General features: G+C 70.2%; 52 protein-coding genes and 1 pseudogene (2 of these 53 only partly in view). 36 read left to right on the top strand and 17 right to left on the bottom strand.

Annotated features, from left to right (window positions below; all coding sequences use genetic code 11):
* Positions 1–129, bottom strand: the start of a protein-coding gene (locus AB0J87_RS29050) for a hypothetical protein (protein WP_363970108.1). 1524 nt of this gene lie to the left of the window's left edge; only the first 129 of its 1653 coding nucleotides appear in the window; it begins with the start codon at positions 127–129; its stop codon lies off the left edge, out of view.
* On the opposite strand from AB0J87_RS29050, the gene AB0J87_RS29045 reads away from it, so the two are divergent.
* Positions 67–1200 (top strand): hypothetical protein, encoded by a 1134-nt coding sequence (locus AB0J87_RS29045; RefSeq protein ID WP_363970106.1) that lies wholly within the window; start codon positions 67–69, stop codon positions 1198–1200. The two genes, AB0J87_RS29050 and AB0J87_RS29045, sit on opposite strands and share 63 nt — an antisense overlap.
* 596 nt (positions 1201–1796) lie before the next feature.
* Here AB0J87_RS29045 and AB0J87_RS29040 read toward each other — a convergent pair.
* Positions 1797–2732, bottom strand: coding sequence for an MBL fold metallo-hydrolase (locus AB0J87_RS29040; RefSeq protein ID WP_363970104.1), 936 nt, complete (start codon positions 2730–2732; stop codon positions 1797–1799).
* 110 nt (positions 2733–2842) lie between these two features.
* Here AB0J87_RS29040 and AB0J87_RS29035 point away from each other — a divergent pair, with 110 nt between their 5' ends.
* Positions 2843–3262 carry a single-stranded DNA-binding protein gene (locus AB0J87_RS29035; protein ID WP_363970102.1) on the top strand — a complete coding sequence of 140 codons (420 nt, stop codon included), beginning with the start codon at positions 2843–2845 and terminating at the stop codon, positions 3260–3262.
* 430 nt (positions 3263–3692) lie between these two features.
* Here AB0J87_RS29035 and AB0J87_RS29030 read toward each other — a convergent pair whose 3' ends face one another.
* Entirely contained in the window at positions 3693–5825 is a 2133-nt protein-coding gene (locus AB0J87_RS29030) for a DUF1015 family protein (RefSeq protein WP_363970100.1), read from the bottom strand.
* A 120-nt stretch (positions 5826–5945) separates the two neighbouring features.
* On the opposite strand from AB0J87_RS29030, the gene AB0J87_RS29025 reads away from it, so the two are divergent.
* The 3 genes from AB0J87_RS29025 to AB0J87_RS29015 all read left to right on the top strand — a co-directional run bounded on the left by AB0J87_RS29025 (position 5946) and on the right by AB0J87_RS29015 (position 8146).
* Complete coding sequence (locus tag AB0J87_RS29025) at positions 5946–6368, top strand: tetratricopeptide repeat protein (protein WP_350739880.1); 423 nt, start codon at positions 5946–5948, stop codon at positions 6366–6368.
* 63 nt (positions 6369–6431) lie between these two features.
* Positions 6432–6713 carry a hypothetical protein gene (locus AB0J87_RS29020; RefSeq protein ID WP_363970098.1) on the top strand — a complete coding sequence of 94 codons (282 nt, stop codon included), beginning with the start codon at positions 6432–6434 and terminating at the stop codon, positions 6711–6713.
* 461 nt (positions 6714–7174) lie between these two features.
* Positions 7175–8146, top strand: coding sequence for an HAD-IIA family hydrolase (locus AB0J87_RS29015; protein ID WP_363970096.1), 972 nt, complete (start codon positions 7175–7177; stop codon positions 8144–8146).
* An 897-nt stretch (positions 8147–9043) separates the two neighbouring features.
* Here the strand turns inward: AB0J87_RS29015 and AB0J87_RS29010 are convergent.
* Positions 9044–9391, bottom strand: a complete 348-nt coding sequence (locus tag AB0J87_RS29010) for an SCP2 sterol-binding domain-containing protein (protein ID WP_350739886.1) — start codon at positions 9389–9391, stop codon at positions 9044–9046.
* Positions 9392–9519: 128 nt separating this feature from the next.
* Between AB0J87_RS29010 and AB0J87_RS29005 the strand changes: the two genes are divergently transcribed.
* From AB0J87_RS29005 to AB0J87_RS28945, 13 genes are all read left to right on the top strand, one after another.
* Positions 9520–9681 carry a hypothetical protein gene (locus AB0J87_RS29005; protein WP_350739888.1) on the top strand — a complete coding sequence of 54 codons (162 nt, stop codon included), beginning with the start codon at positions 9520–9522 and terminating at the stop codon, positions 9679–9681.
* Positions 9678–10490 carry a TlyA family RNA methyltransferase gene (locus AB0J87_RS29000; RefSeq protein ID WP_350739891.1) on the top strand — a complete coding sequence of 271 codons (813 nt, stop codon included), beginning with the start codon at positions 9678–9680 and terminating at the stop codon, positions 10488–10490. The genes AB0J87_RS29005 and AB0J87_RS29000 overlap by 4 nt, the downstream gene beginning before the upstream one ends.
* Positions 10487–11386 carry an NAD kinase gene (locus AB0J87_RS28995; protein ID WP_363970093.1) on the top strand — a complete coding sequence of 300 codons (900 nt, stop codon included), beginning with the start codon at positions 10487–10489 and terminating at the stop codon, positions 11384–11386. Before AB0J87_RS29000 ends, AB0J87_RS28995 begins: the two co-directional genes overlap by 4 nt.
* A gap of 105 nt (positions 11387–11491) precedes the next feature.
* Positions 11492–13201 carry a DNA repair protein RecN gene (gene recN / locus AB0J87_RS28990; RefSeq protein WP_350739897.1) on the top strand — a complete coding sequence of 570 codons (1710 nt, stop codon included), beginning with the start codon at positions 11492–11494 and terminating at the stop codon, positions 13199–13201.
* A 73-nt stretch (positions 13202–13274) separates the two neighbouring features.
* Complete coding sequence (steA, locus tag AB0J87_RS28985; RefSeq protein WP_350739900.1) at positions 13275–14471, top strand: putative cytokinetic ring protein SteA; 1197 nt, start codon at positions 13275–13277, stop codon at positions 14469–14471.
* Positions 14468–15445, top strand: a complete 978-nt coding sequence (locus tag AB0J87_RS28980; RefSeq protein ID WP_363970090.1) for a copper transporter — start codon at positions 14468–14470, stop codon at positions 15443–15445. Before steA ends, AB0J87_RS28980 begins: the two co-directional genes overlap by 4 nt.
* Before the next feature lies 1 nt (position 15446).
* The gene (locus AB0J87_RS28975) at positions 15447–16310 is read left to right on the top strand and encodes a hypothetical protein (protein ID WP_363970088.1); all 864 of its coding nucleotides are present in this window, start codon (positions 15447–15449) and stop codon (positions 16308–16310) included.
* Positions 16311–16383: 73 nt separating this feature from the next.
* Complete coding sequence (locus tag AB0J87_RS28970) at positions 16384–17997, top strand: lipid II flippase MurJ (RefSeq protein WP_363970086.1); 1614 nt, start codon at positions 16384–16386, stop codon at positions 17995–17997.
* A gap of 181 nt (positions 17998–18178) precedes the next feature.
* The gene (locus tag AB0J87_RS28965; protein WP_363970084.1) at positions 18179–19258 is read left to right on the top strand and encodes a glycosyltransferase family 4 protein; all 1080 of its coding nucleotides are present in this window, start codon (positions 18179–18181) and stop codon (positions 19256–19258) included.
* 177 nt (positions 19259–19435) lie between these two features.
* Positions 19436–20419 carry a TerC family protein gene (locus AB0J87_RS28960; RefSeq protein WP_185077015.1) on the top strand — a complete coding sequence of 328 codons (984 nt, stop codon included), beginning with the start codon at positions 19436–19438 and terminating at the stop codon, positions 20417–20419.
* Between the two features lie 108 nt (positions 20420–20527).
* Positions 20528–21169: a phosphatidylserine decarboxylase gene (locus AB0J87_RS28955; RefSeq protein WP_350739914.1), complete on the top strand. Its 642-nt coding sequence runs from the start codon at positions 20528–20530 to the stop codon at positions 21167–21169.
* Positions 21156–21980 carry a CDP-diacylglycerol--serine O-phosphatidyltransferase gene (gene pssA, locus AB0J87_RS28950; RefSeq protein WP_350739917.1) on the top strand — a complete coding sequence of 275 codons (825 nt, stop codon included), beginning with the start codon at positions 21156–21158 and terminating at the stop codon, positions 21978–21980. Before AB0J87_RS28955 ends, pssA begins: the two co-directional genes overlap by 14 nt.
* Before the next feature lie 37 nt (positions 21981–22017).
* On the top strand, positions 22018–22293 hold the full coding sequence (locus AB0J87_RS28945; RefSeq protein WP_363970081.1) for a hypothetical protein: 276 nt from the start codon (positions 22018–22020) through the stop codon (positions 22291–22293).
* 451 nt (positions 22294–22744) lie between these two features.
* On the opposite strand, the gene AB0J87_RS28940 is transcribed toward AB0J87_RS28945, so the two are convergent.
* Both AB0J87_RS28940 and AB0J87_RS28935 read right to left on the bottom strand, forming a co-directional pair.
* On the bottom strand, positions 22745–23401 hold the full coding sequence (locus tag AB0J87_RS28940; RefSeq protein ID WP_350739922.1) for an MBL fold metallo-hydrolase: 657 nt from the start codon (positions 23399–23401) through the stop codon (positions 22745–22747).
* Complete coding sequence (locus AB0J87_RS28935; protein WP_363970079.1) at positions 23398–24192, bottom strand: maleylpyruvate isomerase family mycothiol-dependent enzyme; 795 nt, start codon at positions 24190–24192, stop codon at positions 23398–23400. The genes AB0J87_RS28940 and AB0J87_RS28935 overlap by 4 nt, the downstream gene beginning before the upstream one ends.
* 216 nt (positions 24193–24408) lie before the next feature.
* Between AB0J87_RS28935 and uvrA the strand changes: the two genes are divergently transcribed.
* A complete protein-coding gene (gene uvrA, locus AB0J87_RS28930; RefSeq protein ID WP_363970077.1) occupies positions 24409–27249 on the top strand; it encodes an excinuclease ABC subunit UvrA in 2841 nt (946 codons plus the stop codon).
* Between the two features lie 592 nt (positions 27250–27841).
* On the opposite strand, the gene AB0J87_RS28925 is transcribed toward uvrA, so the two are convergent.
* The gene (locus tag AB0J87_RS28925) at positions 27842–28576 is read right to left on the bottom strand and encodes a DUF2306 domain-containing protein (protein ID WP_363970075.1); all 735 of its coding nucleotides are present in this window, start codon (positions 28574–28576) and stop codon (positions 27842–27844) included.
* A 588-nt stretch (positions 28577–29164) separates the two neighbouring features.
* On the opposite strand from AB0J87_RS28925, the gene AB0J87_RS28920 reads away from it, so the two are divergent.
* The 7 genes from AB0J87_RS28920 to whiA all read left to right on the top strand — a co-directional run bounded on the left by AB0J87_RS28920 (position 29165) and on the right by whiA (position 35931).
* The gene (locus AB0J87_RS28920) at positions 29165–29620 is read left to right on the top strand and encodes a Rieske (2Fe-2S) protein (RefSeq protein WP_363970073.1); all 456 of its coding nucleotides are present in this window, start codon (positions 29165–29167) and stop codon (positions 29618–29620) included.
* A gap of 142 nt (positions 29621–29762) precedes the next feature.
* Entirely contained in the window at positions 29763–30236 is a 474-nt protein-coding gene (locus AB0J87_RS28915; RefSeq protein ID WP_350739937.1) for a Rieske (2Fe-2S) protein, read from the top strand.
* Between the two features lie 75 nt (positions 30237–30311).
* Complete coding sequence (locus AB0J87_RS28910) at positions 30312–30728, top strand: Rieske (2Fe-2S) protein (RefSeq protein ID WP_363970071.1); 417 nt, start codon at positions 30312–30314, stop codon at positions 30726–30728.
* 111 nt (positions 30729–30839) lie between these two features.
* Complete coding sequence (gene uvrC, locus AB0J87_RS28905) at positions 30840–32744, top strand: excinuclease ABC subunit UvrC (protein ID WP_363970136.1); 1905 nt, start codon at positions 30840–30842, stop codon at positions 32742–32744.
* 82 nt (positions 32745–32826) lie between these two features.
* Complete coding sequence (gene rapZ / locus AB0J87_RS28900; protein WP_355384327.1) at positions 32827–33693, top strand: RNase adapter RapZ; 867 nt, start codon at positions 32827–32829, stop codon at positions 33691–33693.
* A 218-nt stretch (positions 33694–33911) separates the two neighbouring features.
* Positions 33912–34880, top strand: a complete 969-nt coding sequence (gene yvcK, locus AB0J87_RS28895; protein ID WP_363970134.1) for a uridine diphosphate-N-acetylglucosamine-binding protein YvcK — start codon at positions 33912–33914, stop codon at positions 34878–34880.
* 70 nt (positions 34881–34950) lie between these two features.
* The gene (gene whiA / locus AB0J87_RS28890; RefSeq protein WP_350739945.1) at positions 34951–35931 is read left to right on the top strand and encodes a DNA-binding protein WhiA; all 981 of its coding nucleotides are present in this window, start codon (positions 34951–34953) and stop codon (positions 35929–35931) included.
* A 722-nt stretch (positions 35932–36653) separates the two neighbouring features.
* Here the strand turns inward: whiA and AB0J87_RS28885 are convergent.
* Positions 36654–37208 carry a hypothetical protein gene (locus tag AB0J87_RS28885; RefSeq protein WP_355200606.1) on the bottom strand — a complete coding sequence of 185 codons (555 nt, stop codon included), beginning with the start codon at positions 37206–37208 and terminating at the stop codon, positions 36654–36656.
* Between the two features lie 273 nt (positions 37209–37481).
* Between AB0J87_RS28885 and gap the strand changes: the two genes are divergently transcribed.
* The 5 genes from gap to AB0J87_RS28860 all read left to right on the top strand — a co-directional run bounded on the left by gap (position 37482) and on the right by AB0J87_RS28860 (position 41455).
* Positions 37482–38486: a type I glyceraldehyde-3-phosphate dehydrogenase gene (gene gap / locus AB0J87_RS28880; protein ID WP_363970068.1), complete on the top strand. Its 1005-nt coding sequence runs from the start codon at positions 37482–37484 to the stop codon at positions 38484–38486.
* A gap of 230 nt (positions 38487–38716) precedes the next feature.
* Positions 38717–39916 carry a phosphoglycerate kinase gene (locus AB0J87_RS28875; RefSeq protein WP_363970066.1) on the top strand — a complete coding sequence of 400 codons (1200 nt, stop codon included), beginning with the start codon at positions 38717–38719 and terminating at the stop codon, positions 39914–39916.
* 7 nt (positions 39917–39923) lie between these two features.
* Positions 39924–40706: a triose-phosphate isomerase gene (gene tpiA, locus AB0J87_RS28870; protein ID WP_350739957.1), complete on the top strand. Its 783-nt coding sequence runs from the start codon at positions 39924–39926 to the stop codon at positions 40704–40706.
* Between the two features lie 99 nt (positions 40707–40805).
* The gene (gene secG / locus AB0J87_RS28865) at positions 40806–41036 is read left to right on the top strand and encodes a preprotein translocase subunit SecG (RefSeq protein WP_185076999.1); all 231 of its coding nucleotides are present in this window, start codon (positions 40806–40808) and stop codon (positions 41034–41036) included.
* 74 nt (positions 41037–41110) lie between these two features.
* Complete coding sequence (locus tag AB0J87_RS28860; protein WP_350739960.1) at positions 41111–41455, top strand: RNA polymerase-binding protein RbpA; 345 nt, start codon at positions 41111–41113, stop codon at positions 41453–41455.
* A 61-nt stretch (positions 41456–41516) separates the two neighbouring features.
* Here AB0J87_RS28860 and AB0J87_RS28855 read toward each other — a convergent pair whose 3' ends face one another.
* Positions 41517–43121 (bottom strand): amidohydrolase, encoded by a 1605-nt coding sequence (locus AB0J87_RS28855; protein ID WP_363970063.1) that lies wholly within the window; start codon positions 43119–43121, stop codon positions 41517–41519.
* 560 nt (positions 43122–43681) lie between these two features.
* On the opposite strand from AB0J87_RS28855, the gene AB0J87_RS28850 reads away from it, so the two are divergent.
* Complete coding sequence (locus AB0J87_RS28850; protein ID WP_363970061.1) at positions 43682–44701, top strand: GNAT family N-acetyltransferase; 1020 nt, start codon at positions 43682–43684, stop codon at positions 44699–44701.
* A 174-nt stretch (positions 44702–44875) separates the two neighbouring features.
* Here AB0J87_RS28850 and AB0J87_RS28845 read toward each other — a convergent pair.
* Positions 44876–45292: pseudogene (locus AB0J87_RS28845) on the bottom strand (Clp protease N-terminal domain-containing protein); the annotation flags it as partial.
* Positions 45293–45364: 72 nt separating this feature from the next.
* Here AB0J87_RS28845 and AB0J87_RS28840 point away from each other — a divergent pair.
* From AB0J87_RS28840 to AB0J87_RS28830, 3 genes are all read left to right on the top strand, one after another.
* Positions 45365–46111, top strand: coding sequence for a hypothetical protein (locus AB0J87_RS28840; RefSeq protein ID WP_363970059.1), 747 nt, complete (start codon positions 45365–45367; stop codon positions 46109–46111).
* A 62-nt stretch (positions 46112–46173) separates the two neighbouring features.
* Positions 46174–47043, top strand: coding sequence for an oxidoreductase (locus AB0J87_RS28835; RefSeq protein WP_363970057.1), 870 nt, complete (start codon positions 46174–46176; stop codon positions 47041–47043).
* A gap of 11 nt (positions 47044–47054) precedes the next feature.
* Positions 47055–47630: a TetR/AcrR family transcriptional regulator gene (locus AB0J87_RS28830; protein WP_363970055.1), complete on the top strand. Its 576-nt coding sequence runs from the start codon at positions 47055–47057 to the stop codon at positions 47628–47630.
* Here the strand turns inward: AB0J87_RS28830 and AB0J87_RS28825 are convergent.
* The gene (locus AB0J87_RS28825; protein WP_363970053.1) at positions 47619–48365 is read right to left on the bottom strand and encodes a class I SAM-dependent methyltransferase; all 747 of its coding nucleotides are present in this window, start codon (positions 48363–48365) and stop codon (positions 47619–47621) included. The two genes, AB0J87_RS28830 and AB0J87_RS28825, sit on opposite strands and share 12 nt — an antisense overlap.
* Positions 48366–48464: 99 nt before the next feature.
* On the opposite strand from AB0J87_RS28825, the gene add reads away from it, so the two are divergent.
* Positions 48465–49490 (top strand): adenosine deaminase, encoded by a 1026-nt coding sequence (add, locus tag AB0J87_RS28820; RefSeq protein ID WP_363970051.1) that lies wholly within the window; start codon positions 48465–48467, stop codon positions 49488–49490.
* Between the two features lie 144 nt (positions 49491–49634).
* Here add and pgl read toward each other — a convergent pair whose 3' ends face one another.
* The 6 genes in view from pgl to tkt are tightly spaced (at most 33 nt apart) and all read right to left on the bottom strand, a layout consistent with a single transcriptional unit that may run on beyond the window.
* Complete coding sequence (pgl, locus tag AB0J87_RS28815; RefSeq protein WP_355200617.1) at positions 49635–50408, bottom strand: 6-phosphogluconolactonase; 774 nt, start codon at positions 50406–50408, stop codon at positions 49635–49637.
* A gap of 33 nt (positions 50409–50441) precedes the next feature.
* Positions 50442–51356: a glucose-6-phosphate dehydrogenase assembly protein OpcA gene (locus AB0J87_RS28810; protein WP_355200619.1), complete on the bottom strand. Its 915-nt coding sequence runs from the start codon at positions 51354–51356 to the stop codon at positions 50442–50444.
* A gap of 1 nt (position 51357) precedes the next feature.
* Positions 51358–52953 carry a glucose-6-phosphate dehydrogenase gene (zwf, locus tag AB0J87_RS28805; protein WP_363970048.1) on the bottom strand — a complete coding sequence of 532 codons (1596 nt, stop codon included), beginning with the start codon at positions 52951–52953 and terminating at the stop codon, positions 51358–51360.
* Position 52954: 1 nt separating this feature from the next.
* Complete coding sequence (locus tag AB0J87_RS28800; RefSeq protein WP_363970131.1) at positions 52955–54568, bottom strand: glucose-6-phosphate isomerase; 1614 nt, start codon at positions 54566–54568, stop codon at positions 52955–52957.
* Entirely contained in the window at positions 54568–55659 is a 1092-nt protein-coding gene (gene tal, locus AB0J87_RS28795; RefSeq protein ID WP_363970046.1) for a transaldolase, read from the bottom strand. The genes AB0J87_RS28800 and tal overlap by 1 nt, the downstream gene beginning before the upstream one ends.
* 7 nt (positions 55660–55666) lie before the next feature.
* Positions 55667–57301: the 3' portion of a transketolase gene (tkt, locus tag AB0J87_RS28790; RefSeq protein ID WP_363970044.1), read on the bottom strand. Its footprint extends 474 nt past the window's final position; 1635 of the gene's 2109 nt are visible here — the last part of the coding sequence; its start codon lies off the right edge, out of view; the stop codon is at positions 55667–55669.

Raw genomic sequence — 57301 nt, 5'->3', positions numbered from 1 at the left:
GCGGAGGAGCTCGACAAGGAAGTCCGCGAGGAGCTGCGCTCCCTGCCCGGCGACCTCGCCGAGCTGGTGGGCCGGCATCTCGTCGCCGCCGAACGGGCGCTCGAGGACGACGACCCCGACCGGGCGCACGAGCACACGAAGGTGGCACGCAGGTTCGCGGCCAGGATCGGTGTCGTACGAGAGGCCGCGGGCATCGTCGCCTACCGCGCGGGACACTTCTCCGAAGCGCTGAGCGATCTGCGCGCGGCCAGGAGGATGACGGGCTCTGACGCCTACCTGCCGGTCATGGCCGACTGCGAGCGCGGTCTCGGTCGTCCGGAGCGGGCGCTTGACCTCGTACGTTCGCCAGAGGCCGAACGCCTCGACCGCGCCGGACGCATCGAGCTGACCATCGTCGAGTCCGGCGCCCGCCGCGACCTGGGCCAGCACGACGCCGCCGTGATCACCCTGCAGCGCCTCCCCGAGCTGCGTGACCCGCAGCCCAGGCCGTGGTCGGCGCGGCTGGCGTTCGCGTATGCGGATGCTCTGGCCGAGGCCGGGCACCAGGACGCGGCTACGGACTGGTTCGGGCGGGCGATGGCGTTCGACGAGGACGGGGAGACGGAAGCGGCCGAACGTTACGCCGAGCTGACCGGGTCCGTCATCGAAGACGTCGAGGAGGAGTTCGACTACGAGGACGACTTCGACGACGCCGGCGCGGCCGAGGCAGCTGAGGCGGCCGAGGACGTGGATGACGCCACGGCCCTGGCCGAGGCGGGCGACCTCTTGGCCTCCCCGGAGAGCGTCTCGGACGAGGCGTCCGCCGACGTAGTCGATGAGGAGTCCTCGGAGACGGCCCCGGCCGAGGAGGAGTCGCGGGAAGCGGCGCCGGCCGACGTCCTGGAAGAGCAGCCGGCGGACGTTCTGGACGAGGAGCCGCAGGAGGCGGCCTCGGCAGACGTACGGGGTGGGGAGTCGCGAGAAGCTGCCCCCGCGGACGCATCGGATCGTGGGCAGGAGGCTGCCCCGGCCGACGCGTCCGAGCAGTCCGGTCCCGCCGACGCTGCCGAGGAGCAGACTGAGCGGCCTGCTCAGGAGGCCCCGAAGCAGGCCGAGGCGCCGAGCATCACCCCGGCGTTCATCGAGCCCAACTTCGGAGACACGCTCAGCGACGAGTCCGACGAGCCTGCCTCGGACGTCAAGCGCAAGTCCGACGACTGACGCCAAGTCCCCGCCGTACCCGGACCGATACCGTCGCCATCCGACGGTCAAGCCGGTCCGGTACGGCGGGGACGGGTGGGCGACCGCTCAGGGTCTCGTTCGATGACGAACGTCCGCCCATCCGGCCCGCCGGTGGATGCTGTACGGCATGAGCGTGCGAATCCCCCGCGCGATTGATGGCGAGGACTCGGCTCCTCGTACGGTGCCGAGGAACCCAGCTCACGTCCATCGGCCCTGAAATCCCATACGCATCTGACCGCCTGAAGTTCCCGTCTTCATGCGAGAAACCCCGCAGGCCTTCGACCGCGAGAAATCCTGCAAAGCGTTGACCCGCGAGAAGCCCAGTACACGCGTGACCCAGGGGAATCTGACGTCGACGACGTCGGCGCACGTGCAACGGCACGACGCCTCCTGACCTGTATGACGCCAAGAACCGCCACACACGGGAGCACGACGCCCCCTGACACACGCATGACCCCCTCACGCACGGCTTCTGCGGCGAGATTTATTGGCCAGGCGAGGAAAGCGGATACCGGCCAGGCGACGACGGGGACATCCACCCGCCCCCATCGCCCGGAACCTCCCGCAACGCGCGGCTACGGTGAGACGCGGTTGAGCCAGTGGAGGATCCCCGCCACGTTTGACGGAGCACCACTCAACATCTCGAGTTGCTCAGCCGCCCCATCCTCCCCACCAGCAGCCTCCAACGCCCGATAGCGATCCTTGGTGCGATCCCTGACCATGGCGACGGCGTGGTCCAGATCCATCCCCTCAGCATGAGCCTGCCGAGTGAGATCAACCCAGATGCGAAGCTCCTCCGCAGACCGCTCCAAAGTCTCCTGTACGGCATCGACCGGCCCATAGTGGCTGAACAGCAGCCGTTGCGGCCCAAGCGCCTCGAACAACGCGATCGAGTCGAGCGCCGTCTCCAGGTCGAAGTCCGGCGGCGGCGTCGCTGGACGGAGGTCGCCCGTTTCGGGGAGGTAGACGCCGGCCGCGTCGCCGACGTACAGGTCTCCGGTGGCGGAGTCGATCAGGCCCACGTGGTGTTTCGCGTGCCCAGGGGAGTAGTGGCTGTTCAGCGTGCGTCCGTTGCCCAGGTCGACGGCTCCGGTGTCGCCGAGGGCCACGATGCGTTCGGCCTCGGTGGGCGAGAGTTCACCAAAGAGTGTGTCGAGCTTGTCACCCCACACCATCCGCGCACTGGCCATCAACCGTGACGGGTCAGCCAGATGGCGGGCGCCCTTCTCATGTACGACGATCTGCGCGGACGGGAAGAACTTGGCGATGTCGCCCACGCCACCGGCGTGATCCAGATGAATGTGCGTCACTACGACGGTGGCCAGGTCCTCCGGGCCGACACCGAGCGAGGCGAGCGCATCGCGCACCACAGGGGCCGAGGTCGAGGTGCCCGTCTCCACGAGGCACGGCCGATCCCCCAAAATCAGATAGCCGGCCGTGATACCCGTGTATCCAGCCATTTTGGTGTCGATTTCGTAGACGTCGCCACCCAACGCGGTGATGTTTTCCACAGGAACTCCCGAGCCTCCAGCAGCTGTCCCCAGAACGGCATTCCAGCCGATCCGGCCTCCTCCTCATCGTAGATAGTGATCTCCACCAGAGCACCGATAGGAGGACGGCAGTGGACCGAAACGAAGTCCTGCTGGTAGGCCGGCTGTCGGCGGGGGTCGAGGAGCACTCCTTGCCCAGCGGCGACACCGTGGCGAAGTGGCGCATCATCGTGCGCCGTCGCCGCAACCGACGCGGAGCCGCCCTGACCGACAGCATTCCGTGCGTCACCTTCGACCCGGAGACGGCGGCCACAGTCCGCGGCCTCAAACCCCGCGACTACATGGAGGTGACCGGGTCCTTCCGCTGCCGCGTCTTCGGCCCGTCCGCGGCCAAGATCTGGCGGTACGAGGTGGAGGTGAGCTCCGCCAGACCGTACGAAGCCGACGTTCCCCTCCGCAGCGACCTTCCGGACGGCCCCACCCACAGCTCTCACGGAAGCCTCGCCGCCCTGATCCCCCGCCAAGTGGTCTACCTCGCCCCAGCAAGCTGACCCACTGGTTGTGGAAAGTTGGCGTGCGCGGAGAGCGCTGGCGCCTCGCCCGGTCGTGGACAGCGCCCTCTCGTGGGGTGGCGGGCCGGCCGGTCGAGGGTGTGGATTTCCTCGGCCGTCCGTCGACCGAGAGCACATAACCGGCCGCCGCGGTCAGCGGTAGCGCTCGCGGTCATCACGTGGAGTCGCTCGGCCAGGCAGCGCTCGCTGGCGGGTGGCTGGGCTGGCCATTCGATCGGGGCTGTCCGCGGCTGGGCGGTCCTGCTGGGTGTTGCACCGTTCCGTGTGTCCCGCCGCCCACGGGTGGTTCTCGCAGGAGCCACCGCACAGCGCTTTATGGACGGCGGGGACGTCCTTACGATCGCCGCGCAGACGGCGGACGTCGGCGATCGTGAAGAATCCTGCGCCGCGGTTGAGGGAGACGGCTGCGTCAGTCGATGGCGAACGTGCGTAGGACCAGGCCGGTCCTGGGCTTCGGACCGAAGGAGGTGGACTTGCGGGGGACTCGTTCGCCGCCCGCAGCGACGGCCAGTACGTCGTCGACCGCGAGCGGCTTGAGGAGCACCGCGGTGCCGCCGGTGCGGATGGCCAGTCGCACCGCGGCGTCCGTGTCGTGGTGGACGATGCGTACGGCCTGCTCGTCATCGCGCATGCCCCACACCTTGGGCAGGACGAACTCCGTGAGGACGGAGGTGTTGAGGGAGTTCCAGCGCTCGGAGTGGTCGGGCGGCATGGCGCGGGCGAGCTGCACCGGGTCGGGGTTGGTGAGCAGGTGCGTGCCACCCTCCCCGCCGAGCAGGAAGGCCGGCTCTTGAGCCTCCTCCAGGGCGGCCAGGCCCTGCGCCAAGTCGTCGAAGTCGTGAACGCGCCACGCGCCTCTGGCCTTGGCGACCGCCTCGGCGAGGGGGAGCCCGGGGATCACGCGGTGGATGGCCTGCAGATTGGGCGGGTACGCGGTGGAGTCGACGAGCAGGGCAAGCCCGAAGTCCCACGGCCCGACCACGGGTTCTGATGTCGAGCGGCCGCCGCCTGGGGGCACGGATCCGGCCTTGCCGGCGACACCATCGGTCCCGGAGACCTGGGAGGCCTGGGGGATGTCAGGGATCGACGGCTTCCCATCCAGGTCGAGGTTCCCGCTGGGGGAAGACGTCTGTGATTCCGAAGGGATGGCGGGATGAGGTGGTTGAGCCGCTGGTTCGACGTCAGAGGAAGACGACGGGGCCTCAGACGTGGCGTCGGATCGAGCTGCTGAGGTGGTGGCGTGCTGCTCGGCTTTCGGAGTGGTGGCTGGGCGCGTGGTGGTGCGGAGCGGGTGGGCCTTGGGGACGGCCACCGGCTCTGGCTCTACGGCGCTGGATGACCGCGCCTTTGAGACGCTGGATGGTTCCGTCTCCTGAGCGGTGGGTGGCTGGGTCTTGGAGGTGGTGGATGGTTCTGCGTCCTGAGCGCCGGGTGACTGGGCCTTTGAGACGCTGGATGGTTCTGGCTCCAGAGCAGTGAGCGACTGGGCCTTGTCCTGAGCGCCAGGTGACTCGGTCTTTGAGGCAGTGGATGTTTCTGCCTCCGAGGCGTTGGGTGACTGCGCTTCTGAAGTGGCGGCAGGCCGGGAGAGGTGGGCTTCTGACGTGGCGGTGTGCAGCGGTGGCGGCGTCCGAGGGATGTCGGGTGGTTCCGGTCTCGTGGTGGTGGTGAGCGGCTGCTCGGGCTGGGCCGAGCGGTGGGTGGCGTGCTCCTGGCGTTGGAGGACGCGGTACGTCGCGTACCGGTGGTGGCCGTCGGCGATCAGGGCTTGGCGGTCGTGGAGATCGGCGTTTATCGCGTTGATCTCGGATACGTCCGTGATGGCCCACAGGCGGTGCGTGAGGCCATCCTCGGTGTGGGCGGACACGAGGGGGCGCCGTTCCGAGGCCACCTCGTCCACCAGGCGAGTGGCCGTGCCGTTATCGCCGTTGTAGAGGAGGAAGATGGGTTCGAGGTTGGCCTGCGTGGTGCTCATGAGAGCGAGCCGGTCGGTGATGGGGCCCGGCATGACGTCCTCGTGGGGGAGGATGATGCGCTGCCCCGGATCGGCCAGGCCCACGTCGCCGATCAAGCCGCGTTGCAGCACGTTCGGCCCGCTCTGCTCGTACACGTAGAGCGCTGGAACGTCATCCGGCACCAGGACACCCGTGTCCAGCCAGGCCCTCAGCGTGTCCCGCGCCTTGGCATAGCGGGTTTCAAGCCCGGCGTCGGACGGTGTGGGAGGAACGGACGCCTGCTGCTGCGTGGTGGTCGGCTCGCTGTCGGCCGACGGGCGATGGGGCGCGGTGCTGGGTGTTTGGTTTGGTTCCTGTTGCCGATGGGGGGCTGGTGGTTTGGCGGAGGAATCGCCTCGGGGGGAGCGGGGAAGGATGAGTCGGACGACGTTGTTCGGATGGGAGTCCAGGAGGGCGTCCACGTCGGCGTCGGAGATCAGGTCGTATGGCGGGGAGGTCACCTTGGCGGGATCTTCGACGGCGAAACGTACCCCTCGGAAGGGTCGCAGCACCAGCCCGTCCGGCATCGGCAGTTCAGGAGTCCCCATACCGGGCATGCTCCCATAAATGCTTGTCCCTCCCGGAAGTCGCCCCATGGTTGCAGCCCGTGCCCTTTCCGTAGCAGGGCGAAGCGGGTCCGTCGTTCAGCGATGAAGGAGTCCCCACGCATGGCCCACGATGGAAACGTTCAGAACGAGAACTCAGGTGCTCCCGGGGGCGGTGTTTACGATTGGTATCAGCGTGGGGTGAGATTGCTGAAAGAGGGCAGCCCGGCTGCCGCTGCCGCGTTGCTGGAGCGCGCTGCCGCGGCCGAACCCGCATCGCGCAGCATTCTGGAGGCGTTGGCTCGGGCGCAGTTCAATTCACGGCAGTACGCGGAGGCTGCCGCTAGTTTCCGGCAGATCGTGAATGCTAATCCGGCCGAGGATTATGCCTACTTTGGGTTGGGGTTGTCGCTGTGGCGGACCGGGGATGTGGAGGGGGCCCAGGAGCCTCTGGCCATCGCGGTGGCCATGCGGCCGGATGAGCGGCATTATGTGTCGGCTTTGAAGAGTGTTCGCGCTACCTTGCGAGCTCGTCGCGAAATGTAGTCGGAGGACGTAGGGCGTCGGGTGGGCCGCCCTGGTCTCTTGTGGTCGTGTTCTATGGCTGTCTTGAGCTATGTGGTTCTGGGTGTGGGATGCGTGTTGAGCGATGCCTTGCGTCGTTCCGGCGAGGGGTTCGGTGCCTGGGTCGGCCTGGTGTGTGAGTTGGCGGTAGGCGGCGTTCTTGTTGTCTTCGTGCGGGAGCGAGTGGTCGGTAATGGCGTCGCGCTGTTCGGCGGTTGGCGGGGGCCGTGTCCTGTGGCCCGGCTCGACGACCTCGGCACGCGCGGCTCGCTCGGCGCGATCCTGGTCAGAGCGCGGGCGGGGCGGGGGCGTGAGGTTTGGTATTGAGTGATCTCGGGGCGCACGGGCGCGGGTGAAGATTGCTCCGGTTTGAAAGCTGGGGCTGGTGGGTGTGGGTGCCGCCCGCCCGATTGGCGGTGTGGAGCTCAGGCGTGCCGGGTGCTCTGGTGCCAACAAGGGTGAGGAGACCGGCGATGTAGCCAGGGCGGGTTGTGGAGCCTAGGCGGGCTGTAATGCGTTTGGGGCGCGGGGGAACGGCCGCTGGGTCAGTCGGCTCGACATGGCGTGCGGCGGCGGCTGATGAGGGGCGTTGGTTGGTGTGGGCGTGGGATGTGAAGTTGGGCGCTCTGCGCATGTAGGGGTGGGTGTCTCTGCGTGTGCGCGTGGTGTGGAGGTGGGTGTCCCCGCGCATCGGCGGTGGGCGTGGAAATGGTCGGCCCTTGTGTGGGTGAGGGTTGCGGCGGCGCTAGAGTCGCACGCGGCGTGAGAGTCAAACGGGGAGAGGCACTGTGCTGATCGACGGCTATGACACCCTGCTGCTCGACCTCGACGGTGTGGTCTATCTGGGCAGCCATGCGGTGCCGGGGGCGCCGGCGGCGTTGGAGGAGGCTCAGCGGCGTGGGGTGCGGCTGGCGTACGTCACCAACAACGCCTCTCGTACGCCTGCTGCCATCGCCACTCACCTTCGCGAGCTTGGGGCGCCGGCCTCGGCTGACGACGTGGTGACTTCGGCTCAGGCCGCTGCTCGGTTGGTCGCCGAAAGGGTGCCGCCTGGGTCGAACGTGCTCGTCGTCGGAGGGTCCGGGTTGCGGCTGGCCCTACGGGATCGCGGGCTTCGGCCTGTTTCTACCGCCGCCGAGTCGCCTGTTGCCGTGGTGCAGGGGATCGCCCCCGGGCTGTCGTATGGGCTGCTGTCGGAAGGGGCGCTGGCGGTGCGGCAGGGGGCCTTGTTCGTGGCCTCCAACGGGGACAGCACGATGCCTACCGGGCGAGGGGAGCTGCCGGGGAACGGGGCGATGGTTCGGGTGATCGCGGCGGCTACCGGGGTTGAGCCGATATATGCGGGTAAGCCTGATCCGCCGTTGCATCGGGAGTCCATGATCCGTACGGGGGCGCGGCGGCCGTTGGTTGTGGGGGATCGGCTGGACACCGATATCGAAGGGGCCTCCAACGCGGGGGTTGAGAGCCTGCTGGTGCTGACCGGGGTGGCTACGGCTGTCGATGTGCTGACGGCGGGACCGCGTCATCGGCCCACCTATGTCGGTGAGGATCTGCGTACGTTGCTGGAGTCTTATCCCGAGGTGCGGGATGGGGCTTGCGGGGGGTGGCGGGCCCGGTGGCAGGACGGCGCCCTGCGGCTCGATGGTGACGGGAGCCGAATTGACGGGCTGCGGGCCGCCTGCGACGCGGCGTGGGCCGTGGCTGGGGAGGGGCGGGTCGAGGAGGACGCCGTGAAGCCCGTGCTGGATCGGTTGGGCTGAGGTTCGCGAGGGCTGGGCCACCCTTGAGGGTTCGCCGGTCTCACTGAAGTGTTGCCGGGTAGAGGCAGGTCGGTGAATCTGGCGCAGGGATGTCGGGTGTTGGCGCTGCCTCTCGCTGCCGCCCCTGCTGGCGCCGCTGCCGCTGCTGTGATTCCCGGACCCGCCGTTGCTGTGGTCGCTGCGGTGATCGCCGTCGCCGCTGCCATGGTCGCCGCCGCTGGACGGGTGGGTGGGCTCGGATGCCCCCGCTGCGTGGTGTCGGGATCGGGGTGGCGGCGGTGGGTGTGGGGCTGGTTGGCGTTTGGGGGCGTGTACGGTCTGCTGGGGGTTGCGGGCAAAGAGCCGGTGAATCTGCTCAGGGGCTGGTTGGCGTTGGGGTGTGTGCTGCCTGCTGGGGTTTCGGGCAGGGCGGCGGTGAGTCTGCTCAGGGGCTGGTTGGTGGTGCCTGCCCCTCTGCTGCTGCCTCGCTGCTGCTGGACGGGCCGGTGTTGGCGACCTGATGTCTCGGCTGCGCGGTGTCGCTGGGGTTGGGGCGCGCGGGGTGAGTTTTGCGTGGTTGGCGTCAGGGGTGGGACCGGCAGTAGGTGGTGCCATCGTGGCGACTATTCCGGTCGCCGTCGTCAGAAGGTCTGGCCCGTTCGGAGGGAGGGCGGGCAGACGGAGGGAGGGCGGGCAGGGGGCTCAGGGGTGGTGAGTGGTGAGCCGCCCCTTGGGGCGGCTGGGGAGGGTTGGGGTGGTGTGCGGGCCCGAGGGGCAGGGCGGCGGGTCAGTTGGGCAGGGTGGTGGGTTCGTTGGTTGGGGTGGCGGGTTCGTCGGGGTAAGCCAATGGGTTCATTGGGGTGGAGTGATGGGCTTGTTGAGGTGGGGTGATGGGTTTGTTGGGTGGGGTGGGTTCCGTTAGAGGAGTCTGCGGAGGCGGAGGAGGTCGCCGAAGCTGGCGTCGACCTTCACTCGTCCCCCGAGGAGCGCGCGAGCGAGATCCAGCTCCCCGTCCACCAGGGCGATCAGGTCGTCGCTCGCGATCGTGAGCTTGACGTCCGCCGGCTTGCCGTCCGATGGTGGACGTTCGGTGAACGGGTCGAGCCCTCCGTGGTGCAGTCGGCCGTAGAAGATCACGTCGAGGTCGGGAACCCGGCAGCTGACCGTCCGCTCGACCACGTGCTTGGCACGATCCTGCTCGTCGATCTCGTCGAACTGGGCGACGAGCTTCACCAGTGCCGCCCGGCACTCCTCGACGCTTGCCATGATGCGCATCCTTTCATTTCCCTTTGCGGACGGTAGCGTTCCACATCAGTAGCACCCCCGTATGAGCTTCAACGCGTGACACGCCTGCCAAGGTCCCGGGCGCTCGCGGGAGGCGTTACGGTCGAGTCATGAGTGAGCTGCCGGAGGAGACCGGCAACGAGCGGGTCGATGCCATCGTGGCCGGTCTGGGCCGCCTTGGCGAACTGCCGGTGAGTGAGCACGTTCAGGTCTTCGACGAGGCGTTCTCCGGGCTCGAGTCCACGCTGGCCACCGCAGTGGAAGAGCAGTGAGCCGGCGGATCCGCCTCGACAGCGAGCTGGTACGCCGGGGCCTGGCCAGGTCGCGTGAGCAGGCCGCCCAGCTCATCGAGGCCGGCCGGGTCAGCGTCGGGGGCCAGGCGGCGCGCAAGCCCGCCACCCAGGTCGAGACCGCCTCCGCCATCGTGGTGGCCGAGTCGGAGGACGGGCCCGACTACGTTTCGCGAGGAGCGCACAAACTTCTCGGCGCGCTCGAGGCGTTCGAGAACCTGAGTGTGGAGGGCCGGCGCTGCCTCGACGCGGGCGCCTCCACCGGCGGGTTCACGGACGTGCTGCTGCGCCGCGGCGCCGGTCACGTGCTCGCCGTGGACGTGGGATACGGCCAGCTGGCGTGGTCGCTGCGTACCGATGAGCGGGTGACGGTGATGGAGCGCGTCAATGTACGCGACCTGACCCCCGAGATGGTCGGCGAGCCGCCCACGCTGGTCGTGGGCGACCTGTCGTTCATCTCGCTGCGGCTGGTGCTGCCCGCTCTGGCCTCGGTCGCCGCGCCGCGGGCCGATTTCGTGATGCTGGTCAAACCGCAGTTCGAGGTGGGCAAGGACCTCGTCGGGGCGGGTGGCGTCGTGCGCGATCCCGAGTTGCGCAGGCGTTCGGTGAGCGATGCCGCCGCCAAGGCCCGGGAGCTGGGGCTGACCGTGCGCGGTGTGACCGCCAGCCCCTTGCCGGGACCATCGGGAAATGTCGAATATCTGCTCTGGCTGGGCAAAGGGGAGGGCGAGCCGGCTGTCGCCGACCTCGAAGCCGAGATCCAACGTGCCGTCGCGGAAGGGCCGCAATGAAACGGACCGTGCTGGTCGCCGTACACACCGGGCGTGACGCCGCAGTCGAGAGCGCTCGCCTGGTCATCAACCGGCTGGTGGACGCCGGAATCAACGTCAGGGTGCTCGAGACCGAGTACGCCGAGGTCGGCTGCGGCGGCGTGGAGACGGTGCCCGGAGACCCGGGCGCGGTCAAGGACGCCGAGGTCATGATCGTGCTCGGTGGCGACGGCACGCTGCTGCGTGCGGCCGAGCTGACCAAGCCGGCGGGTACGCCGCTGCTGGGGGTCAATCTCGGACATGTCGGGTTCCTGGCCGAGGCGGAGGTCGCCGACCTGGCTGAGGCGGTCGACAGCGTCGTGGCGGGTCGCTACGACGTCGAGGAGCGCATGACCATCGACGTTCTCGCCAGGCAGAACGGCCGGGTGATCGCCGACACGTGGGCGCTCAACGAGGCGACCGTGGAGAAGCAGGAGCGCATGCTCGAGGTGGTCGCCGAGATCGACGGCCGCCCCCTGTCGCGGTGGGGGTGCGACGGCGTGATCTGCGCCACCCCGACGGGCTCGACGGCCTATGCTTTCTCGGCGGGCGGACCCGTCGTGTGGCCGGAGGTGGAGGCGCTGCTCATGGTGCCCATCAGCGCGCACGCGCTGTTCGCCAGGCCGTTGGTGGTCTCGCCGCGTTCCACGCTGGCCGTCGAGATCCTGCCCGAGACGCCGGGCGGCGTCCTGTGGTGCGACGGGCGGCGCCGCTTCGAGCTGCCGTCGGGCTCGCGGGTCGAGGTGCGCAGAGGCGCCGAGCCCGTACGCCTGGCGCGGCTGCACGGCGTGGAGAACAGCGGCGCGCCGTTCACCGACAGATTGGTCGCCAAGTTCGAGCTTCCTGTTCAGGGCTGGCGCGGAAGGGTGCGACCCTGAGTCAATGGAGGCGGGACCGCGTAGGATCGCCTGGGCACACGTTGGCACACGTGTTCGGAGACGACGCGGGTGACCATCAGACACGGCAGTGAACGGGAGTGGGCAGTGCGACCAAGGGTCGAGGAGGTCCGCATCCAGGGGCTCGGCGTCATCGACGAGGCCGTGCTCGAGCTTTCGCCGGGCTTCAACGTGGTCACCGGCGAGACCGGCGCGGGCAAGACGATGGTCGTGACCGGGCTCGGGCTGCTGTTCGGCGGCCGGGCCGACCCCTCGCGCATCCGTCCGGGGGCTGATCGGGCGCGCGTCGAGGGCACGCTGGTCATCAAGCCGGCCGGACGCGTCTCCCAACAGGTCGAGGACATCGGCGGCGAGGTCGAGGACGGCGAGCTGATCATCTCGCGCACCGTCTCGGCCGAGGGCAGATCCAGAGCCTGGCTCGGCGGGCGCACGGTGCCCGTCGGCACCCTGACCTACCTCGCCGACGACCTGGTGGCCGTGCACGGGCAGATGGACCAGCAGCGGCTGCTCCAGCCGGCCAGGCAGCGCGCGGCGCTCGACCGTTATGCCGGAAACGAGCTGGTCAAGCCGCTGCGGGCGTACTCGCAGGCGTACAAGCGGCACAAGCAGGTCGGCGCGCTGCTCGAGGAGCTGACCACCAGGGCCAGGGAGCGCACGCAGGAGGCCGACCGGCTGCGGTTCGGTCTGGAGGAGATCGAGAAGGTCGAACCCAAGCCGGGCGAGGACACCGAGCTGCGCGGTGAGGAGGAGCGGCTCTCGCACGCCGACGCGCTGCGCAGCGCCGCCACCACCGCGCACACCGCGCTGCTCGGCGACCCCATGGAGGCGGCGGGAAGCCCCCACGACGTGGTCTCGCTGCTCGGCGAGGCGCGTACGGCCGTAGAGGCCGTACGCGACTTCGACCCCCAGCTCGCCTCCGTGGCCGACCGGCTGGCCGAGGCCGGCTACCTGATCTCCGACGTGGCCACCGACCTGGCGGCCTACGCGGAGTCGATCGAGGCGGATCCGGCGCGGCTGGCGGCGGTGCAGGAGCGCCGCTCCGTGCTGTCCGGGCTGATCAGGAAATACGCGGAGGACAGCGCGGGCGTCCTGGCCTGGGCGCAGCAGGCCGCCACGCGGCTGGCCGAGCTGGAGGGCGACGACGAGCGCATCGAGGAGCTGACCCGCGAGCACGAGGAGCTGACCGCGCGGCTCACCGACCTGGCCGCCGAGCTCACCAGGGTGCGCCAGAGCGCCGCCGAGCGGTTCGGTCAGGCCGTGACCGAGGAGCTGACGGCGCTGGCCATGCCCCATGCCAGGGTCGTGGTGCAGCTCAGCCAGAGCGAGGAGTTCGGCCCCGAGGGCCGCGACGAGGTGGAGCTCCGGATGGCGGCCCACCCCGCCGCGCCGCCGCTGCCGCTCAACAAGGGCGCCTCCGGCGGTGAGCTGAGCCGGGTCATGCTCGCGATCGAGGTGGTGTTCGCGGGGGCGGACCCGGTGCCGACGTTCGTGTTCGACGAGGTGGACGCGGGGGTCGGCGGCAAGGCCGCGGTCGAGATCGGGCGCCGGCTGGCCAGGCTCGCCCGCACCGCGCAGGTGATTGTGGTCACCCACCTGCCGCAGGTCGCCGCGTTCGCCGACCAGCATCTGGTGGTCGAGAAGGCGAGCGACGGCAGTGTCGTGCGCAGCGGCGTGGTCACGCTCGACCACGAGGGCAGGGTACGCGAGCTCTCCCGCATGTTGGCGGGCTTGGAGGACTCCGAATTGGGCAGAGCCCACGCGGAAGAACTCCTGGGGCTGGCCGCGGCAGACAGGTGATCCTGGGTGACATAGCGGACACGCCGCGTCATGCGTGGCCTCTGCGCTGTTTCGCTCTGGCAGGATGGTCTTGATGAAGGTTCCGGGAAGCAAGATGCCGGGCCTCCGCGGCCGGAAGGTCGGAGACCTTCCAGGTGTAACGGCAGTGGCGAGAATCGACCGGCGGACCAAGAGGCTGACAAAGCGCCTCCAGCCCGGGGAAATTGCGATTATCGACCACGTTGACGTTGACCGGGTCAGCGCGGAGGCGCTCGTCGCATGCGGTGCCGCGGCGGTGGTGAACGTCGCCTGCGGCATCAGCGGCCGCTACCCCAACCTGGGGCCCCAGATTCTGCTCGAAGCGGGCGTGCCGTTCGTCGACAACGTCAATCAGGAGCTGTTCGAACGCGTCAAGGACGGCGACGTCGTACGCGTCAGCGACGGCGTGGTCTACCTCGACGACGACATCGTCGGCAAGGGCAGTGAGCAGACCGTCGAGGCCGTCGAGTCGGCCATGGCCGAGGCCCGCGCCGGGCTCGCCGTGCAGATCGAGGCCTTCGCCGTCAACACCATGGAGTACGTCCGCGGTGAGGGCAAGCTGCTCATCGACGGAGTCGGCGTACCTGAGATCCGCACCCCGATGGAGGGCAGGCATGTTCTCATCGTGGTGCGCGGGTATCACTACAAAGAAGACATCGCCACCCTTCGCCCCTACATCCGCGAATACCGCCCCGTCCTCGTCGGCGTCGACGGCGGGGCCGACGCGCTCATGGAGGCCGGCTACCTGCCCGACGTGATCGTGGGCGACTTCGACTCCGTCTCCACCAAGGCCCTGACCTGCGGCGCCGAGCTCGTCGTACACGCCTACCGCGACGGCAGGGCGCCGGGCCTTGAGCGCGTCCACCAGCTCGGCCGCGAGGCGGTGATCTTCCCCGCTACGGGCACCAGCGAGGACATCGCGATGCTCCTGGCCGACGACAAGGGCGCCGAGCTGATCGTGGCCGTCGGCACCCACGGGACGCTGGAGGAGTTCCTCGACAAGGGACGCCCCGGCATGGCCAGCACGTTCCTCACCCGGCTGATCATCGGTAGCAAGCTCATCGACGCCAAGGGCGTGAGCAGGCTCTACCGCAGCCGCATCTCCACCCCGCAGCTGCTCCTGCTCGTGATCACGGCGCTCATCGTGATGAGCGTCGCGCTCTTCCTCTCACCGATCGGCCAGACCTGGCTGAACGGTCTGCAAGATGCCTGGAACGCCTTCATCTTCTGGCTGGTCGGACTTTTCTCGTGATCGATTTTCGCTACCACCTCGTCTCCATCGTCGCGATCTTCCTGGCGCTCGCGGTGGGAATCGTGCTGGGCACCACGCTGCTGCAGGAGCCCGCGGTCAAGTCGGCGCAGGAGGTGGCCGCCCAGCTCACCAAGTCGAAGGAGGAGCTGCGGACGCAGCTCGACGCGCTCCAGGGCCGCGAGGCCGGCAACGACGCGCTCATCACCGCCCTGACGCCGGACCTGGTGACGGGTGACCTGACGGGCCAGCGGGTGCTCCTCGTCGAGACGCCCGGCTCCAGCACCACCGTTCGGGAGGCCGCGCAGCAGGTGCTCACGCAGGCGGGCGCGGAGATCTCCGGGCGGGCCTCGCTGACGGAGAAGTTCTTCGACCCCAAGGGCGTCGGCGTGCTGGACGGCCTGGTCAACCAGCTCAAGCCGGCCAACATGATCTTCCCGGCCACGGCCACCTCCTGGGACCGGGCCGCCATGCTGCTGTCGGCCGCCTTCGTCACCCCCGACCAGGCACAGGCCAACACTCCCAACCCGGCCACCGCCGACGTCGTCAGCTCCTTCGAGACGGGCGGGCTGCTCACCACGGACGGCGACCCGGTCAAGCGGGCCACGCTCGCCGTCATGCTCGCGCCGGAGAAGCCGTACGAGGGCGAGAGCGCCGAGGTCCAGGCGGGCGCGCTCGTCTCCGTGGCCGGCGGGCTCGACCTGGCGGGCAAGGGCACGGTCCTGGCCGGGACCGTCGCGACCCCCGCCGCGCCCGGCGACCCGATCGCCGCCCTGCGCGACGACAGCGAGGTCTCCAAGAGGGTCAGCTCGGTCGATACCGCCGACATGCCCGCGGGCCGGGTCGCGATCGTCTACTCTCTCCGGGAGCAGCTCAACGGGCGTGCCGGCCAGTACGGCGTCGGCAAGGGAGCCTCGGCGATGCTGCCCACGGTGACGACCGCCACTCCGTCCCCCACCACCCAGTCAGGGAGCTGACATGCCTGCCACTCAGGCCCGTGGCCTCCTCTACGCGCTCGCCGGTGCCGCGATCGGCGCCGCCGCCGCCCGCGTCGCGTACGCCGCGTTCACCCGCAACAAGCCGGCCGACCTGAGCGGCCGCTGGACGCGCAAGAACCACCGCGGCGAGCCCATCACGCTGCTCGAAGGCCCCGCGTTCGTGGCGGGGGCGAGCACGGCGGCCGCGCTCACACCCGGCCTGCCGGGGCGGTTGCGCCTGGCCGCGCTCGTCGCGGGCGCGGGCAGCGGCGCGCTCGGCGCCTACGACGACCTGTACGGCACCACGTCGTCCAAGGGCTTCAAGGGCCACCTGACCGCGCTCGCCCGGGGCGAGGTCACCAGCGGCGCCGTCAAGATCCTCGGCATCGGCGCCACCGGGCTCGGCGCCGCCGCCCTCGTCTCGCAGGGACCGGTCGACACCGTGGTCAACGGCGCCGCCATCGCCGGCGCCGCCAACCTCGCCAACCTCTTCGACCTGCGCCCCGGCCGGGCCATCAAGGTGGGCCTGCTGACCGGCGGGCCGCTGCTGGCCGCCTCCCTCTTCCGCGACTCGCCCGCCGCCGCGGCGCTGGCCGCCGTGCCGCTGGGGGCCGCCGCGGCGCTGCTGCCGGACGACCTGGGGGAGCGCGCCATGCTCGGCGACGCCGGGGCCAACTCCCTGGGCGCCCTGCTCGGGCTCGCCGCCGTCACCAAGCTGGGCCGTCCGGGACGCTATGTCCTGCTGGGCACCGTGGTGGCGCTGACCGCCGCCGCGGAGAAGGTCAGCTTCACCAAGGTCATCGCCGGCAATCCCGTGCTCAACCGCCTCGACATGCTCGGCCGCCGTCCGGTCGACCCTGTGTGACCGCTCGTTTGTCGGTACGACCTGCCAGGATGTTCTGCGTCGGCGCGATCGGGCGCGGGGCTGGGGAGGCCGGGTGGCAGTGGTGACGGCGCGAGGGGTCGCGGGCGGCGCCATGCTCATCGGGGCCATCACGGTGCTGGCACGCGTCGCCGGGTTCGCCAAGCAGTACGCCTTCGCCCAGACGGTGGGGACCAACTGCCTCTCGACCGCCTACATGACGGCCAACCAGATCCCCAACATCGTGTTCGAGGTGGTCGTCGGCGGGGCCCTGGCCGGGATGGTCGTCCCGGTGCTCGCCGCCCGGGCCTCGGACGACGACCGGGAGACCGGCAAGCGGGTGGGGTGGATCAGCTCGGCGCTGCTGACGTGGGTGGTCGTGGTGCTCGTCCCGCTGGCCGTGCTCACCGCGCTGTTCGCCGGGCCGGTCATCGGGCTGTTCTTCGGCTCCCCGATCAAAGGGTGCGACATGGGCGCGGTGACGGCGGTCGCCACCCGGATGCTCGTCGTCTTCGCGCCCCAGATCCCCCTTTACGGTGTCGCCGTCGTGCTCTACGGCGTGCTGCAGGCGCACAAGCGCTTCGCCGGGCCCGCGGTCGCGCCCCTCGTGTCCAGCATCGTGGTCATCGTGGCCTACCTGCTGTTCGTGCCGCTCAGCGGTGGCGACAGCAACCCTGAGTCACTGTTGGGCCCGGCCGAGCTGGCGCTGTCGCTGGGGACCAGCCTGGGTGTGCTGTCCCTGGTGCTGGCCGTGATCGGGCCCACGGCGCGGCTGGGGCTGAGATGGCGGCCCACCCTGCGATTCCCCGACGGGGTGGCCGGGCAGGTGCGCCGCCTCGCCTTCGCCGGGATCGCCGCGCTCCTCGCCCAGCAGGCCGCCACGATCATGGTGTTGGTGCTGTCCAACCACGCGATCGGCAACGGCGCCATCGTCGTCTACAACTACGCGTGGGCGATCTACCTGGTGCCGTACGCGGTGCTGGCCGTGCCCATCGCCACCAGCGCGTTCCCCCGGCTGTCCGCGCAGGCCGGCGAGCCGCGGGCGTTCGCCGAGCTGGCGGCGCGCACCACGCGGGCCGTGGTGCTGGTGTCCGGGCTGGCCGCCGGGGTGCTGGCCGCCGCGTCGGGGCCGGGAGCGGTGGTGTTCCTCGGGATCAAGACCGAGGTGGACCCGTCCGAGCTGGCGCACGCCATCGCGCTGTTCGCGCCGGGCCTGGTCGGATACGGGCTGATCGCGCACCTGAGCCGGGTCCTCTACGCGGCCGGCCGCGGCCGGGAGGTCGCCACCGGGACCGTGACCGCGTGGGTGGTCGCGACGGTCGCGCAGGCGGTCTTCGCGCTGGCACTGCCCGGGGGGTGGAAGATCGGTGGCCTGGCGCTCGGGATGAGCGTCGGCATGAGCGTGGGCGGGGCGCTGCTGCTCGGCTCAGTGGTCCGCGCCCGGGGGAGCGCGGCGGTGGCGGGCCTGCCCCGGGCGGCGGTCGCGGCGGCCGGGGGCGGTTTCCTGGGTTACCTGGCAGGGACCGGCGTGGTGGGGCTGGTCGGGGCGAGCGGCATCTGGCCCAACGTGTGGGCCACCGTCCTGGCCGCCGCCGTCGCGCTGGTGGTGGGGGCCGTGGTCGTGGCCCTGGTCGATCGAGCCGACGCCGATGCCGTGGCCGGGCTGCTGCGCCGGGGCGGGCGGGGTTGAGAGCGTGCAGGGTCGAGCGGGCTGGGTTGAGCAGACGGGCTTGAGCGGGCTGGGTTGAGCGGGCTGGGTTGAGCAGACGGGCTTGAGCGGGCCGGGTTGAGCGGGCTGGGGTTGAGCGGGCTGGGGTTGAGCGGGCCGCTCCGTGGCCCGGCGGCCGGGAGCGGCGAGGAAGGAGCGGGTTGTGCGGGTGGCATTCGTGCTGGGCACCACGTCCGGCGGCACCGGGCGGTATGTCCGGATGCTGGTCGAAGGGCTGGTGCGGCGCGGGCATCAGGTGGCCGTCATCGGGCCGCGCAGCGTCGAGGAGCAGTTCTCCTACGGTCGTGCCGGGGCGCGGTTCGCGGCGGTGGCCGTCTCGGACCGGCCGCACCCCGCGAACGACCTGCGCACCGCGCTCGCCATCAGGCGGTTGACCCGGGACGCCGACGTCGTGCACGCCCACGGTCTGCGGGCCGGGGCGCTGGCCGCCCTCGGGAAGCGGGGCGGGCCGCGACTGGTGGTCACCCTGCACAACGCGCTGACTGCCGGAGGGTTCGTCGGGCTCGTCTACGGGGTCCTGGAGCGCATCGTGGCGCGGCGGGCCGATCACGTGCTCGTCGTCTCGCCGGACCTCGGCATGGGCATGGCCCGGCTCGGGGCCCGGGACGTGCGGGCCGCCGTCGTGCCCGCGCCCGGGCTCCGGCCGGCGGCACGCACCCCGCGGCAGGTCCGGGACGAGCTGGGCGCGGGCGACCGGCCGGTGCTCCTGACGATCGCCCGGCTGGCCCAGCAGAAGGGGCTCGAGACGCTGCTCGACGTCGCCGCCGGGCCGTGGCCGTCCGAGCAGCCGCTGTTCGTGGTCGCGGGGGACGGGCCGCTGCGCGGGGAGTTGCAGAGCAGGATCCAGGCCGAGAGCCTGCCCGTGATGCTGCTCGGCAACCGGGACGACGTGCCCGACCTGCTCGGGGCCGCCGTCGTGCTGGTGATGCCGAGCCGGTGGGAGGGCCAGCCGCTGACCCTCCGCGAGGCGCTCATGTCGGGAACACCGGCAATCGCATCCGATGTGGGTGGAATTCCAGAAATTTTGGGGGATGCTGGGATCTTGGTTCCACCCGGGGATGTTGAGGCGCTGCGCCGGGCCGTACAGGCGCTCGTAGCTCCCGGAGCTGCGGAAACACTGGCTGCGGCGGCCGCGCGGCGGGGGCTGGAGATGCCCGGGGATGACGACGCCGTCGAGAGCGTGCTGGCCGTTTACGGTGGTCAAGATCCAAAGGATGATTAGGCCGCGCCGAACGGTTCTCATATACTGCCTGGGTTAGGGAGGGGAGTATCCCTTCGCGACAGCCTCGTCATCACGGTGCAGCCCCGCTCCACGGGGCCCCCGGGGCTGCCGGTCCGCGGTTTTCAGCGGGCGGGAGAGACCTCCGGCAATGAGTCGTGCATGCCGGAGGGTCTTGACGTGACTGTACCCGTGTGGGCCTGGATCGCCGTGATCGGCGGTCTCCTTGTCGTCCTCGCCATTGACTTGTGGATAGTCGACCGTGGAGAAGCCCGAGAGTTCTCCATGCGGCAGGCCGGATACTGGGTGACCTTCTATGTCGCTCTCGCCATTGTGTTCGGAGTGCTCCTGTGGGCCACTGTCGGAGGAGACAAGGCCGGTGAGTTCTTCGCCGGCTACATCACCGAATACAGCTTGAGCGTCGACAACCTCTTCATCTTCTTCATCATCATGAGCAGATTCGCCGTGCCACGCCAATACCAGCACAAGGTGCTGCTCGTGGGCATCCTGCTCGCGCTGGTGATGCGCGGTATCTTCATCGCGCTCGGGGCCGCCGCCCTGGAGCGCTTCAGCTGGCTCTTCTACGTGTTCGGCGCCTTCCTCGTCTACACCGCGATCAACCTCATCCGCCAGCACCTCAAGGGCGAGGAAGAGGAGTTCAACGAGAACGTCGTGCTGAGGTGGGTGCGCAGGGCCTTCCCCACCACCGACGGGTACGTCGGCTCCAAGGTCACCGTCAAGATCGACGGCCGGCGCATGGTGACCCCGATGCTCATCGTGATGGTCGCGATCGGAAGCACCGACCTGCTCTTCGCGCTCGACTCGATTCCGGCGATCTTCGGGCTCACCAAGGACCCGTTCATCGTCTTCACGGCCAACGCGTTCGCCCTGATGGGATTGCGTCAGCTCTACTTCCTGCTGGGCGGGCTGCTGCAGCGACTGGTCTACATCAGCTATGGTTTGGCGTTCATCCTGGGGTTCATCGGGGTTAAGCTGATATTGGAGGCGTTGCACGCCAGCCATGTCTCCTGGGCGCCCGAAATTCCCATCTGGGTGTCGCTCTCGGTCATCGGCGCCACCATGGTCATCACCACCGTGGCCAGCCTGATCAAGGCCCGCATCGACGCGCGCAAGGGCGAGGAACCGCACCCGGAGCAGGTCTAGCGAAAAGGGCTTCGAGGCGCTTTGCTTGTGTAGTTGTGCCGTGTAATAGTTGCTAGTTCTGTAACATCACGGCAAAGCGCCCAATCCAGTCACCATCAAAGGTTGTACGTGTCAGACGATTCTGCCAAGTCGAGCCGCGTCAGGCTCGCACGCGGGGTCTCCCCGTGGCTCCTCCCGACGGTGGCCGCGGCGGCCGCCACCGCGCTGCTGACGCGCCGAGACCGGCGCTGGGCGCTCGCGGCGGTGCCGCTGAGCGCACTCACCGGCGGTATGCTCTGGTTCTTCCGCGACCCTGACCGCACTCCCGGCGAGGGACGCGTCCTGTCGCCCGCCGACGGCGTGGTGCAGAGCATCGACCCGTGGCCGGACGGCCGCACCAGGGTCGCGATCTTCATGAGCCCGCTGAACGTACACGTCAATCGGGCCCCTCTTGCGGGAAATGTCACCTCCGTGCAGCATGTGGCAGGTGGGTTTCTGCCGGCGTTCAACAAGGACAGCGACCAGAACGAACGCGTGGTGTGGCATTTCGAGACCACGCTGGGCGACATCGAGATGGTGCAGATCGCGGGCGCGGTGGCGCGCAGGATCGTGCCATACGTGAGCAGCGGTGCGAAGGTGGCGCAGGCCGAGCGGATCGGGCTCATCAGGTTCGGTTCGCGCGTCGACATCTACCTTCCCGAAGGGATCTCTCCCGCGGTGTCCGTGGGTGAGAAGACGGTTGCGGGGGTGACCAGAATTGACCGCGGCTGACGCTGGCAGTTGGCAGGCGGATGAGGAAGAACCTCGTGGTCCCGTCGGCAAGGCGTTCCGCCTGTCCGCCGCGGACTCCCTCTCGCTGGGCAACGCGGTCTGCGGGTTCCTCGCGGTGTGTGTGCTGGCGTACTCCGCGATCCAGCAGCTGACGGTCGCCGGCGGTCATTTCACGCCCGTTCCCAGCTCTTTCGCCACCGCCATCGTGCTGCTGCTCATCGGCGCGACGTGCGACCTGTTCGACGGCCTCGTGGCGCGGCGTTTCCGAGCCTCCGCGATGGGCGCCGAGCTCGACAACCTGGCCGACGTCATCAGCTTTGGGTTCGCGCCCGCGTTCATGGTCGTGATCTGGGGAGGGTTCACCAAAGAGGTGCCGTTCCCGATGGTGGTCGGGGCGGCGGCGGCCGTGCTGGTGGCCGGCGTCGTACGCCTGGCCAGGTTCGCCTGCGTCAAGACCAAGAGCGGCGACTTCATGGGCCTGCCCATCCCCATGGGGGCCATGACCGTGATCTCCATCGTGCTGCTGTTCCAGCCGAGCGTCTGGTCCCTGCTGGCCGTGCTCGCCGTGGCGTGGCTGATGGTCAGCCGGATCGAGTACCCCAAGCCGAAGGGCCAGCTCCTGGCGGGCGTCCTGGGCTGGATCATGGTGAACGTGGCGTTCCTGACCTTCTGGGTGGCCTGGCCCGAGGGCGGCGACATGCCGATCAAGATCGGTGCGAGCATGCAGATCGCGCTCGTGGCGGCGATCCCTCTGCGGGTGCTGGTCTACAAGCGGGAGCAGCGCCGCGAGGCCGAACGTATTAACAACTGACCGGGATTTTTCGTCTTACTTCGGCTTTGATGGAGCCATGTCGGCTACGCCGCGCGAGCACACGCGCACGTACTATCTCGGCAAGCTGGCCACGGAGCTGGAGCAACGCGGCCTGACGGCCACGCTCCGGCCTTACCCGCCCGCGTTGCGGATCAGCGATCCCGACACGGCGCTACTGGCGGAGACCGTCGACTGCGTGCCGATGTCCGACGGATGGTTCTATCGGTGGTCGTGGGGCGAGGTCGTCGGCCTGGCCGACGACCCCGCCCTCGCCGCCGACCGCATCCTCCACGTCCTCTCCACCCACTCGTAGGCCCATCTTTTGCGGCTGCGCACGGTGGACCGCGCGCCGGTCTTCAAGCCCATCCTTTACGGCTGCGCACGGTGGGCCGCACGCTGGTCCTCAGGCCCATCCTTTACGGCTGCGCACGGTGGGCCGCGCGCCGGTCCTCAGGCCCATCCTTTACGGCTGCGCACGGTGGGCCGCGCGCCGGTCCTCAGGCCCATCCTTTACGGCTGCGCACGGTGGGCCGCACGCGCCGACGTGGGTGGCCGTCCGTCATGGCCGGTCGTGAAGGCTCACGGGTTGCTCGCCGTGACGACGCGCGTTCTGGGCCGACTCCGTGGTGAGCCGGACCACGGCGGCATCGAGAGGGCGGCGCCCCTCGCGGAAGAGGCGTTTCTTGCTCTCAGACGGTCGTCCCCAAGTGGCAGGCCGCGCAAGTCTGTCCCCAACAGCGCGGCCTGCCCAAATGGCGCTTAGATCACCAGCCGCGAGACTTCCATTCGGGGAGGGACGGGCGTTCGGTGGCGAGGGTGGTGTCCTTGCCGTGGCCCGGGTAGACCCAGGTCTCGTCGGGGAGGCGGTCGAAGATGCGCTCCACCACGTCGTTGTAGAGCTGGGTGAAGCGCTGCGGGTCCTTCTGGGTGTTGCCGACGCCGCCGGGGAACAGCGAATCGCCCGTGAACAGGTGGTGTCCCGCCTCGCCGCCGTCGTACAGCAGGGCGATCGAGCCCGGCGTGTGGCCGCGCAGGTGGATGACCTCCAGCGTGACGGCGCCGACGGTGATCGTGTCGCCGTGCTCGACCGTGCGGTCCACCGGCACGGGCAGGGCGGGCGCGTCGAGCGGGTGGGCGATCACCTCGGCGCCGGTGACCTTGGTCAGCTGCTCAAGAGCCTGCCAGTGGTCGCCGTGCTGGTGGGTCGTGACGATCTCTCCGACCGGCCGGTCGGAGATCAGGGCGAGCAGCCGATCGGCGTCGGCGGCCGCGTCGATCAGCAGCCCGTCGCCGGTCTCCGAGCAACGCAGCAGGTACGCGTTGTTGTCGAACGGGCCGACGGCGAGCTTGTAGATCGTGAGCGCGGGCAGCTCGCGCACGTCGGCGGGGCCGCCGACCTGGACGTCACCTGTGTAGGTCATGGGTAGTCCTTCGGGGGTGTCGTGGGCAGATCAGCGGGGGCCGGCATCGTCAGCCACGGCGGCGGCTCCGGAAGGCCCTCGCCCGCGGGCGTGAACGACTGCCCCACTGGCACCAGGGTAACGCCCTCACCCCTCGACCGGCCGGTCAGCCAGGCCAGCATGTCGGCCGGCGCGCCCTCGACCGCGGGGCCGGGGCCGAGGCCGGGCCACCTGGCGGTGATCCCGCCCGCCGGGTTCTTGAGCATGATCTCGCTCACCGTGCCGCGGGCGTGCGGCCAGCAGGCGCGGCAGTCGTGGAGTTCGCGCAGGACGAACGGTGCGGGCCAGTCGGCGGGGCCGTACTCGGCGGCCAGGTCCACGTGGTGCAGGCCGATCTCGCGCAGGCGACGTACCAGGAGGTACCAGGCGGGGTGCTCGGGCGGGCGCATGCCCTCCACCCGGGCCGACCAGCGGTCCTGGGGCAGGTCGCGGACGGCGGCGGCCAGGCGGGCCGCGCCTTCCTCGAGGTCGGCCAGGTGCCGGGCGGCTGGGTAGGTGGAAGCGGCCTCGATCGCGGCGGTCCTGGCCTCGTGGGAGGCGTACTGTGGGACTTTGACGCCCGTCTTCGCCCAGGTCAGGAGGTTGAGGTGGGAGTCGGCGTTCTGCGCGACGTGGGCGAGCACGTGTCCTCTGGTCCAGCCGGGCAGGAGGGAGGGCTCGGCGAGATCGGCGTCGGACAGGGACGCGGCTGTGGCCAGCAGCCGGCTGGTGGACGAGGCCAGCTCGGCCTGCAGCGCGAGTAGGACGGTCATGTCTGGATATTTCATCAGTTGGGGGCGTGGGCTGGCGCCCGGCATAAAGCCGCAGGTCAGCTGGTTGAATGTGGAAGGGCTCCTGCCGGGGTGGGAGATGGCCGTAACCTGTGAGGGACGGATTTTCGGGGGCCGGGCAACGGTCCGCCGAAATTGTCGGAGCCTCCGTCTACCATCCCCCGTGGACCTATCCGCCTTTTGACCTCCGGGATCGCCGTGGCAGACCGCCTGATCGTGCGTGGTGCACGAGAACACAACCTCAAGGACGTCTCGCTCGACCTGCCGCGAGACTCGCTGATCGTCTTCACCGGCCTGTCCGGCTCCGGGAAGTCGAGCCTGGCCTTCGACACGATCTTCGCTGAGGGCCAGCGGCGCTACGTCGAGTCGCTGTCGGCGTACGCCCGCCAGTTCCTCGGCCAGATGGACAAGCCCGACGTCGACTTCATCGAGGGCCTGTCGCCCGCGGTGTCGATCGACCAGAAGGCCACCAGTAAGAACCCGCGCTCGACCGTCGGCACGATCACCGAGGTCTACGACTATCTGAGGCTGCTGTGGGCGCGCATCGGCAAGCCGCACTGCCCGGTGTGCGCGCGGCCGATCGCCAGGCAGACGCCCGAGCAGATCGTCGATCGCGTGATGGATCTGGAGGAGGGCACTCGCTTCCAGGTGCTCGCGCCGGTCATCAGGGGCCGCAAGGGCGAATACGCCGAGCTGTTCCGCGAGCTGCAGACCAAGGGTTTCGCCAGGGCCAGGGTCGACGGCACGGTCGTGCGGCTGGAGGAGCCGCCGAAGCTGAAGAAGTACGAGAAGCACGACATCGAGGTCATCGTCGACCGCCTGTCGGTCAAGGAGTCGGCGCGGCGCCGGCTCAACGACTCGGTCGAGACCGCGCTGCAGCTGTCCGGCGGCACGATCACGCTCGAGTTCGTCGACCTGCCGGAGGACGACCCCAACCGGGAGCGGTTCTACTCCGAGCACCTCTACTGCCCCTACGACGACCTGTCGTTCGAGGAGCTGGAGCCGCGCTCGTTCTCGTTCAACTCCCCGTTCGGCGCCTGCCCCGAGTGCACGGGCCTCGGCACGAAGATGGAGGTGGACCCCGACCTGGTGGTGCCCGACCCCGAGCGCACGCTCGGCGACGGCGCGCTCCACCCCTGGTCCGGCGGCCACACGAGCGAATACTTCGTCAGGCTGATCGAGGCGCTCGGCCACACGGTCGGGTTCACCCTCGACACGCCGTGGGAGAAGCTGCCGAAGAAGGCGCAGAAGTCGCTGCTGTACGGCCACGACGAGCAGGTCCACGTCCGCTACAGCAACCGCTACGGCCGCCAGCGCTCCTACTACACCACCTACGACGGCGTCATCCCGTGGGTGCAGCGCCGGCACGCCGAGGCGGAGAGCGACTCGACCCGCGAGCGGTTCGAGGGCTACATGCGGGAGATCCCGTGCCCGGCCTGCAAGGGCGCCAGGCTCAAGCCGGTCACGCTGGCGGTCACCGTCGCCGACAAGTCGATCGCCGAGGTCGCGGCCATGTCGATCGGCGAGTGCGCGAAGTTCCTGGCCGGGCTCAAGCTGTCCGACCGCGACATGCACATCGCCGAGCGGGTGGTCAAGGAGATCAACGCCCGCATGGGCTTCCTGCTCGACGTCGGCCTCGACTACCTGACCATGGACCGCGCCGCCGCCACCCTGGCGGGCGGCGAGGCCCAGCGCATCAGGCTGGCCACGCAGATCGGCTCCGGCCTGGTCGGCGTCCTGTACGTGCTCGACGAGCCGTCCATCGGCCTGCACCAGCGTGACAACATGCGGCTGCTCGACACCCTCGTCCGGCTGCGCGACATGGGCAACACGCTGATCGTGGTCGAGCACGACGAGGACACGATCGCGGCGGCCGACTGGGTGGTCGACATCGGCCCCGGCGCCGGCGAACACGGTGGCCAGGTCGTCGTGTCCGGCACTGTCCAGGACCTCCTGAGCAGCGAGGAGTCGCTGACCGGCCAGTACCTGTCCGGCCGCAAGAGCATCGCGATCCCGGCCAAGCGCCGCAAGCGCGACAGGAAGCGGCAGATCACGGTCAAGGGGGCGCGCGAGCACAACCTCAAGGGTGTCGACATCGACTTCCCGCTGGGCGTGTTCACGGCGGTCACGGGTGTGTCGGGGTCCGGCAAGTCGACGCTGGTCAACGACATCCTCTACAACGCGCTGGCCAAGGAGCTCAACGGCGCCCGCACGGTGCCGGGGCGGCACTCGCGGATCAACGGCATGGACCACGTGGACAAGGTCGTCCACGTCGACCAGTCGCCGATCGGGCGCACGCCGCGTTCCAACCCGGCCACGTACACGGGCGTGTTCGACCACGTCCGCAAGCTGTTCGCGGCCACGGCCGAGGCGAAGGTGCGCGGCTACCAGCCCGGGCGCTTCAGCTTCAACGTCAAGGGCGGGCGCTGCGAGGCGTGCGCGGGCGACGGCACTATCAAGATCGAGATGAACTTCCTGCCGGACGTCTACGTCCCCTGCGAGGTCTGCCACGGCGCCCGCTACAACAGGGAGACGCTGGAGGTCCACTACAAGGGCAAGACGATCTCCGAGGTGCTCGACATGCCGATCGAGGAGGCCCTGGGCTTCTTCGAGGCGATCCCGGCGATCAAGCGCCACCTGCAGACGCTCAACGACGTGGGTCTGGGCTACGTACGGCTCGGGCAGCCCGCGACCACGCTGTCCGGTGGCGAGGCGCAGCGCGTCAAGCTCGCCTCGGAGCTCCAGCGGCGGCAGACGGGGCGGACGATCTACGTCCTGGACGAGCCGACGACCGGGCTGCACTTCGAGGACATCCGGCGACTGCTGGGGGTGCTCGGACGGCTGGTCGACGGCGGTAACACGGTGATCGTGATCGAGCACAACCTCGATGTGATCAAGACCGCTGACTGGATCATCGACATGGGGCCTGAGGGTGGGTCCCGGGGCGGGACGCTGGTCGCCAACGGGACGCCTGAGGAGGTGGCGCTGGTGGACGAGAGCCACACGGGCCGCTTCCTGCGGAAGATTCTCTCCTTCTGAGTCGCGCCCGGGGGTGTCCTCGTGCCTGAATCCCGCACGGGGGTGTCCTCGTGCGGGCGGTAGTTCTGGCGGTGTGGCTGATCGGAGTGCCCGGGTGGCGGGCGGCTCCGGTGCGGACCGCTGCGGCACCCCGGTGCGGGCGCAGCGGTCCGGGGCGCACCGGGACGGCCGGCCAGACGCGGGGTGTCCGCGCGGGCGTTGCTGGTGGGGGACAGCGCCCACGTGGGGTGGTCGTGCTGGATGAGGTTAGGCACGCAGTGCTGGTGCCTGGCGACATTCGTGCTTACGCGCGAAGTGGTGATGCCGGAGAGATGCGGTGTCCACACGAGCGGGTGTTGGGCGGACGTGGGTGCTCATGCGCGGTGGCGTGGGCGGCGTTCGTAGTTGTGCGCGGTGGCGCTGGGCGGTGCCCGTAGTTGTGCGCGGGGTGGTAACGGGGGGACGTTCGTAGTTTGTGCGTGGGGCGATAGAGGGGGCACATTCGTAGTTTGTTCGCGGGGCGGTAGAGGGGGGACGTTCGTAGCTTGTGCGCGGGTAGTAGCGGGGCGACGTTGGTTCTGTGCGCGGGGTGGTAGCGGGGCGAAGTGTGCGTTCAGGCTGCTTGGCGGCTTGCGGCGGCGGCGCGGGCGCGGCGCTTGGCGGCGTCGCCGCGCTCCAGCCACCACTCGGCGAACAGCAGCGGCAGCACCCAGCCCAGCCATGCGCTCAGCGCGCTTACCATGCTCGCCAGCAGCGTCTCGTCGCCGTGGAAGGTTGTCTCCAGTTCGGGCGACAGGGCGATGGTGAACACGACGCCCCAGAGGCGGTTCGTGATGATGGACAGGGTCAGGGCGAAGCTGCGGACCATCCACCGGCGGTGGTCGACGAACCTGCGCTGCCTGGCCATCCGCCAGCCCGCCAGCGTGCAGGCCACCCAGAGGGTGGCGAGAACGACGCCGCTGGCCGCCGTCACCGGGCCGAAGTACGGCGTGGTCACCGACACGATCAGGCCCAGAACGCCGCTGGGCAGGCAGCCGCCGAAGACGTACACGCGGCCGATCCGGCGGTGCGCGCGGGGATAGCGCTGGCGGAACCACGGCCAGATCTGCAGGCAGCACGTGATCATCGCGGTCGAGCCGAAGATCACGTGCAGGGACAGCACCGCGAAGTGAGGTGGGAAGAAGTCGGGGGCGGGCACGCGGGACTGGGCCGGGTTCATGGACAGGTAGGGCGGCAGCGAGAAGGCGACGAACGCGATCGCCACCACCGCCAGAGGGGCCACCCAGGGACGCCGCCACCAGCGGGGTCGGACGGGGGGTGTGGTCGGGCGTTCTGTCGTGAGAGTCATATGGGCAGGGTGGGCGTCGGCGCTGACCGTCGGCCTACCACCCGCTGACAGTCGATCACGCCGGGCGGTAGTCACGGCAGCCGACCGCCGGGATGCCGACGGTTGTGGGGTTTTTGGGCCGTTTCGCTGGTGGGGGTGGTTGTGGGGCTGCGAGGCTGCCTCGCCGGTGTGAGCGGCTGAGGGCTGCTGGGCCGCGTTGCCAGTGTGGATTGGCTGAGGGCTGCTTTGCTGCTCCGCTGGTGGGGAGTGTCGGGTCGCGTCGGCGCTGGAGTGGTTGGGGTGTCGGGTGCCTTGCCGGTGGGGTGGCCGAGGGCTACGGGGGTCGCCTCGCCGGTGTAAGCGGGTGGGGCTGTTTGGCTGCCTTGCTGGCGCTGATGGCTGAAGGCTGCTGGCCGCCTCGCTGGGGTGGGTGGTTGGGGGTTGTTGGGTCGCCTTGCTGGTCGGGTGGTTGGGGGTTGCCGGGCCTTCTCGTCGGTGGGGGTGGGGTGCTACCCGGCGGGGGGACCGAGGGGTGGCGGCAATAAGGTTGGGTGATGGTAACGGCTTGACCTGCAGGGGGTCAGCGGCGACGCGGAGGGTCGGCAGTTCATGACGGTTACGGAGCGGGGCGCAGCCGTGCCTGAAGCGGGGCCTGAAACGGGGCCTGAAACGGGGTTCGGGCGGCGCAAGGTGCTGGGGGCGGCCGGGGTCGCGGCGTGTGCGCTGGCGTTGGCGGGGTGTGGCGGGGGAGATGCCAAGGCCCAGCCGAGTCTCAAGGGCAAGGTCATCGCCAAGGTCGCCGACGTGCCCGTGGGCGGGGGCAAGGTGATCGAGGACCTGCAGGTCGTGGTGACCCAGCCCACGCAGGGGGTCTTCATGGCGTTCAGTTCGATCTGCACGCACAAGGGCTGCGCGGTCAGCACCCCCAAGGAGAACGTCATCAGGTGTGCCTGCCACGGCAGCGAGTTCGCCGCCGACAGTGGCAAGGCCACCAAGGGGCCCGCGAGCGCCCCGTTGACGTCCTACAAGGTCAGGGTCGAGGGTGACGGCATCGTGGTCGCCTGAAGTGGCGCCTGAAGTGGCGGCGTGAAGTGGCCTGCTGAACACGTACTTATGCGTAGAGAACCGGATTGGGCTCGGGCACGCTGAACCGGCGCGAGGGCGCTGGCCGTACCTGAAGTGAAAGCCAATCTGGGAGGAACACACCATGACGGAAACGACTCGCCGGGCGATGATGCTCGGCGCCGGCGGCGCCGGGCTCGCGGCGGTTCTGACGGCGTGTGCGAGCTACGGCTCGCCGACGACGGAGGCGAGTGCGGAGCCGCCGGCGGAGGAGCCCGCCGAGGAGTCGTCGTCGCCGAAGAAGAAAAAGGCCGAGGCGAAGAGCGGCGGCGGCAAGGCGCTGGCTGACACGGCCGATATCCCCGAAGGCGGTGGGAAGGTCTTCGAGAACGAGAAGATCGTGGTCACGCAGCCGACTGCCGGGGAGTTCAAGGCGTTCACGGCGGTCTGCACCCACGCGGGCTGCACGGTCGCCACCGTCGCGAACAAGACGATCAACTGCCCTTGTCACGGCAGCAAGTTCAACATCAGCGACGGCTCCGTCAAGGACGGGCCCGCGAGCGAGCCGCTTGAGGAGAAGAAGATCACCGTGGACGGAGACAAGATCAAGCTCGCGTAGATCGCGTCTCATGAATTTCTCACCTAGGTGCGGTTGGGTGAGCGCATGGGAGATGACCTTCAGAGTCGCCGTGCAGTGTTCGCGAGCGTCGGTGCGGGCGGCCTCGCGCTGGCGCTCACCGCCTGCGGCGGCGGCACCGATACCGCACAGTCCGCCGGCACCGCCTCCGAGTCGAGCGCCCCGCAGTCCGGCGCGCCGCAAGCCGGTGGGACGCTGGCCAAGACCGCCGACATCCCCGTCGGCGGCGGGACGATCTTCAAGGACCAGAAGATCGTGGTGACGCAGCCCACTTCGGGCGAGTTCAAGGCGTTCAGCGCCGTGTGCACGCACAACGGGTGCACGGTCGGCAGCGTCTCGGACGGGGTGATCGTCTGCCCGTGTCACAACAGCAAGTTCGCCATCGCGGACGGCTCGGTCAAGGACGGACCGGCCGACAAGCCGCTGCCCGCGCAGCAGATCAAGGTCGAGGGCGACCAGATCACGCTCGCGTAGGCGGGCCCCTGTTCAGGGAGGGCCCGCCGCGCCTGGTGGGAAGGCGCGGCGGGCAACCTTGTCGGTGGGGGCTACTAGTCTTTGAACGTGGCGAGATCAGCGGGCACCCCCTTGAGTTTCCGGCCCAAGCCGGGTTCGATCCCCGATTCCCCGGGGGTCTACCGGTTCAGGGACGCGCACGGCCGGGTGATCTACGTCGGCAAGGCCAAGAGCCTGCGCCAGCGGCTCAATTCGTACTTCGCCGACTTCTCCGCGCTGCACCCGCGGACCCAGACGATGCTGACCACGGCCGCCGACGTCGACTGGACCGTCGTCGGCACCGAGGTCGAGGCGCTGCAGCTCGAATACTCCTGGATCAAGGAGTTCGACCCGCGCTTCAACGTGAAATACCGCGACGACAAGTCGTACCCCTACCTCGCGGTCACCATGGGCGAGGACTTCCCGCGCGTGCAGGTCATGCGCGGGGCCAAGCGCAAGGGCACGCGCTACTTCGGCCCCTATTCGCACGCATGGGCCATCCGCGAGACCGTCGACCTGCTGCTGCGGGTCTTCCCGGTGCGCACGTGCACCGCGGGGGTGTTCAAGCGGGCCGGCCAGATCGGCCGCCCGTGCCTGCTCGGCTACATCGACAAGTGCTCGGCGCCGTGCGTCGGTCGGGTCACCCCGGAGGAGCACCGCGAGCTGGCCGAGGACTTCTGCGACTTCATGGCGGGCAACACCAGCCGCTTCATCAAGCGTCTCGAGAAGGAGATGCGCGAGGCCGCCGGCGAGCAGGAGTACGAGCGCGCCGCGCGGCTGCGCGACGACATCCAGGCGTTGCAGCGGGCGCTGGAGAAGCAGGCCGTGGTGCTCGGCGAGGGCACCGACGCCGACGTGATCGCGCTGGCCGAGGACCCGCTCGAAGCCGCCGTTCAGGTCTTCTACGTGCGCGGCGGCCGCATCCGCGGCCAGCGCGGCTGGGTGGTCGACAAGGTCGAGGACACCTCCCCCGGCGAGCTGGTCGAGCAGTTCCTGCTCCAGATGTATGCCGAGGCGAGCCCCGACTCGATGCCGCGCGAGGTGCTCGTGCCCGCGCTGCCGCCCGACAACGACGCGGTCGCCGAGCTGCTGACCGAGCAGCGCCGGGCCCGTGTCGAGGTGCGCGTGCCGCAGCGCGGCGACAAGAAGTCGCTGATGGAGACCGTCGAGCGCAACGCCAAGGAGTCGCTGGCGCAGCACAAGATCCGCCGCGCCAGCGATCTGACCACCCGCAGCAAGGCGCTGCAGGAGATCGCCGACGCGCTCGACCTCGACCAGGCGCCGCTGCGCGTCGAGTGCTACGACGTCTCCCACCTGCAGGGCGAGAACGTCGTGGCGTCGATGGTCGTCTTCGAGGACGGGCTGGCGCGCAAGAGCGAATACCGGCGCTTCGCCGTCAAGACGAAGGAGGGCGACGTCGCCTCGATCTACGAGGTGATCATGCGCCGCTTCCGCCGCTACCTGGAGGAACGCTCGGCCACCGGCGAGCTGGTCGCCGACGACGACACCGGCCACGGCCCCATCGACCCTGAGACCGGCAAACCGCGCAAGTTCGCCTATCCGCCCAACCTCGTCGTCGTCGACGGCGCGGGTCCCCAGGCGGCCGCCGCGCAGCGGGCGCTCGACGAGCTCGGCATCGACGACGTGTCCGTGTGCGGGCTGGCCAAGCGGCTGGAGGAGGTGTGGTTGCCCGGCGATGACCAGCCGGTGATCATGCCTCGTTCAAGCGAGGGTCTCTACCTGCTGCAACGCGTGCGGGACGAGGCACACAGGTTCGCCATCACCTACCATCGTTCCAAGAGGTCCAAGACGGTGAAGGAGAGCGCGCTCGACGGCGTGCCCGGCCTCGGGCCGGCGCGCAGGCAGGCGCTGCTCAAACACTTCGGCTCCGTGAAGAAGCTACGCGAGGCCACTGCCGCGGAAATGTGCGAGGTTCCCGGCATCGGCCCGTCCATCGCCGAGGTCATCGTGTCGACACTGAAGGGAGAGTCACCATGATCTCGCCAGGATGCCACGGCGTGTCCGGGTGCCTCCGCCATGGTGGCGCGCCCGGGCAGGGCGTGCGGGACGGAGAGAGGCAATGAGCACCGAGCCGGCGTTCGTCATCGTCACCGGCATGTCCGGGGCGGGACGCAGCACAGCCGCCAAAGCGCTCGAGGACCTGGGCTGGTTCGTCATCGACAACCTGCCGCCCGGGCTGCTGTTCGCGATGGCGGAGGAGGCGGGCAAGGTCAAGCTGGCGGCCGACAAGGTGGCGGCCGTCGTCGACGTGCGCAGCCTGGCCTTCACCACCGACCTCAACGCGGCCATCGAGGAGCTCGAGGGGCGCGGCGTGCGGGTGCGGGTGGTGTTCCTGGAGGCCAGCGACGAGGAGCTGGTGCGCAGGTTCGAGAACGTCCGCAGGCCGCATCCCCTCCAGGGAGAGGGGCGCCTGGTCGACGGGATCACCCGGGAGCGGGGGATCCTGCGGGAGGTCAGGGCCAACGCCGACCTGGTGATCGACACCTCGTCGCACAACGTCCACGACCTGCGCAACAAGATCGTCGCGTACTTCGGCGGTGAGGACCGGCCGGGGCTGCGGCTCAACGTCGTGTCCTTCGGGTTCAAGTACGGGCTGCCGGTGGACGCCGACCTGGTGGTCGACTGCCGGTTCCTGCCCAATCCGCACTGGGTGCCGGACCTGCGGCCGATGAACGGGCTCGACGCGCCCGTGCGCGACTACGTCCTCGGGCAGCCGGGGGCCAAGGAGTTCCTCGACGCGTACGAGGAGGTCCTGCAGGTGGTCGCGGCCGGATACGCGCGCGAGGGCAAGAGTTACGCGACGCTCGCGGTGGGCTGCACGGGCGGCAAGCACCGTAGCGTGGCCATGGCCGAACAGGTCGGCGCCCGCCTGCGCGACCGCGGGATGGAGGTCCAGGTGAGCCATCGGGATGTGGGGCGGGAGTGACCGATGAAGGCTTCGCAGCAGCAGGTTCACCGCGGTCGGCGGACGGTGATCTTCCCGGCGCTGTGACCCGCTCGGACGCGGTGGGTCCAGGCTCCGAAGGGCGTGCTGAGAGTACGGGTTCCGAGGGGGTCGGTGTGGGGCGTGCGGAGAACCCGGACCTGGCCTCGGAGGGTGAGGTGTGCCCGGTGCGGCTCGCGCGGCCGGCCGCGGGCAACCCGGTGCCGGAGCGCGGGACGTACACGCGGACGTTCTCGGGGTTCGGGCCGCACGTCGTGGCTCTGGGCGGCGGGCACGGGCTTTACGCGTCCCTGTCCGCCTTACGGATGGTGACCGACCGGTTGACCGCCGTGGTGACCGTCGCTGACGACGGCGGGTCCAGCGGGCGGCTGAGGCGCGAGCTCGGCGTGCTGCCCCCCGGCGACCTGCGGATGGCGCTGGCCGCGCTGTGCGGCGACGACGAGTGGGGCAGCACCTGGAGCGAGGTGGTGCAGCACCGCTTCCGCAGCGAGGGCGAGCTGCACGGGCACGCTGTCGGCAACCTGCTCATCGTGGCCCTGTGGGAGCTGCTCGGCGACCCCGTGGCCGGGCTCGACTGGGTCGGACGCCTGCTGGGCGCGCACGGCCGGGTGCTGCCGATGGCGTCGGTGCCGCTCGACATCGTGGCCGAGGTGGAGCTCGACGGCGTCAGATCGACCGTGCGCGGGCAGGTGGCGTGCGCGCTGACGCCCGGACGGGTGCAGGCGATCTCGCTCGTGCCCGAGGACCCGCCCGCGCGGCCCGAGGCGGTCGAGGCGGTGCAGGAGGCCGACTGGGTGGTGTTCGGGCCGGGATCGTGGTTCACCAGCGTGCTGCCGCATCTCAAGGTGCCCGAGCTGGCCAGGGCCCTGCACTCGACCAAGGCCAAGCGGCTCGTGACCCTCAACCTGGCGCCCCAGCCGGGTGAGACGGACGATTTCTCCCCCCAGCAACACCTGGAGGTGCTCAGGCAGCACGCTCCCGACCTGTCGATCGACGTCGTGCTCGCCGACACCGGAGTGGTGGACGACCCCGGCGCGCTGGACAAGGCCGCTGCGGCGCTCGGCGCACGCCTCGTGATGGCCGACGTGGCCGCCGCGGACGGCTCGCCGAGGCATGACCCACGACGTCTTGCCTCCGTCCTGGACGAGATTTTCCTCCAGAAGCGTTGATCCTGGTCGGCGTGGCGCGAAGGTGCGAGAGACTGCTGAGAGCCGGTCTGATGGGGGAGAGGACTAACGCATGGCCATGACAGGTGTGGTGAAAGACGAACTGAGCCGCCTGCCGGTGCTGAAGCCGTGCTGCCGCAAGGCGGAGGTTTCCACGCTGCTGCGATTCGCCAGCGGCCTGCACCTGGTGGGCGGACGGATCGTGATCGAGGCCGAGCTCGACACGAACGCCACCGCACGGCGACTGATCAAGGACATCGGCGAGGTGTTCGGGCACAAGGCCGAGGTGCTGGTGCTCGCGCCCGCCGGCCTGCGCAAGGGCTCGCGCTACGTCGTGCGGGTCTACCGCGACGGCGAGGCGCTCGCGCGCCAGACGGGCCTCATCGACAACCACGGCCGCCCGGTGCGCGGCCTGCCCCGCCAGGTGGTGGCGGGGGCCGCCTGCGACGCCGAGGCCGCCTGGCGGGGCGCGTTCCTCGCGCACGGCTCCCTCACCGAGCCGGGGCGTTCGATGTCGCTCGAGGTCACCTGCCCGGGTCCGGAGGCGGCGCTCGCCCTGGTGGGCTCGGCGCGGCGGCTCAAGATCCACGCCAAGGCGCGCGAGGTGCGCGGCGTCGACCGCGTCGTGGTGCGCGACGGCGACGCCATCAGCGCGCTGCTCACCCGCCTGGGGGCGCACGACAGCGTGCTGGCCTGGGAGGAGCGCCGGATGCGCCGCGAGGTCCGGGCCACCGCCAACCGGCTGGCCAACTTCGACGACGCCAACCTGCGGCGGTCGGCGCGGGCGGCGGTGGCGGCGGGGGCGCGGGTGCAGCGCGCTCTGGAGATCCTCGGGGACGAGGCGCCCGATCATCTGGTGGTGGCGGGGCGGCTGCGGGTGGAGCACAAGCAGGCGTCTCTGGAGGAGCTGGGGCAGATCGCCGACCCGCCGCTGACCAAGGACGCCATCGCGGGGCGGATCCGGCGGCTGCTGGCCATGGCCGACAAGCGCGCCTCCGACATGGGCATCCCCAACACCGAGGCCAACCTCACCGTCGACATGCTGGCCCCGTGACTTTCTAGATCTCCAGATGCCGCGGCTGTGCCTGGTGGGGGCCCGGTCACCTGCGGTGTGCGCTTCAAGCTCGTCTCTTACGGCCGCGCACCGGTCCTCAGGCCCATCCTTTACGGCTGCGCACGGTGGGCCGCACGCGCCGACGTGGGTGGCCGTCTGTCATGGCCGGTCGTGAAGGCTCACGGGTTGCTCGCCGTGACGACGCGCATTCTGGGCCGGCTCCGTGGTCGGCTTGGCCGGGGGCCGATGACTGGTGCGTTGCGTGGATGGCTGGGGGCTGGAGTGCCTGGTGGGCGGCCAGTGGCTGCAGCGTTGGTGGTCCGGGTGCCGGTGGCTCGTGAGCCGTGGACTCGCGGTGGCTGTGCGCGGCGCAGGAGGGCCCAGAGGCGACGTGCTGGCTCGTTAGGTGCCGGTGGCCGGGTTGGCGGGTGGTCGGGGTGCGTAGGCCGTCCACCGGCTGGTTGGAGCACTTGGCTGGTTGGCGCCGGGTTGGGCGCTGGCTGGGCACTTGGGTGGGTCGGCGCCTGGTGGGTCGGCGCCCGGTGAGTCGGCGTCCGGTGGGTGGGCCGACGAGCGGTTGGGAGCGTCGGTCGGCGGGGTGCGGAGTGGCTGGGTGTGCCCTGTCGGTGGGCCGGCGGACGGTCGCGGTGGGCCGGCGGACGGTCGCGAGGTGCCTGTCAGTGGGGCGGGGGTGGGGCCCGGGGCTGGTGGGGTGGGGGTGGTCAGTCCTTGGTGGGGTTGCGGGGAGTGAACAGGTCCGTTGTCGGCTTCGGGGTGGGGGCCTGGGCGGGCTCGAACGGGGCGCGGTACTCCGGCTCCGCCGACTCCGACTCCGCCTCGGCCGCCTGGGCCCTCTGGGCGCGGCGGACCCGTACCACGCGCAAGGTCAGCAGGAGCAGCGCGGCGAGGGCGGCCACGGCGATGTAGAGCCAGGCCGCCCACGAGACCGAGAGCGGATCGCGGTAGAGCGCGGGCGCGTAGGGGAGGCCGGCGGAGAAGTTGTCCAGCGTGATGTCGGACAGGTCGGCGGGGCCGCGCTCGGCGGGCGGGGTGTGCAGGGTGGAGCCGATCATGATCGACGAGCCGGCGATCTGACCCGCGGCCATGGCGCCGCCCGCGTACAGCGCGGCCACGGGGATCAGGAGGATGCTGCGGGGCCGTACCGCGCCCATCGCCAGGGCGACGATCAGCGCGACCACGAGAGACGAGGCCAGCGACAGCGGATGGCCGTTGCCGAAGGCGATCACGGCGGCGGGCAGGCGGGTCTGGAACAGCACGGCCGCCCCCAGCACTGCCGCGCTGACCAGCGCAGATAGTACGCCTACAATGAGTCCGGGCAGCAGGCCGGACCGCTTGTGTGACATCTCAGCCCCCAGAGAATGCACGAATTTACATCGATGAGTCGGGCACTTTACTCGAACCTCGCAAAACGTGCCTCCGGAACGCTGATTCACATGCGGGGACCTGCAGTGGTCTAAACCAATTTAGGTCCGATAGGGTTCGTGGTTGAGGTTTCAGCCCGCCACCTGGTTTCGAGGAGATCGGTTCCCGTGAGCATCCGCGTAGGCGTCAACGGCTTCGGCCGCATCGGTCGCAACTTCTGGCGCGCTGTCGCCGCCAGCGGCAAGGACATCGAGATCGTCGCGGTCAACGACCTGACCGACAACGCGACGCTCGCCCACCTGCTGAAGTACGACAGCATCCTGGGCCGCCTGCCTTACGAGGTGAAGGCCACGAGCGACGAGATCGCGGTCGACGGCAAGGCGATCAAGGTCTTCGCCGAGCGCGACCCGGGCAAGCTGCCCTGGGGCGACCTCGGTGTGGACGTGGTCGTGGAGTCGACGGGCCTGTTCACCGACGCCACCAAGGCCAAGGTGCACGCCGAGAACGGCGCGAAGAAGGTCATCATCTCCGCTCCGGCGAAGAACGAGGACGTCACGATCGTGATGGGCGTCAACGAGAAGAGCTACGACCCGTCCAGCCACACGATCATCTCCAACGCCTCCTGCACGACCAACTGCCTGGCGCCGATGGCCAAGGTCCTTCACGACACCTTCACCATCGAGAAGGGTCTGATGACCACCATCCACGCGTACACGCAGGACCAGAACCTCCAGGACGGCCCGCACGGCGACCTGCGCCGCGCCCGCGCCGCCGCGCTCAACGTGGTGCCCACCTCCACCGGCGCCGCCAAGGCCATCGGCCTGGTGCTGCCCGAGCTCAAGGGCAAGCTCGACGGCTTCGCCATGCGCGTGCCGATCCCCACCGGCTCGGCCACCGACCTCACCGTCGACGTCAGCCGCGAGGTCACCGTCGAGGAGGTCAACGCCGCGGTCAAGGCCGCCGCCGAGGGGCCGCTCAAGGGCATCCTCAGCTACACCGAGGACCAGATCGTCTCCTCCGACATCGTCACCGACGCGCACTCCTGCATCTTCGACGCCGGCCTGACCAAGGTCATCGGCAACCAGGTCAAGGTCGTCGGCTGGTACGACAACGAGTGGGGCTACTCCAACCGCCTCGCCGACCTGATCGAGCTGGTCGGCCGCGACCTCTGACCCACCGAGTCCGTGGGGGAACGCCGTTGCCTTGCCCGGTGAGGGAGGGCAACGGCTCAGAGCGAACAAGCCGCCGCCGTGGGGGTGGGGCCCATGTGTTCGCGAGGGAGCGCCGTCGCCTGGACCGAGGAGCGTCGGGAGCGAAGCGACCGGAGCGACGAGGGAAGGCGACGGCTCGAAGCGACCGAGCCCGCCTCCGCGGAGCGGAGGCAATGAACAGGAGCATGAGCATGCGCACGCTCGACGAGCTCGACGTGAAGGGGCGGCGCGTGCTTGTGCGCGTCGACCTCAACGTCCCCCTCGACGGGGAGACGATCACCGACGACGGCCGCATCCGGGCGTCGGTGCCGACGATCAAGGCGCTGGTGGAACGGGGCGCCAAGGTCGTCGTCTGTGCCCATCTGGGCAGGCCCAAGGGCAAGGCCGACCCGAAATACTCGCTCAGGCCGGTGGCCAGGCGGCTGGGCGAGCTGCTGGGCCAGGAGGTGGCGTTCGCGACCGACGTGGTCGGCGACAGCGCCCATGGCACGGTTGAAACGCTCCAGGGCGGCGAGGTCGCGCTGCTGGAGAACCTGCGCTACGAGCCGGGCGAGGAGTCCAAGGACGACGCCGAGCGGGCCGCGTTCGCCGGGAAGCTGGCGGGGCTGGCCGAGCTCTACGTGGGCGACGGGTTCGGCGCGGTGCACCGCAAGCACGCCAGCGTCTACGACGTGCCCAAGCTGCTGCCGCACGCGGCGGGCGGGCTGGTCGTGGCCGAGGTCGAGGTGCTGAAGAAGCTGACCGAGAGCCCCGAGCGGCCCTATGTGGTGGTGCTGGGCGGCGCCAAGGTCTCCGACAAGCTCGGTGTCATCGCCAACCTGCTGACCAAGGTCGACCGGCTGCTGATCGGCGGCGGGATGGCGTACACGTTCCTCAAGGCCCAGGGCTACGAGGTCGGCAAGTCGCTGCTCCAGGAGGACCAGCTCGACCAGGTGCGCGGCTTCCTCAACACGGCCGCCGAGCGCGGCGTCGACCTCGTGCTGCCGGTCGACGTGCTGGCGGCGGTCTCGTTCGGGCCGGACGCCGAGCACGACGTGGTCGCGGCCACCGAGATCCCGGCGGACCGGGAGGGGCTCGACATCGGGCCCAGGACGCGCGAGCTGTTCGCCTCGAAGCTGGCCGACGCCAGGACCGTCTTCTGGAACGGCCCCATGGGCGTGTTCGAGTTCGACGCGTTCTCCGGCGGCACCAGGGCGGTGGCCGAGGCGCTGATCGCCCGTACCAGCGCCGAAGGGGCCTTCACCGTGGTGGGCGGCGGCGACTCGGCGGCGGCCGTGCGGAAGCTGGAGCTCCCCGAGGACGGTTTCTCGCACATCTCCACCGGTGGCGGGGCCAGCCTCGAATACCTTGAGGGCAAGGCCCTCCCCGGACTCGAGGCCCTGGAGGACTGAGCAACCTATGAGCACGCGCAAGCCGCTCATCGCCGGCAACTGGAAGATGAACCTCAACCACCTCGAGGCCATCGCGCTGGTCCAGAAGCTGGCCTTCGCACTCAACGACAAGGACTTCGACAAGGCCGAGGTCGCCGTCCTGCCGCCGTACACCGACCTGCGCAGCGTGCAGACGCTGGTCGACGGCGACAAGCTGAGGATCGTGTACGGCGCCCAGGACCTGTCGCAGCACGAGGGCGGCGCCTACACCGGTGAGATCTCGGGCGCCATGCTGGCCAAGCTCGGCTGCACCTACGTGGTGATCGGCCACTCGGAGCGGAGGCAGTACCACCACGAGGACGACGACCTGGTCAACGCCAAGGTGCAGGCCGCCTACCGGCACTCGCTCACCCCGATCCTGTGCGTCGGGGAGGGGCTGTCCGTGCGTCAAGAGGGCGGCCACATCGCGCACAGTCTTGGACAACTCGACGGCGCGCTGCGCAAAATCAGCGCCGAGCAGGCAAAATCGATAGTGGTGGCCTACGAACCGGTGTGGGCGATCGGCACCGGTGAGGTGGCCACCCCGGAGGACGCCCAGGAGGTTTGTGGCGCGCTGCGAGTCAGACTCGCGGAGCTCTACGACTCCGAAGTGGCCGCCGGGATCCGTATCCTTTACGGAGGCTCGGTCAAGTCGGGCAATATCGCGGGGATCATGGCTCAACCCGATGTCGATGGCGCGCTCGTGGGCGGTGCCAGCATCGACGCCGGGGAGTTCGCGAAGATCTGCCGTTTCTCCGATATGCCAGGCTAACTGAGTCGTTCTGGGGGTGCGACTTGACAACAGGCCGTACCCTCAGAAGGCAAGTCTGAATCGTCACGCGTAACAAAGCATTGAAGGAACAGGCATACCGTGGAAATCGGAATCTCCATCGCCCTCATCCTGGCGAGCGGTCTCATGATCCTGCTCGTGCTGCTCCACAAGGGCAAGGGTGGCGGCTTGTCTGACATGTTCGGCGGCGGTTTCTCGTCGAACTTCGGTGGTTCCTCGGTGGTGGAGCGCAACCTCGACCGGCTGACGATCATCACCGGCACGATCTGGTTCGTCTGCATCATCGCTCTCGGCCTTCTCATGAAGCCCTGAGCAAACAAGTTAACGCGTGACAGTGATTCTCCCCCCGTGCCTGCGCGCGGGGCGATCGAGCGAGGAGTTCATCCGTGGGTAGTGGCAACGCGATCCGTGGCAGCCGAGTCGGCGCCGGCCCTATGGGGGAGGCCGAGCGCGGCGAGGCAGCTCCGAGAGTGCGGGTCTCGTTCTGGTGCGCCAACATGCACGAGACGCGCCCCAGTTTCGCCAGCGACGCGGCGGTTCCCGAGCATTGGGACTGCCCACGTTGCGGCCTCCCTGCCGGACAGGACGAGTCGGCCCCGCCTGCCCCACCGAAGAACGAGCCGTACAAGACGCATCTTGCCTATGTGAAGGAGCGCAGGAGCGACAAGGACGGCAAGGCGATCCTCGAGGAGGCACTGGAGCGCCTGAGGAACAACAAGTCCCCCTGGTAGTGGCTGGGTTCGGCGAAAGGGTCTCGGTTCTCCGAGGCCCTTTCGCCGTTTACATGGCCGCTCAGCGTTCGTGGACGGGGTCGCCGTCCACGAACGTCAGGCGCGCCCGCGCCGTCCAGATCTCGCCCGGCGCGAGCTCGAACGGGTCGCGGTCCAGGACCACCAGGTCGGCCGGGCGGCCCGGCTCGACGGCGCCGGCCGGGGAGCGGTTGATCCAGGCCGAGCCCGCCGTGTACGCGGTCATGGCGGCGGCCAGATCGATGCGCTGGCCGGGCAGGAACGGGGTCTGCGCGGTCGGGTAGTCCGCGTGCACCGAGCCGCCGGGCTCCGTGCGGTTGACCGCGACGTGCATGCCCTGCAGCGGGTCGGCGTTGGAGACCGGCCAGTCGCTGCCCGCGCAGAAGCGGGTGCCGTGCGCCAGCAGGTCCGCGAACGGGTACTGCCACGACGAGCGCGGCTCCCCGAGGTACGGCAGGGTCAGCTCGTCCATCTGGGCGTGGTGAGTGGCCCACAGCGGCTGCAGGTTGGCCGTGACGCCCAGGGCGGCGAAGCGCGGCACGTCCGACGGCTCGATGATCTGCAGGTGGGCGATGTGGTGGCGGTTGCCGGGGTCGGTGCCCTCGAAGCTGTCCAGGGCCTCGCGCACGGCCCGCTCGCCGATGGCGTGGAAGTGCACCTGGAAGCCGAGCCGGTCCAGCTCGGCGACATACTCCTTGAGCTTGTACGGGTCCACGTACGACAGGCCCGTGCCGCCGCAGAGGCAGTACGGCTCCAGGGTGGCCGCCGTGAAATTCTCCGTGATGCCGTCCTGCATGATCTTGACCGAGGTGGCCCTGAACCGGTCGAGGCCCTCGGCGGCGGCACGGCGTTCGACCAGCTCCTCGATCTGGTCCAGGCCGCGCGTCCTGTCCCACCACAGCGCGCCCACCACACGCGCCCTGAGCCTGCCTGAGCGGGCCGCGGACAGGTAGGTGGGCAGTTGGTCCTGGGAGCCCGCGTAGGAGCCCACGATGGCGTCCTGCCAGCCGGTGATGCCCAGCGAGAACAGGTGCCGCTGCGCGTCCTCCAGCGCGTCGTCCAGGTCCTGGGCGGTCGGGCGCGGGGTGAGCAGGCCGACGAGGTCCATCGCGCCCTCGTGCAGCACGCCGGTGGGCTCGCCCGCGGCGTCGCGCTCTATGCGGCCGTCGGCGGGGTCCGGCGTGTCCTTGGTGATGCCGGCCAGCTGGAGGGCCCGGGTGTTGACCCAGGCGGCGTGGTGGTCGCGCTGGATGAGGTACGCGGGACGGTCGAGGAAGTCGAGCTGGTCGCGGTGGGGGAGGCCGCCCGGGAACGCCGACATGTCCCAGCCGCCGCCATCGATCCACTCTTTAGCCGGATTTTTCGCGGCATAGTCGGCTATCACGGCTATGTAGGCGTCAAGGCCGAAATCTTCTGACAAGTCGCACTTTGCCCGCTCGAGGCCCGCCTGGACCGGGTGCATGTGCGCATCCGTGAAGCCGGGCACCAGCAGGCCACCCTCCAGATCCACCGTCTCGTGGGACGGCGCCTGGCGGGCCAGCTCGCCCTCCGGCCCCACCGCGGCGATCACGCCGTCGCTCACCAGCACGGCCTCGTCCCGCACGCCGCCCGGCGTGAAGACGCGGCCCCCTCGGAAGAGGATGTTCATGGGGTTCCTTTCTGTGGTGGATCCGGCTCGCGCGCTCCGAGCCCGCCGTACATCTTCCCGCCCGGCCCGGTGACCTGCGACAAGCGGGGCGGCTCCCGGACTGCTGACGGGCCCAGGACGGCGTCCTCGCCGCGCTCGGGGAGCGGCCGGGTCTCACCGCTCGAACGGGGCGCCCTTCGCGATCGGCGCCCTCACCGTGCGGGACGGCCGGATCTTCGGCCGGTCGACGGCTACGAGCGCGATGGAGCGGTCGGCGTCGGGCCGTGCGGTGGTGCGACCTCCGCCCCCTGACGAGGCCCGGTCCGGGGGCCGCCCAGGTGGCCATGGCGCGTCGTCGCATCGCGGCCGGCGCGCGGAGGCGGGCGCGCGGAGGCCGAGGGTGCGGAGGCCGAGGGTGCGGAGGGGGTGCGGAGGCCGAGGGTGCGGAGGGGGTGCGGAGGTGGGGGTGCGGAGGGGGCGATGGAGGGAAATATGGGGATAAATCGCATCATCTCGCGACGAAATACGCGATGAAACACATCGTTAGCGGTCGTGTAACAGCTGCCAGGCATGCTCAAGCCATGGGATTCTTGCGCATCCGCACCACGGTGGACGAGCGACCCGGCCGGCTGGCCTCACTCGCCGCGGCCCTGGCGGCCAGGGGCGGCAACATCCTCGGCCTGAGCGTGCAGTCCGACGCGGACGGCACCGTCGACGAGTTCGTCGCCGACATCCCCGCCAACCCCGAGACGGTGCGCGAGGCGCTGGAGGCGGCCGGCGGCCGCCGTGTCCAGGTGGTCCCCGCCACCGCCCACGAGCTGACCGACGAGCCCACCAGGGCGCTGCTGCTGGCCTCCAGGCTGCGTTCCATGCCGTGGCGGCTGCCCGAGCTCCTGGCCGAGCTGCTGCGCGCGGACGACGCCAGGTGGATCTATGGTGAAGCGGTGAGTGATCTTCCCGACCCGACCCAGCTCGTCGTCCCCGTGGCCCCCAGGCGGGCGGTCCGGCTGCGCCGCGCGGAGCTGCCGTTCACGCTGACCGAGGCGGCCAGGGCGGCCTCCTTCGCCAGGCTCGCCCAGCCCGCGGAGACGAGCGCCGCCGAGCGCGCGATCAAGCTCTCCGACGGCGTCGAGATCACGGTCCGGCCGCTCACCTCGATCTACCGCGAGGCCGTGCGCGACCTGCACGACAGGTGCTCGCCCGAGTCGCGCCGGTTCCGCTACTTCACCTCGATGCCCGCGCTGCCGGCGCGCACGTTCGACCGGCTGTGCGACAGGAGCAGGGGATTCTCGCTGGTCGCCGGGCACGACGGGCAGGTCGTGGCGATGGCCAACCTCATGTTCACCCCCGACCCGGGCATCGCGGAGATGGCCTTCCTGGTCGAGGACCGCTGGCAGGGGCGCGGCCTGGGCACGGCGATGGCCAGGATGCTCGTGCGGAGCGCCCGCGACCTGGGGTACGCCGAGGTCAAGGCCACCATGCTGTCCGACAACGCCAGGATGCGCAGGCTGCTGATCTCCTTGGGCGCCACGCTCGGCTACACCGAGGACCCCGGGGTGATGGAGGGCAGGCTGCCGGTCGGCACGATGGTCTCAGCCTAGACCCTCTTCGCGCGGCGGCTCTTCCGGCCGCTTGTCGGCCTGCGGCCGGATGCCCAGGTGGCGTTCGATGCGCTCCAGGCTCTCCTCGATGCGGGTGAGCCGCTCGCCCAGCACGGAGCCGCCGGCGAAGAACATCTCGGTGGGTCGCTCCTTGGAGCCGCGGCCCACGCGGTCGAGCAGGCGCTGCCGTACGTCCGCCAGGTCCGCGCCCGCGTCCACCAGCGCCTGGGCCGCCAGCCCCTCTCCCTCCCTGATCAGCCCGAGCAGGATGTGCTCGGTGCCGATGTAGTTGTGGCGCAGCTGCAGGGCCTCGCGCAGTGACAGTTCGAGGACCTTCTTGGCGCGCGGCGTGAAGGGGATGTGCCCGCTGGGCGACTTGGCGCCGTGGCCCACCTCGCGTTCGACGAAGGCGCGTACGTGGTCGAGCTCCACGCCACAGCCGTCGAGCACCAGCGAGGCCAGCCCCTCGCCCTCGTGGATCAGGCCGAGCAGGATGTGCTCCGTGCCGATGTAGTTGTGGCTCATCATCCGCGCCTCCTCCTGGGCGAGGACGACGACCCGTCGCGCACGGTCGGTGAAGCGTTCGAACACGGGGGCCTCCGTTCGACTGCCACTGCCTCCACTATGCGCTACAAACCAGCGGATGTGGGGTATTTGACCTGTGTGGATCTTGACGAGGTGGCCGGCCGGCTCTACGCGCTGCCGCCGTCCGAGTTCACCGCCGCGCGCGAGGCCGAGGCCCGCGCGGCCAAGGACGCGGGTGAGGCGGGGCTCGCCCGCGAGATAGCGAAGCTCCGCAAGCCCACGGTGTCCGCCTGGGCCGTGAACCGGGTCGTCCGCGAGCGCCCCGACGAGCTCGCCGAGCTGCTCGATGTGGGGGAGCGGCTGCGCGCGGCCTGGCAGGAGCAGGACGCCGACGCGCTGGCCGAGCTGACCCGGCGCCGCGCCGGCGTCATGGGCAAGGTGGGCAGGCTCGTCAGACAGGCGGGCGGCCTGTCGCCCGCGGCGGCCGCCGAGGTGGACCAGACGCTGGAGTCCGCCATCGTGGACGCCGACGCGGCCGCGCAGGTGCGCCGGGGCTGCCTGGTCAAGCCGCTCAGCTACAGCGGCTTCGCCCCCGCCCCCGTCCCGCGCGAGCGGCCCGCCAGGCGGCCGTCCCCCGAGGACGAGGCGAAGAAACGCGAGGAGGCCGAGGCCAGGAGGGCCAGGGAACGCGAGGAGGCCGAGGCCGCGCACCGGGAGTGGCAGGCGGCGCTGGAGTCCGCCGTGCGGGAGCACGACGAGCGCGCCGAGCGGGTGGCGCTGCTGGAGCGGAAGCTGGCCAAGGCCCGCAAGAGGCTCACCGAGAGCGAGCAGCGGCTGGAAGTCGCCCGGCGCGAGGAGCGGCACGCGCGGCAGAGATTGGGCTAGGGTGAGGGTGTACGAAACGGTTTCGTACACCAATGAGCCAACGCCCAGACCGAGGAGTGGCGATGACTGGCTGGACCCCCGACTCCATCCCCGACCTGACCGGCAAGACCGCCATCGTGACCGGCGCCAACAGCGGCATCGGCCGCCCCACCGCGCTGGAGCTGGCCAGGCACGGCGCCCGCGTCATCGTCGCCGCGCGCTCGCCCGAGAAGGGCGAGGCGACCGTGGAGGACATCCTGCGGGCGGTTCCCGGCGGCGAGGTCGAGTACGGCCGGCTCGACCTCGCGGACCTGGCCTCGGTCAGGCGGTTCGCCGAGGGCGTCGACCGGCTCGACCTGCTGGTCAACAACGCGGGCATCGGCATGATCGCGCGGCAGGAGACCAAGGACGGCTTCGAGATGCAGTTCGGCACCAACCACCTGGGCCACTTCGCGCTCACGGGCCTGCTGCTGCCGCTCCTGCTGGCCGCTCCCGCCGCCCGCGTGGTGAACGTCTCCAGCGACGCCCACGCCATGGGCAGGATCGACTTCGACAACCTCGGCCTGGAGCGCGGATACAGCCGCTTCGGCGCGTACGGACGCTCCAAGCTCGCCAACCTGCTCTTCACCCTGGAGCTCCAACGGCGCGCTGAGAGGGCCGGCACGGGCCTCATCAGCGTCGCCACCCACCCGGGCACCACCGCCACGAACATCGTCAAGCTCGGGCTGCTACAGCCCCTCATGGGCGTGTTCTTCAAGTCGGCGGCGGCCGGGGCGGTGCCCTCGCTCTACGCCGCGACCTCGCCCGACGTCCGCGGCGGCGAGTTCATCGGCCCCAAGCTCAAGCGCCTCACGCCGTCGGACAGGGCGCGCTCGGAAGCGGACGCCAGGCGGCTCTGGGACGTGTCGACGGAACTGACGGGCGTACGATTCGATGAAATCGCCTACAGCTGAAGGACGTGTGCGTGGCTCCACTAGACCCTGATCGCGACAGGGCCATTCTCGACGCCACGATGGAGCTGTTGTCGGAGGTCGGCTACGACCGGATGTCGGTCGACCAGATCGCCAAACGGGCCAGGGCCAGCAAGGCCACCATCTACCGGCGCTGGTCGGGCAAGCCCGAGCTGGTGGTCGACGTCATCTGCCGGCGCTTCGACATGGACGCGCCCGCGGGCGAGGACACCGGGTCGCTCCGCGGCGACCTGGTCTCCATCTTCCGCGGGCTGTGCCAGACGGTGGAGCGCAAGCACACGCTCGTCATCGGCCTGTCCTCGACGCTGGTGTCCAACCAGGAGCTGGCGCGCACCCTGCGCGCGCACATGCCCACCAAGGACCTCGACGACGTGCAAGCCCTGCTGGAGCGGGCCGCCGAGCGCGGGGAACTGTCCGGGCCCGTCGACGCCGGGCGGCTCTTCACGCTCGCCGAGGCGCTGGTCTGGCATCGGATGATCTTCGCGGGGCCTCCGTTCGGAGCGGAGTTCGTGGCCGAGTCGGTCGACGGGGTGCTGATGCCGCTGGTGACCGCCTGGTCAAAGGCCTGACCGGGCGGCGTGCGCCAGGTAGGCGCACACGGGGAAGCCCTCCCGCTCGTACGGGGCCGCCAGCCGGGTGTAGCAGGCCCTGATCCGCTCGAAGGTCTCCGGCGGCTGCCTGGAGATCATCGCGAAGCGCGGGCCGCCCGCCTGCACGATGTCGTCCCACCAGGTGGCCAGATCGACCCGGTGGTGCCAGCGCACCGGATCGACCGCCGCCGCCTCGAACCCCGCCGCCTCCAGCAGCTCGGTGAAGCGCCGCGGCGTGTCGTTGCCGGTGAACGGCCGGGCCGGCGGCTCGTAGGGGACCCCGGCGGCGGCGATGGCGTCGGCGAAGACGTTGGTGGCGGTCATCTCGTCGGACTTCCACCAGGTCAGCGCGATGGTGCCGCCGGGACGCAGCACGCGGTGGAGCTCCTTGAGGGCCCTGGCCGTGTCGGGCACATGATTGATGACGAACTTTCCGGCTATAGCGTCAAATTCCCCGTCGTCGAAGGGGAGCTCGGGGAGTGCGGCCCGGCGGATCGTCGCGTACGGGTGGCGGCGCGCGGTCAGCTCGAGCATGCCGGGATCGGCGTCCACGGCCGTGACCTCGGCGCCTAACGCGAGCGCCGCGGAGGTGACCACGCCGGTGCCGCAGCCGATGTCGAGCAGCCGGGGCGCGCACGCCCGGTCGAGGAGGGGGCCGACGGTGTGGGAGCTCAGCTGGGCGAAGCCGCGATCGTACGCTTCGGCGTTGGTCACGCCTTCAACCCTATCCCAGCCGCCGATCCTGACAATCTTCTGTGAGATTTCCTCATGAAGGCTATTTTTTCGGGAAATATCGCTCGTATGGTCGTCGCCATGACCATCGACGCCACCATCGACGCCTTCATCGACGCGCTCCCCAAGGTCGAGCTCCACGTGCACCTGATCGGCTCGGCCTCGGTCCCCACCGTGCTCGAACTCGCCCGCCGCCACCCCGGCAGCACGGTCCCCACCAGCGAGGAAGAGCTGCGCCGCTTCTACACCTTCCGCGACTTCCCGCACTTCGCCCAGGTGTACCGGGCCGTCAACGCGCTCGTCAGGGAGCCGGAGGACGTGGCGACCCTCGTCCTCGGCCTGGCCCGCGACCTGGCCCCGCAGGGCGCCCGTTACGTGGAGCTCCAGGTGACGCCGTATGCCCACCACATCGTCGGCATGCCCATGCGCGAGGTGACGGAGGCCCTTGACCTGGCCGCCGCCCGTTCGCTGGCCGATCACGGGGTGGAGATGGCGTACATCTTCGACATCCCCGGCGAGTACGGCGAGGAGGCCGCCAAGGTGACCGTGGAGCACGCGCTCCAGGAACCTCCCGCCGCGCTGGTAGGTTTCGGGATCGGCGGCATCGAGCAGGAGCGCCCGAAATATCGGGACGCGTACCGATCGGCGTTCTCGGCGGCCCGCGCCGCCGGCCTCCACAGCGTCCCGCATGGCGGCGAGATGTCCGGCCCCGAGACGATCTGGGAGGTCATCGAGGGCTACGGCGCCGAACGCATCGGCCACGGCATCAACTGCCTCGCCGATCCGCGCCTGGTCGCCCACCTGCGCGACACCCAGCTCCCGCTGGACGTCTGCCCCACCTCGAACGTCTGCACCGGCCAGGTCGCCGACCTCGCCGGGCACCCGCTGCCGCGGATGCTGGAAGAGGGCCTGTACGTGACGCTGAACAGCGACGACCCGCCCATGTTCGCCACGACGCTGGCCGACGAGTACCGGGCCGCGGCCCGCGCCTTCGGCTTCGGCAAGTCCGAGCTGGCCCAGCTGGCCAGGAACGGCGTGCGGGCGTCGTACCTGGCCGAGGAGCGCAAGCAGGCGCTGATCGAGGAGATCGACCAGCTGGCCGGGTAGGGACGACACAGGGCGGGAACCGCGCGGCCCCCGCCCTGTCCGAAATCAGGGCCCGAAATCAGGGCCCGAAATCAGGGCCCGAAATCAGGGCCCGAAATCAGGGCCCGGAATCCGGGCCTGGAATCAGGGCCCGGAATCACGGCCTCAGGGGGACGAGATGCGCCCGAGCTCCGGCGGGATCTTGCTCGCCGCCGCCCGGTCCAGCAGGAACAGCGTGCGCGCCCGCCCTCTGGCACCCGAAGCGGGCACCTGGACATGCCCCGACTCCGACAGCGCCAGCCGGACGGCGCCCGACTTCTCCTCACCGGCCGCCACCACCCAGACCTCGCGCGAGGACTGGATGGCGGGCAGCGTCAGCGAGATGCGGGTCGGCGGCGGTTTCGGCGCGCCGTGGACGGCCACCACCGGGCGCGTGTCGTACAGCGCGGGCATGCCCGGGAACAGCGACGCCACGTGCGCGTCGGGCCCCATGCCGAGCAGCATCACGTCGAAGCCGGGCACGGGACCGTGGTCCTCCGGCCGGGCCGCCCTGCGCAGCTCGGCCGCGTAGGACTCGGCCGACTCCTCGGCCGTCAGGCCCGAGTCGGGGCCGAGCATGACGTGGACCCGCTCCGGGTTGACGTCCACGTGGTCGAGCAGGGCCTCCCGGGCGCCGGTCTCGTTGCGTTCCTTGTCGCCGGAGGGCACGAAGCGCTCGTCGCCCCACCAGATGTCCAGCCGGCGCCAGTCGACGGCGTCGCGGGCGGGGGTCGCGGCGATCGCCGCCAGCGTGGCGATGCCGACCGTGCCGCCCGTGAGCACGATCGAGGCCGACCCCTTGGCCGACTGCACGTCGACCAGGCGGGTGATGATCCGTGCCGCCACGGCATTGGCCAGGACATCGGCGTCGCGGTGGACGACCACGCTGGGAACGCTCACAGGTACTACTTTCTCAGCCACTGCGGTCCCACGTCATCCCTTGTACGTGCGGGCGAACCGCTTGACCGCGGCCTCGTAGATCTCGTCGGGGTCGAGCCTGCGCAGCTCTTCCGCCATCAGCTCGGCGGTCTGGCGCCGGGCCAGGGCCACGTTCCGGTCGGGCTGGCCCGGCCGCGACAGCGTGGCCAGGCGGGCGTCGTGCCGCACCACGGCCAGGTCGCCGTCGTTGAGCTGCAGGCGGACGGCCGTCAGCCCGGGGCCGGAGGAGTCGACGACCTTGATCGGGGCGCCGAGCCGGTCCGACAGCCAGGCGGCCAGCAGCGGCGCGCTCGGGTTGCCGGGAGAGGCCTCCACCACGCCCTTGCGGACCTTGCCCACCGGCTGGTCGAACGCGGCCGCCAGCAGGCTGCGCCACGGCGTCAGCCGGGCCCAGGACAGGTCGGTGTCGCCGCGGGAGTATCCCTTGGCCCTGGTCACCAGCGACTTGACCCCGCCGTCGTCGAAACCCCTGGCGTCGGTGATCCGGCGCTGCGCGAGGGCGCCGACCGCGTCCTTGGCCGGGACGTCGGGCGCCGCGCCCGGCCACCACACCACGACGGGCGTGTCGGGCAGCAGGAGCGGGCTGACCACGGAGTCGGCGTGCTGGGTCAGCTCGCCGTACAGGCGCAGGACCACGACCTCGCCCGGCGTGGACTCGCCGATGCGCAGCTCCGCGTCCAGCCTGATCGGCTCGTCGGCCTCACGGTTGATCACGACGATGATGCGCGACGGGTGCTCGCGGGCCGCGTCGGTGGCTGCGCGCAGCGCGTCGTACTGGTGGCGCTCCTCGCAGACCACCACGAGCGTCAGCACCATGCCGATGGCGGGCGCGCCCATCTGGTGGCGCAGGTGCGTGAACTGCGCCGAGATCTTCCCAGCCGTCGTGTCCGACAGCATGAAGGTAGTCACTTTAGAGTCTCCTCCACACGCGGCCGTCGCGGGCCATCATCGCGTCCGCCGACGGCGGCCCCCACGAACCGGCCTCGTAGGGCTCGGGCTGGCCCTGCGTGGCCCAGAACTCCTCGATCGGGTCGAGGATCGTCCACGACAGCTCGACCTCCCGCTGGTGCGGGAAGAGCGGCGGGTCGCCGATCATCACGTCGAGCAGCAGCCGCTCGTACGCCTCCGGTGACGACTCCAGGAACGACTCGCCGTAGGCGAAGTCCATGGAGACGTCCCGGACCTCCATGGCGGTCCCCGGCACCTTCGAGCCGAACCGCACGGTGATGCCCTCGTCCGGCTGGACCCGCACCACCAGCGCGTTCTGGCCCAGGATCTCGGTGTCGTCCTTGCTGAACGGCAGGTGTGGCGCCCGCTGGAACACCACGGCCACCTCCGTTACCCGGCGGCCCAGCCGCTTGCCGGTGCGCAGGTAGAACGGCACGCCCGCCCAGCGGCGGTTGGCGATCTCCAGCTTGACGGCCGCGTACGTCTCGGTCGTGGACTCGGGCGAGATGCCCTCCTCCTGCAGGTAGCCGACGACCTTCTCGCCTCCCTGCCAGCCGGCGGAGTACTGGCCCCGCGCCGTGTTCAGCGCCAGGTTGGCCGGCAGCCGCACGGCCTTGAGCACCTTCTCCTTCTCCCGCCGCAGCGCCGAGGCATCGAACGAGGTCGGGTCCTCCATGGCGACCAGCGCGAGGAGCTGGAGCAGGTGGTTCTGGATCACGTCGCGGGCCGCGCCGATGCCGTCGTAGTAGCCCGCGCGCCCGCCGATGCCGATGTCCTCGGCCATGGTGATCTGCACGTGGTCGACGAAGCCGCGGTTCCAGATGGGCTCGTAGAGGTTGTTGGCGAACCGCAGCGCCATGATGTTCTGGACGGTCTCCTTGCCCAGGTAGTGGTCGATCCGGAAGATCGAGCTCTCCGGGAAGGCCGAGTTGGTGATCTCGTTCAGCTCGTGGGCCGACTTGAGGTCGTGCCCGAACGGCTTCTCGATGACCACGCGGCGCCACGACCCGTCGGGCGCGTCGGCCAGCCCGGTCCGCTTGAGCTGCTCCACCACCACGGGGAAGAACTTCGGCGGCACCGACAGGTAGAACGCGTAGTTTCCGCCCGTGCCCCGGGTCTCGTCGATCTCCGCCAGCGCCATGGCCAGCGCGTCGAACGCCCCGTCGTCGGAGAACTCGCCTGGCACGAAGTGGATGCCCTCGCGGATCTGCTTCCAGACCTCCTCGCGGAAGGGCGTCCTGGCGTGCGCCTTGACGGCGTCGTGCGTCAACTGGGCGAAATCCTGGTCTTTCCAATCGCGCCGGGCGAAGCCGACCAGCGAGAAGCCGGGCGGCAGCAGCCCCCGGTTGCCCAGGTCGTAAATCGCCGGCAACAGCTTGCGTTTGGCCAGGTCGCCCGTCACGCCGAACAACACCATCACGCACGGTCCCGCAACCCGCGGCAGCCGCTTGTCGCGCGGATCGCGCAGCGGGTTGGCGGCGGCCACCTCCTCGGTGGTGGCGGTGCCCGCGACGGCGGCCGCGACGGCCTCCTCCACGGGTGCTGCCGGGTCAGTCATGTCAAGCCTCCTGTGCTGCTGCGAGCAAACGCGCGACGCCCGCCGCGCGATCGGTCAAATGCAGTCGTACGGCGGGCCGTCCGCGGGTCTCGAGCGCCCCCAGGTCGCCGAGCGCCTGGGCCAGCTGGAGCCGCCCCAGCGTGTACGGCCGGCCGGGGACCGTCACGTCCTCGGCCACCGCCCCGGTGATCTGCAGGAACACCCCGTTCTGCGGCCCGCCCTTGTGGTACTGCCCCGTCGAGTGCAGCAGGCGCGGGCCCCACCCGAACGTCACCGGCCGGTTCGTGCGCAGCGCGAGCAGCGCCCGCAGCGTCGCCGGGTCGGCCATCATCCAGGCGTCGGTCATCTGCTCGAAGTCGGCCCCGTCGGGCACCGGGGCGTCGAAGGCCGCCATCCGGTCCAGAAAGGCCATGATCGACAGATAGCCGTCCGCCGGTATCGCGTTCAGCAACTCGGCGAACAGCCCGGGCAGGTCCCGGGCCGTGGCCGCGCCGTACACCTCGACGGGCCCGTCCACGAACGACGGCGCGCCGGTCGGCAGGTCGGGCAGGGCCAGCAGCGCCGCGGTGTTCGCCTTCGACTCGGCCACGTTCGGCTGGTCGAACGGGTTGATCTCCAGGAGCAGCCCCGCGAGGGCGGTGGCGTACTCCCAGACCAGGAACTGCGCGCCCAGCGGCCCGTCCACGCGCACGTCCCCGACGTCGGTCTCGATGGCGACGACCAGCTCGTCGCCGCTCTCGTTGGGGTCGGCGCCCACGACGGGCAGCAGCCCCCTGCCCTGCTTGCCGGTGGACTCGGCCACGAGCTGCTCGATCCAGTCGGGCAGCCCGGTGATGGCCGAGAGCTGGTCCTCCAGCAGCAGCTTGTCGCGCCCGGCCAGCGCCGCGCCGCCGAGCGCGGCGCCCAGGTCGAGCCCGGGGTTGCCGGTGTCGCGCGACAGCAGCGGCAGCACCTCCCCGGCCTCGTCGAGCAGCCGCGCCACGTCGGCGCCCGCCAGCGCGCTGGGCACCAGCCCGAACGCCGACAGCGCCGAGAAACGGCCGCCGACGTCCGGCTGGGCGAGCACCAGCTCGTAACCGGCCTCCACGGCCCGCTTCTCCAGCGGCGAGCCCGGGTCGGTGACGACCACGACGCGGCCGGAGGGGGCCAGGCCCGCGTCGGTGAACAGCCGCTCGTAGATCCGCAGCAGGGAGTCGGTCTCCACGGTCGAGCCGCTCTTGCCGGCCACGACCACCACCGTGGCGTCGAGCTGCTCGCTCAGCGCGCGCCGCACCTGCCCCGGGTCGGTCGTGTCCAGCACGGTGAGCGGCACGTCGGCGGTCGCGCAGATGACCTCCGCCGCCAGCGACGAGCCGCCCATCCCGGCCAGCACCACGTTGGTCAGGCCCGCGGCGCGGGCCCGCTCGACGAGCCCGCCCAGCACGGGCAGCAGCTCGCGAGAGTAGCGGGGCAGGGTCAGCCAGCCGAGCCTGACCGCCGCCTCCCGCTCGGCGTCCTCACCCCACAGCGTGGGGTCGCCGGCGGCGAGCCGCGCGGGCACGCCGTCGGCGACGAGGCGCCCCGCGACGGAGGAAGCGGCCGAGGCCACCCCCTCCTCGCGGTAGAGCACCTCCATCACGGAACCAGGTTCTTGGTGACGCTCTCGAGCAGCTCGTTCCAGGACGCCTCGAACTTCTCGACGCCCTCGTCCTCCAGCACCTTCACCACGTCGTCGTAGTCGATGCCGGCCTCCTTGAGCGCGGCCATGGTGTTCCAGGCCTGCTCGTAGAAGGGCCGGACCGTGTCGCCGGTGACGTTGGCGTGGTCGGCCGTGGCGTCGAGCGTCTTCTCCGGCATCGTGTTGACGGTGCCGGGCGCGACGAGCTGGTCGACGTACATGGTGTCGGAGTAGTCGGGGTTCTTGACGCCGGTCGAGGCCCACAGCGGCCGCTGCGGACGGGCGCCCGCCGAGCGCAGGCGCTGCCAGCGCTCGGAGTTCATCACGTCCTCGTACGCCGCGTAGGCCAGGCGCGCGTTGGCGATGCCCGCCTTGCCCTTCAGCTCCGGCTTGCCCAGCTTGTCGAGCCGCTTGTCGATCTCGGTGTCGACGCGGCTGACGAAGAACGAGGCCACCGACTCGATCGTGGCGAGGTTGAGGCCCTTGGCCTGCGCCGCCTCGAGGCCGGCGAGCCAGGCGTCCATGACCGCGCGGTAGCGCTCGAGGGAGAAGATCAGCGTGACGTTGACGCTGATGCCCTCCGAGAGCGCCTGCGTGATCGCGGGCAGACCCTCGACCGTGGCCGGGATCTTGATGAACAGGTTGGGCCTGTCGACCATCCACCACAGCGCCCGGGCCTCGGCGACCGTCTTCTCGGTCTCGCGGGCCAGGCGCGGGTCCACCTCCAGCGACACGCGGCCGTCCACGCCGCCCGTGGCGTCGAAGACGGGGCGCAGCACGTCGGCGGCCCAGCGGATGTCGTAGGTGGTGATGGCGCGCACGGCCTCGCCCACGTCCACGCCGCGTACGGCGAGGTCGTGGAGCTGGGAGGCGTAGGCGTCGCCCTTGCTGAGCGCGTTGGCGAAGATCGTCGGGTTGGAGGTCACCCCGACGACGCTCTTCTCGCGGATCAGCTGCTCCAGGTTGCCCGTGCGCAGTCGCTCACGGCTGATGTCGTCGAGCCAGATGGCAACGCCCTGGCCGGACAGGTTCTTGAGGATCTCGCTCATCTCTTCTTCAGTTTCCCGTCGTCTCGCCCTTTTCCTGACCAAGCTTGGCCAGGCTCGCATGTGCCGCCGCCGCCACGCGCTCCGCCGTCAGCCCGAAAAGCTCGTACAAAGTCTTGTACGGGGCGGAGGCACCGAAGTGTTCGAGACCGACCACTTCGCCGCATTCGCCGACGAACTCGTGCCAGCCGAGCGCGATGCCGGCCTCGACCGCGACGCGAGCCCGGATCGACGAAGGCAGAACCGTCTGCCTATATGCGATGTCCTGCCCCTTGAACCATTCGACACACGGCATCGACACGACCCGCGTCGGGATGCCCTTGCCCTCCAGCAGTTCGCGGCCCGCCAGTGCGATCTCCACCTCGCTGCCGGTGGCGATGAGGATGACCTTGGGCTGGCCGTCGGAGGCCTCGCGCAGGATGTAACCGCCGTGGGCCACGCCCTCGGCGCTGGTGCCCTCGACGACCGGCAGGTTCTGCCTGGTCAGAGCCAGGGCGGCGGGCCGGTCGGTGTGCTTGAGCACGGTCTTCCAGGCGTACGCCGTCTCGTTGGCGTCGGCCGGGCGCACCACGTCGAGGCCGGGGATCGCGCGCAGCGACCACAGGTGCTCGATCGGCTGGTGGGTGGGGCCGTCCTCGCCGAGGCCGATGGAGTCGTGCGTCCACACGTACGTGACCGGCAGCTTCATCAGCGCGGCCAGGCGCACCGAGGGCCGCATGTAGTCGGAGAAGACCAGGAAGGTGCCGCCGTACGGGCGGGTGCCGCCGTGCAGGGCGATGCCGTTGAGGATGGCGCCCATGGCGTGCTCGCGGATGCCGAAGTGCAGCGTGCGGCCGTAGCGGTTGCCGGGGAACTCCTTGGTCTGGAACTCCTCGGGGATGAAGGACGGCTCACCCTTCATCGTGGTGTTGTTCGACTCCGCCAGGTCGGCCGAGCCGCCCCACAGCTCCGGCAGCACCGGCGCCAGCGCGCTGAGCACGTCGCCGGAGGCCTTGCGGGTCGAGATCGACGCGCCCGTCTCGAACGACGGCAGCGCCCTGGCCCAGCCGTTGGGCAGCTCGCGCTGGGAGATGCGGTCGAACTCCTCGGCGCGCTCGGGGTTGGCCAGCCGCCACTCGGCGTAGCCCTTCTCCCACTCGGCGTGCTCGGCGCGGCCGCGCTGGGCGACGCCGCGGGCGTGCTCCAGCACCGCGGCCGGGACGTCGAACGTCTTGGCCGGGTCCATGCCGAGGACTTCCTTGGTGGCGGCGACCTCCGCCTCGCCCAGGGCCGAGCCGTGGATCTTGCCGGTGTTCTTCTTGTTGGGGGCCGGCCAGCCGATGATCGTGCGCAGCCGGATGAACGACGGCCGGTCGGTCTCCGCCTTGGCCGCCTGCAGCGCGTCGTAGAGCGCCTGGACGTCCTCGGCGTACTCGCCGGTCTCGGTCCAGTCGACGCTCTGGGTGTGCCAGCCGTAGGCCTCGTAACGCTTGACCACGTCCTCGGACTTGGCGATCAGCGTGTCGTCCTCGATGGAGATCTGGTTGTCGTCCCACACGACGATGAGGTTGCCGAGCTTCTGGTGGCCGGCGAGGGAGCTGGCCTCGTGGCTGATGCCCTCCTCGATGTCGCCGTCGCTGACCACGCACCAGATGTGGTGGTCGAA

It is taken from the genome of Nonomuraea sp. NPDC049625, assembly GCF_040675285.1.
Classification (GTDB): Bacteria; Actinomycetota; Actinomycetes; order Streptosporangiales; family Streptosporangiaceae; genus Nonomuraea; species Nonomuraea angiospora_A.
The sequence above is the reverse complement of the archived record's forward strand: the minus strand, read 5'-3'. Positions and strand labels throughout refer to the sequence as shown.

Bases quoted from the DNA above. Each gene is read 5' to 3' on its own strand.
- AB0J87_RS29030 (WP_363970100.1), bottom strand. From the start codon at position 5,825: ATGGGGACTCCTGAACTGCCGATGCCGGACGGGCTGGTGCTGCGACCC.
- AB0J87_RS29025 (WP_350739880.1), top strand. From the start codon at position 5,946: ATGGCCCACGATGGAAACGTTCAGAACGAGAACTCAGGTGCTCCCGGG.
- AB0J87_RS29010 (WP_350739886.1), bottom strand. From the start codon at position 9,391: ATGGCAAGCGTCGAGGAGTGCCGGGCGGCACTGGTGAAGCTCGTCGCC.
- AB0J87_RS29005 (WP_350739888.1), top strand. From the start codon at position 9,520: ATGAGTGAGCTGCCGGAGGAGACCGGCAACGAGCGGGTCGATGCCATC.
- AB0J87_RS28995 (WP_363970093.1), top strand. From the start codon at position 10,487: ATGAAACGGACCGTGCTGGTCGCCGTACACACCGGGCGTGACGCCGCA.
- steA (WP_350739900.1), top strand. From the start codon at position 13,275: ATGAAGGTTCCGGGAAGCAAGATGCCGGGCCTCCGCGGCCGGAAGGTC.
- AB0J87_RS28975 (WP_363970088.1), top strand. From the start codon at position 15,447: ATGCCTGCCACTCAGGCCCGTGGCCTCCTCTACGCGCTCGCCGGTGCC.
- AB0J87_RS28945 (WP_363970081.1), top strand. From the start codon at position 22,018: ATGTCGGCTACGCCGCGCGAGCACACGCGCACGTACTATCTCGGCAAG.
- AB0J87_RS28940 (WP_350739922.1), bottom strand. From the start codon at position 23,401: ATGACCTACACAGGTGACGTCCAGGTCGGCGGCCCCGCCGACGTGCGC.
- AB0J87_RS28935 (WP_363970079.1), bottom strand. From the start codon at position 24,192: ATGACCGTCCTACTCGCGCTGCAGGCCGAGCTGGCCTCGTCCACCAGC.
- AB0J87_RS28925 (WP_363970075.1), bottom strand. From the start codon at position 28,576: ATGACTCTCACGACAGAACGCCCGACCACACCCCCCGTCCGACCCCGC.
- AB0J87_RS28920 (WP_363970073.1), top strand. From the start codon at position 29,165: ATGACGGTTACGGAGCGGGGCGCAGCCGTGCCTGAAGCGGGGCCTGAA.
- AB0J87_RS28915 (WP_350739937.1), top strand. From the start codon at position 29,763: ATGACGGAAACGACTCGCCGGGCGATGATGCTCGGCGCCGGCGGCGCC.
- rapZ (WP_355384327.1), top strand. From the start codon at position 32,827: ATGAGCACCGAGCCGGCGTTCGTCATCGTCACCGGCATGTCCGGGGCG.
- whiA (WP_350739945.1), top strand. From the start codon at position 34,951: ATGGCCATGACAGGTGTGGTGAAAGACGAACTGAGCCGCCTGCCGGTG.
- AB0J87_RS28875 (WP_363970066.1), top strand. From the start codon at position 38,717: ATGCGCACGCTCGACGAGCTCGACGTGAAGGGGCGGCGCGTGCTTGTG.
- tpiA (WP_350739957.1), top strand. From the start codon at position 39,924: ATGAGCACGCGCAAGCCGCTCATCGCCGGCAACTGGAAGATGAACCTC.
- AB0J87_RS28855 (WP_363970063.1), bottom strand. From the start codon at position 43,121: ATGAACATCCTCTTCCGAGGGGGCCGCGTCTTCACGCCGGGCGGCGTG.
- AB0J87_RS28850 (WP_363970061.1), top strand. From the start codon at position 43,682: ATGGGATTCTTGCGCATCCGCACCACGGTGGACGAGCGACCCGGCCGG.
- AB0J87_RS28835 (WP_363970057.1), top strand. From the start codon at position 46,174: ATGACTGGCTGGACCCCCGACTCCATCCCCGACCTGACCGGCAAGACC.
- add (WP_363970051.1), top strand. From the start codon at position 48,465: ATGACCATCGACGCCACCATCGACGCCTTCATCGACGCGCTCCCCAAG.
- zwf (WP_363970048.1), bottom strand. From the start codon at position 52,953: ATGACTGACCCGGCAGCACCCGTGGAGGAGGCCGTCGCGGCCGCCGTC.
- AB0J87_RS28800 (WP_363970131.1), bottom strand. From the start codon at position 54,568: ATGGAGGTGCTCTACCGCGAGGAGGGGGTGGCCTCGGCCGCTTCCTCC.
- tal (WP_363970046.1), bottom strand. From the start codon at position 55,659: ATGAGCGAGATCCTCAAGAACCTGTCCGGCCAGGGCGTTGCCATCTGG.